Below are 56,207 nucleotides of genomic sequence, written 5' to 3' on the forward strand. Positions count from 1 at the left end.
ACGCGATCAACGTGGTTCACGCCACCGTTGCCGCGCTGCGCAGCCTGGAGACCCCCGAGGCCGTGGCTGCTCGCCGTGGTCTTCCGGTTGAGCACGTCGCTCCGGCGGCTCTGCTGAAGGCGCGGGCGGAGGCGGTTTCCTGATGGCACGCTTGAAGGTCACCCAGACCCGTTCCGGCATCGGTGGCAAGCAGAACCAGCGCGACACGCTGCGCACCCTGGGCGTCAAGCGGATCGGCGATGTCGCCGTTCACGATGACCGTCCCGAGATTCGCGGCATGGTGCGTGCGGTTCGCCACCTCATCACCGTCGAGGAGGTCGACTGATATGACGCTCAAGGTTCATCACCTGCGTCCGGCTCCCGGCGCCAAGACCGCCAAGACCCGCGTGGGTCGTGGTGAAGGCAGCAAGGGTAAGACGGCCGGTCGCGGTACCAAGGGCAGCAAGGCCCGTAACAACATCCCCGAGCACTTCGAGGGTGGGCAGATGCCGCTGCACATGCGGCTGCCGAAGCTGAAGGGCTTCAAGAACAGGAACAAGGTCGAGTTCCAGGTCGTTAACCTGGACAAGCTCGGTCAGCTCTTCCCCGAGGCGACCGAGGTCAGCGTTGCTGATCTCGTCGCCAAGGGCGCGGTCCGCGAAGGTCGTCCGGTGAAGGTACTGGGCGACGGTGAGCTGACCGTTGCGCTTCAGGTTTCGGTGCACAAGTTCTCGCAGTCCGCCAAGGAGAAGATCGCGGCGGCCGGGGGATCCACCACCGAGGTGTGAATTGACCAGGGCTCGTGCGGACGCTGGTGATGCTATTGTCACGCGGTGTTCCGGACGAGCCCTGGTTCGTCTCTTGCCCAGCTGTGTTAGGCCCTGCCACCCTCGGGTGCGGGAAACTTGTGGGAGGACAGGGTGTTAGGCGCCTTCGCCAATGCGTTCAAGACTCCGGACCTGCGCCGGAAGATCTTCTTCGTACTCTTCATCATCGTGATCTTCAGGATCGGGTCGGTCGTACCGGCCCCTGGGGTCAACGTTCAGTCCATCGACACCTGCATCAAGGACTCCGCAGGTGGGGCGAACGCCAACCTCTACAGCCTGATCAACTTGTTCTCCGGTGGGGCACTGCTGCAGCTCGCGATCTTCGCGCTGGGCATCATGCCGTACATCACCGCGAGCATCATCCTCCAGCTGCTCACCGTGGTGATCCCGCGGCTTGAGACGCTGAAGAAGGAGGGTCAGGCCGGTCAGACCAAGATCACCCAGTACACGCGCTTCCTGACCGTCGGTCTGGCCATCCTGCAGGCGACCGCCTTCGTGGCGCTCGCGCGGACGCCCGGCCAGCTGTTCCAGGGCTGTAACCTGCCGCTGCTGTACGAGAACGACTGGTTCACGGTTTCGGTGATCGTGCTCACGATGACCGCCGGAACCGGTGTGGTCATGTGGCTCGGCGAGCTGATCACCGACCGTGGTGTCGGTAACGGTATGTCGATCCTGATCTTCACCCAGATCGTCGCCACCTTCCCGACCCAGCTGTGGAACATCCGCAAGGAAAAGGGTCTGGACGTCTTCTTCATGGTGATCGTGATCGGTCTGATCATCATGGCCGCGGTCATCTTCATCGAGCAGGCCCAGCGCCGGATCCCGGTGCAGTACGCCAAGCGCATGGTCGGCCGCAAGATGTTCGGCGGCACGTCGACGTACATCCCCCTGAAGGTCAACCAGGCCGGCGTCATCCCGGTGATCTTCGCCTCCAGCCTGATGTATCTGCCGGTGCTGATCAGCCAGTTCCGCAAGGACGAGAAGTGGGCGCAGTGGATCCAGACGAACTTCGTTCGCGGAGACCACCCGTACTACATGCTCGCCTTCGTCGCGCTGATCATCTTCTTCACCTACTTCTACGTCTCGATCACCTTCAACCCGAAGGAAGTCGCGGACAACATGAAGAAGTACGGCGGCTTCATTCCCGGTATCCGGGCAGGCACGCCGACCGAGGAGTACCTGGGATATGTTCTTTCCCGGATCACCTTCCCGGGTGCGATCTACCTGGCGATCGTCTCGCTGATCCCGTTGATCGCGCTGGTTCTCGTCGACGCGAGCCAGAGCTTCCCGTTCGGTGGTACCTCGATCCTGATCATGGTCGGTGTCGGTCTTGACACCGTGAAGCAGATCGAGAGCCAGTTGCAGCAGCGTAACTACGAAGGGTTCTTGCGCTGATGAGAATGTTGCTGATGGGCCCGCCGGGTGCGGGAAAAGGGACGCAGGCAAAGGTGCTTGCGGAGCGTCTCGGCGTCCCGGCGGTGTCCACCGGCGACATTTTCCGAGCAAACGTGAAGGAACAGACTGCTCTCGGCCTCGAGGCCAAGCGGTACATGGACGCCGGGGACTACGTTCCGGACGAGGTCACCAACGCGATGGTGCGTGACCGCCTCTCCGCGGCCGACGCCGACCCCGGCTTCCTGCTCGACGGTTATCCCCGCACGGTCGCCCAGGTGAGCACGCTCGACGAGATCCTCGCCGAGCACGGTCATCGCCTGGACGCGGTTGTCGCGCTGACCGCCGACACCGAGGTACTGGTGGACCGGATGCTGCGCCGCGCCAAGGTCGAGGGCCGCAGCGACGACTCCGAGGACGTCGTCCGGCACCGCCAGGAGGTGTACGCCGCGGAGACCGCTCCGCTGCTGCAGGTGTACGCCGAGCGCGGTCTGCTGGTCGAGGTCGACGGCGTGGGCGAGATCGACGAGGTCAGCGAGCGCGTCCTGACCGCCCTGAAGACGCTCGAGAATTAATCGAGTGATTTGCAGTGATTTTTAGAGACCGCGGGATCGAGATCAAAACCCGCGAACAGATCATCTCCATGCGTGCGGCCGGTCTGGTGGTCGGCCGCACGCTGGAGCTGCTGCGCGGCGAGGTCCGGCCGGGCATCAGCACCGGTGAACTGGACAAGATCGCCGAGGACAGCATCCGCTCCGCGGGCGCCTCGCCGTCGTTCAAGGGCTATCACGGTTTCACCGGCTCGATCTGCGCCTCGGTGAACGAGGAGATCGTGCACGGCATTCCGGGGGACCGGGTGCTGCAAGAAGGCGACTTGATCTCGATCGACTGTGGCGCCATCGTCGACGGCTGGCACGGCGACGCGGCGATCACGGTGCCGGTCGGTGCGGTCGACCCGGCCCTGCTGGACCTGGCCCGGGTCTGCGAGGAGTCGATGTGGCGGGGGTTCGCCGCCGCCAAGCTGGGCGGCCGGCTCACGGACATCTCCGCGGCCGTCGAGCAGCACGTGCGGGCGCAGTCCAACTACGGCATCGTGACGGACTTCGTCGGCCACGGCATCGGTTCGGCCATGCACCAGCCGCCGAACGTGCCGAACTACGGCAAGCCGGGCCGTGGGCCGAAGCTGGTCGAGGGTCTCGCCCTGGCCGTCGAGCCGATGCTGACCCTCGGCAAGCAGGACAACCACACCCTGGACGACGACTGGACCGTGGTGACCGATGACGGTCAGGCCTCGGCGCATACCGAGCACACCTTCACGCTCACTCCGCAGGGCCCGTGGATCCTCACCGCGCTGGACGGTGGCGAGGCCAAGCTGGCCGAACTCGGCGTCAGCTGCGGCGCGCTGACCGACTGAGCTGATCTCCACCCGCTCGTCCACCGTCAGAGGGACGCGCACGCTCCCAGCCTGAGGCAGACTGGCCCCATGCCCAGTAAGTACCAGCCACACGAGCGTTTCAGTGAGAGCGACCGCGACAAGATCGCGGGCCGGCTCCGGGACGCCTTCGCCGACGGGCGGCTGGACCAGCCTGAGTTCAACACCCGGCTGGACCGTCTCTACTCCAGCTCGACGTACGGCGAGTTGGAGCCGCTGGTCCGGGACCTCCCGCCGGTGCGCACGCACAGTACGCCGGCCGTGGCGCGCCAGGTCACTCCGGCGCCCGCCCCCGGCACTTTCCCGGAGCGGAAGAAGGAAACGCACCCGGTGCTCGCGGCAGCCGGCGGGTTCGGCTCGATCGTGCTGCTGAACGTGCTGATCTGGTTTGTCATCGGGGTCGCCAACGGCGGCAACTGGCCGAACTTCTGGCCGGTCTGGCTGCTCATTCCCTGGGGTGTCATCACCCTGGGCGCGCTCGGCAAGCGCGACTGAGCGTGGGTTCGTCCCAACGCCCCGTCTGGCGGGCTGACGGCACCTGGCGGTTCCGGCAGGTGTCCTGCCTGATCGCGGTGCTCTGGATCGGCGTAGGCCTGGTCGTGGCGCTGCTGCTGATGTACATCGAGCGCGGTCTCGGGTTGCTGGCGCTCGGGATCTGGTTCGTCGGCCTGGTCGCGTTCCCGGTGACGATCGGGCTCATCGACAAGCGGCTGCAAACGGCCTGGCGGGCCGAGGTGACCCGGCGCGGCTGGTTTTTCGCGCCGCAGGCTCCGGAACTCCAGGCCCGGTGGCCGTTCATGCCGTTCAGCGCGGACCCGGAGCCCGAGATCGTGGACGTCACCAGCGGCGTACACCGTGGTCGCCGGTTCTGGCTGGGCCGTTTCCGGTTCGGACTGGGCGATACCAAGGTGGCGTTCGACTTCATCGATCTGGAGATCCAACGGCCGTTGCCCCCGATGCAGGTGGCTCCGGAGTCGTTGACCGGGTTGGTCGCGCCGGGGATACGGCCGCTCGACCTGCATCTGGAGAGCGCCGAGTTCAACGCCCGCTACCGGCTCGTCCGTGGTGAGCCTGCCGTGGTGCACGCCGTACTGCACCCGCGCGTGATGGCTGTACTGCTTGGGGTGCAGCCGTTCGGTTTCGTGACCGAACGTGACAGGTTCGTCGCGGTGATGCCGTCATTCCGCACGCCTGAGACGATCCTTGCCCAGCTCGACGCGGCCTGTGAGATCATCGAACTGATGCCCGAGCACATCTGGCGGGCAGGCGAATCGTGGGTCACCGCCCAGGCGGTCACCCAAGGCGACGACAACGCCAACTGAGGCAGCCGCCAAGGCAGCAGTGCACGGGCGGCGGAGCCGGCCAGGAACCAGGCCGGGAGCGGCGGAGCTCATACCCTGAGCGGCCGTCCGGGACCCCGATTGGATTCCCGCGTGTCGTTCGCGTAAACTCTTTCCTTGGCCCTTTGTGGGCTCTGTTCATGCTGCCCGCGGCTGCTCGCGGCTACTCGACAATGGCACTTCTTGTGGCGTACGTCGGGAGGGCAAACCGTGTTCCAGAGCGTCCAGGTGGCCGTGCGTTACCCGCAAGATTCCAGTCACGTCGTCTACAGAAGTGCGAGGACATGCCCAAAAAAGAGGGAGTCATCGAACTCGAGGGCACCATCGTGGAGGCCCTGCCTAACGCGATGTTCCGTGTTGAGCTGTCCAACGGGCACAAGGTGCTCGCGCACATCAGCGGCAAGATGAGGCAGCACTACATCCGGATCCTCCCCGAGGACCGGGTCGTCGTGGAGCTGTCGCCGTACGACCTCACCAGAGGTCGCATCGTCTACCGGTACAAGTAACCACCCACCTGTCGAAGAAAGAAGCTCGATGAAGGTCAATCCGAGCGTCAAGAAGATCTGCGACAAGTGCAAGGTGATCCGCCGTCACGGCCGGGTCATGGTGATCTGCGAGAACCCGCGGCACAAGCAGCGGCAAGGCTGATTCAGCCCCACCTCGCGAATCACGGCACTTTCGCACCACAACGCGCATGCTCATCCGGCTCACGGGCCGGATGTCGCCCCCGGAACAGAGGCCGGGGCCCTGCTGGTGAAGACAACCTGAGACTCACCAAGGCGGGCAGGGACGCAGCGCGTCACCACACCTCTGCCGACGAAAGGAACACCGCCACATGGCACGCCTCGTAGGCGTCGACCTCCCGCGCGACAAGCGCATCGAGGTCGCCCTCACCTACATCTTCGGTGTAGGTCGTACTCGCGCCCTGAAGACTCTGGAAGCGACCGGTGTATCCGGTGACAAGCGCGTCCACGAGCTGGGTGACGAGGAGCTGGTGAAGCTCCGGGACTGGATCGAAGGCAACTACAAGATCGAAGGTGACCTCCGTCGCGAGGTGACCGCGGACATCCGCCGCAAGATCGAGATCGGGTCGTACCAGGGTCGCCGGCACCGCAGCGGTCTGCCGGTGCGTGGTCAGCGCACGCGGACCAACGCCCGTAGCCGTAAGGGTCGTCGTAAGGCGATCGCCGGCAAGAAGAAGAAGTGACCCGGATGACCAGCCTCGACGTTTCCAGGAGCAACTGACTTATGCCTCCCAAGAGCCGCACAGCGGCCGGCGCGAAGAAGGTGCGCCGCAAGGAGAAGAAGAACGTGGCCGCCGGCCACGCGCACATCAAGAGCACGTTCAACAACACGATCGTGACGATCACCGACCCGACCGGCGCGGTCATCTCGTGGGCATCCGCGGGCACCGTTGGCTTCAAGGGCTCGCGCAAGTCGACCCCGTTCGCCGCGCAGATGGCCGCCGAGGCCGCTGGGCGTCGCGCGATGGAGCACGGCATGCGCAAGATCGACGTCTTCGTGAAGGGTCCGGGCTCCGGCCGCGAGACCGCGATTCGTTCGCTGGGTGCGGTCGGCCTCGAGGTCGGCACCATTCAGGACGTCACCCCGACCGCCCACAACGGATGCCGTCCGCCCAAGCGGCGCCGGGTCTGACCCAGAGAGGAAGGTAGCGAATAATGGCCCGTTATACCGGTCCTATGACCAAGAAGTCGCGCCGTCTCGGGGTTGACCTCGTCGGTGGCGACAAGGCTTTCGAGCGCCGTCCGTACCCGCCGGGTATGCACGGCCGTGGCCGTCCCAAGGAGAGCGAGTACCTGCTTCAGCTCCGTGAGAAGCAGAAGGCCCGTTTCGCCTACGGCGTGCTGGAGAAGCAGTTCAGTCTGTACTACAAGGAGGCCTCGCGGCGTCCTGGTAAGACCGGTGACAACCTGCTGATCATTCTCGAGTCCCGTCTCGACAACGTCGTGTACCGCGCCGGTCTGGCCCGTACCCGTCGTCAGGCGCGTCAGCTCGTCGTACACGGTCACTTCACCGTGAACGGCATCAAGGTGAACATCCCGTCGTACCGCGTTGCCGCGCACGACGTGATCGACGTCCGGCCGAAGTCGGCCGAGATGACGCCGTTCATCATCGCCAGGGAGACCCACTCCGAGCGAGTGGTGCCGGCCTGGCTCGAGGCCCTGCCCGAGCGGCTGCGGATCCTCGTGCACCAGCTGCCCACCCGGGCGCAGATCGACACCCAGGTCGCCGAGCACCTGATCGTCGAGCTCTACTCGAAGAACTAAGCCGTTCCCGCCGGTGGCCCTCGGGCCACCGGCGGGCCGGTCTTCGAGGTAATCCGTTCGCGACCTCAAATAGTGGTCGTCGCGAGACAGAAGGAAGTCCTGACAGTGCTTATTGCCCAGCGCCCCACACTGACCGAAGAGGTCGTCGACGAGCACCGCTCGCGGTTCGTGATCGAGCCGCTCGAGCCGGGTTTCGGCTACACCCTCGGCAACTCGATCCGCCGTACCCTGCTGTCCTCGATCCCGGGCGCGGCCGTCACCAGCATCAAGGTCGACGGTGTGCTGCACGAGTTCTCCACCGTCGCCGGTGTGAAGGAAGACGCGACCCAGCTGATCCTGAACCTCAAGGACCTGGTCGTCTCCTCCGAGCACGACGAGCCGGTCACCATGTACCTGCGCAAGCAGGGCCCCGGTGACGTCACCGCCGCGGACATCGCCCCGCCGGCCGGTGTCGAGGTGCACAACCCGGACCTGAAGATCGCCACCCTGAACGAGAAGGGCCGGCTCGAGATGGAGCTGGTCGTCGAGCGTGGCCGTGGTTACGTCTCCGCCGTGCAGAACAAGTCGGCCGACGCCGAGATCGGCCGCATGCCGGTCGACTCGATCTACTCGCCGGTCCTCAAGGTGACCTACAAGGTCGAGGCCACCCGTGTCGAGCAGCGCACCGACTTCGACCGTCTGGTCGTGGACGTCGAGACCAAGCCGTCGATGCTGCCGCGCGACGCCGTCGCCTCCGCCGGTAAGACCCTGGTCGAGCTGTTCGGTCTGGCCCGCGAGCTGAACGTCGAGGCCGAGGGCATCGACATCGGCCCGTCGCCGGTCGACGAGCAGATGGCGGCCGACCTGGCCCTGCCGGTCGAAGACCTGCAGCTGACCGTCCGGTCGTACAACTGCCTCAAGCGTGAGGGCATCCACACCGTGGGTGAACTGATCTCGCGCAGCGAGCAGGACCTGCTGGACATCCGGAACTTCGGCTCCAAGTCGATCGACGAGGTCAAGCTGAAGCTGGCCGAGATGGGCCTGTCGCTGAAGGACTCGCCCCCCGGGTTCGACCTGCGCGCCGCAGCTGAGGCGTACGGCGAGGACAGCGAGGACGAGGACGAGAGCTTCGCCGAGACCGAGCAGTACTGAGCCGATCCGTTGCGGGTCCTTCCGACCGGCAGCATCAAACATCTTCTGGAGTAAGAAATGCCTACCCCCACAAAGGGCTCCCGTCTCGGTGGCAGCCCGGCGCACCAGCGGCTGATCCTCAGCAACCTGGCCACGTCGCTGTTCGAGCACGGTGCGATCACCACCACGCAGACCAAGGCCAAGCGCCTTCAGCCGCTGGCTGAGGACCTGATCAGCAAGGCCAAGCGTGGCGACCTGAACTCGCGCCGCCAGGTGATGAAGCGGATCCGCAACAAGACGGTCGTGCACGTCCTGTTCACGGAGATCGGTGAGCGCTTCGCCGACCGTCCGGGTGGTTACACCCGGATCATCAAGCTCGGCCCCCGCAAGGGCGACAACGCCCCCATGGTCCGGATCGAGCTGGTCGAGTCGATGGCGGACGCCGCTGCCGCCAAGGCCGACGCCGCCCCGGCCAAGAAGGCCGCCGCCAAGAAGGCTCCGGCCAAGAAGGCCGCCGCAGACAAGGCTGAGGCTGAGAAGGCTGAGACCGTCGAGGCCACCGACGCCGCCGCCGAGAAGTACGGCGACGACGCGCACGCCCCGCTGGAGGATGGTTCGGCGCCCGAGGGCTTCGACATCAAGGGCAACGAGGACTCGATGAAGTACCACACGCCGGATGGCCAGTGGTACGAGCAGACCAAGGCCGAGGTGTGGTTCCGCACCGAGGACGCCGCCAAGGCTGCTGGTTTCACGAAGGCCGGTGCCTCGTCTGACGACGAGTGACCTGAGTTCCACCTGACAACGCCCCCTCCCTTGTGGAGGGGGCGTTGTCGCGTTCCGGGCGTGTAGCGTGCTCCTGTGCGCTGGCGGATCGACTTGAGGTATGACGGGACCGGATTCCACGGTTGGGCCCGTCAGGAGGCGCTCAGGACCGTTCAGGGGGTGCTGGAGGATTCGCTCCGCACGATTCTGCGAGTTCCGGACGCGCCGGCCGTGACCTGCGCCGGGCGGACCGACACCGGCGTGCACGCCCGCGGCCAGGTGGTGCATGTGGATCTCGAGACCGAGATGCGCGGGCGCGAGCTGCAGCGGCGGCTCAACGGCGTACTGCCACCGGATGTCGCGATCACCGCGGTCACGCCGGCACCGGCCGGGTTCGACGCCCGCTTCTCGGCGGTGGCCCGGCGCTACGTCTACCGGATCTGTGACGACCAGGGCCTGTGGGATCCGCTGACGCGCCATGTGATGCTGCGCGTACCGCGTCCGCTGGACCTGGACCGGATGAACGAGGCGGCGGGCAAGCTCCTCGGCGAGCACGACTTCGCCGCGTTCTGCCGGCGCCGCGAAGGCGCGAGCACGGTCCGGGCGCTGCTGGAGTTCACCTGGCGCCGGACCGAGGCCGGAGCCGTCGAGGGTACGGTCATCGCCGACGCGTTCTGCCATTCGATGGTGCGGGCGCTGGTCGGCTCGGTGATCCCGGTCGGGGATGGTCGCCGCGAACCGGACTGGCCCGCCACGGTGCTCGCGGAACGGGTCCGGCATTCGGCCGTGACCGTGGTGGCCGCGCACGGTTTGACCCTGGAGGAAGTGCTTTATCCCGCCGACGCCGATCTGGCCGCGCGGGCGGTACAGGCCCGTCAGGTGCGGGGAGAGGTTCACCATGGCTGACCAGTACTTCTCGGCAGACCCGACGTCGGCCGACGTACGGCGAACCGTGCGCGCGCGGATCTGGGACACCGAGTACGAGTTCAGTACGTCGGCCGGAGTCTTCTCGCGCGACCGCCTCGATCTCGGCACGTCGGTGCTACTGCGCGAGGTCGAACCAGACGTTGGCGCGCGTACGATCCTCGACCTCGGCTGCGGATACGGCCCGATCGCGTGCGCCCTGGCCACCGAGGTGGCGCAGGCCGATGTGTGGGCCGTGGACGTGAACACCCGGGCCCTCGAGCTGACCGCCGCGAACGCGAAGGCCCTCGGCGTCCGGGTCCACGCGGCGCTGCCGGACGACGTACCGGCTGAGGTGTCGTTCGACCAGATCTGGTCCAACCCGGCCATCCGGATCGGTAAGCCCGAGCTGCACAAGATGCTGCTGCACTGGTTGCCCCGGCTCACGCCCGACGGTGAGGCCTGGCTGGTGGTCGGCAAGAACCTCGGCGCCGACTCGCTCCAGCGCTGGCTCACCGACCAGGGCTTCCCGGCGACTCGGCATGCCAGCGCCAAGGGCTTTCGCGTCCTCCGGGTAACTCGCGCGAACTAGCTGCAACGAATCGGAGGGCGGCACCGTCCTCTGGGTATGGAGGCAGCCGTGGTGGTACCCCAGCAGGCGCGATCGGCCCAGCCGTCGGAGTCCCGGGTCTTCGAGACCTGGGTCGAGGCGAACGGCGACGCGCTGCTGCGGTTCGGGTATGTCCTCACCGGCGACCGGTTCCTCGCCGAGGACGCGGTACAGGACGCACTGACGACGGCTTGCGCCAAGTGGCACAAGGTCAGCGCCGCCGACGACCCCGCGGCGTACGTGCGGCGCATGATCGTCAACGCGCACATCTCGTGGTGGCGCCGGTTCCGGCGGCGGGAGTCACCCGAGGCCGAGCCCAGCCCCGCGGCGCAGGCGACCGGTGACGGCACGGCCGACCGGGCCGAGGCGGACGCGATCTGGGCGCTGTGCGCGACCCTGCCGCCGAAACACCGCGCGGCCGTGGTGCTGCGCTTCTACGAGGAACTGTCCTACGCGGAGATCGGCGCGCTGCTGAACTGCGCGGAGGCCACCGCCCGGTCCAACGTGCATCGCGCGCTGGCCAGCCTGAAGACCACTCTGAGCACGGAAGGAGCCGGCGATGCCTGAGTACGACGAGCAGGGCCCGGTGGACGACGAGCTCGCCCGGCAGGTCGCGGCGGCGCTCCGGCAGAAGGCCGACGCGGCGCCCAAGGCGGCCCGTCTCGCCAGTACAGCGCGGAGCCGGGTCCACCGGCGCAGGCAGACCGTACTGGTCGGTGGTGCCGCGGTCGTCGTGGCTCTGGCCATCGGAGGGGTCTGGCAACTCGCCTCTCCGAGCTTCGACACAATGACATCCGGATCAGCCGACAGCGGATCCGCGCAGCCCGAGAGCAAGGCGGATCAGCCGACCCCGCCGCGGGATGCCAAGAAGAGCGGGACGGTTTGCGAGCCGTTCCACGCGATCGCCTCGGCCACCAGCATCACTGACATCCCTGTCGCCATCGGCCTCGATCTGAACACTCCCGTGACAGGTCTGACCGTCTGCCGCTACCGCATGATCGAGCCGAACGTGCGCCTCTCGACGGCTCTACTCGGCTCAGCCGTGCTTGGGCCCGAGCAGGCCCAGGAAGTCGTCGACGCGATCAAGCCGCTCCCGGAGCGGAACCCGGATCTGCCAGTCTTCAAGTGTTCCCCGGCGCAGGCAAAGCCCAAGCAGGCCATCGTGTTGCGCTTCGACACAGCTACAGGCCTTCGCGAGGTCTGGGTCGGCTACGACGGTTGCAGCTCGCCCGGGTTCTACACCGGCAAAAAGACCTACGGCCTGTACGCCGCCCCGCTCAAGCTCATCGCCATCGGCAAAGCCCGCCCCGACCGCGGCACCTTCCTAGGGCCCCTCCCCGGCTGGTAGCCCTCAGTCGACCCCTCGGCCCTTCTCCTGCTTCAACTGGACTACCGGCGGTCGTACGGCGTCTGAGGCGGTCTGAGGCGTCGCTGGCTGGCCGACCGCACCGGAGGCTGGCGCTTGGCCATCGAGCGCTTTGAGCGCCTCAGACGGGCTCGGCCTACCTTTGGCCGCTGCGGCCTTCTCACGCCGTTCGGCGAGGATCTGCGCCATCGTGGGCTTCGGACCGGTTGGGACAGGTGGAGGCGTTGGAGCCGGAGCCACCAGCCGGCCCGAGTTCTCCGTGACGTACATCGGCGGTCGCTCGGGCGCCGGGGGGACGGGCTGCCCCGGGAAGGCATGCTGTTGCGCTTGCAGACGACCGGTAGTCGCCCGAAGTCCTTCAACTGCCTGCTGGCCGACCTGCCGTCCCTCGGCGGCCTTCTCGACATCGAGGCCGTATCCCCACTGAACCGCCGGGAGCCGCTCAAACCCGCCACGCATCTCCGGAATCAGGTGTTTCCGCAGCTCAGCGCGGTCCTCAGGGCCCACCCGGTCACCGAACTGCCCGTCGATCACCAGGTCGGCGGCCGCATTCCAGCGCTCTGACCGAGGAGTGTTCAGCAGGTGGTCGCGCACCTCGTCCGGTGATCTGCCGCTGGCCGCCGACAACCCGCGCGTCAGCTCGCCGGTAGCCGCGGTGTAGGCGGGATAGCTGTCGACGGTGTGCTCGGAACCCACGGTCGGTACCTGACGATCCATGCCGATGTCGGTCAGGACCGCGTCGACGTTGGCCAACGCCCAGGCCTCGGTCAGGCCTTCGTCGAGCGCGACTTCGCCAACCTCCGCGGCGGCCTCGCCATCGCCGTACTCGCTGGTGAGGTGGATCGCCTCGTGGGTGACCGACGCGACCGCCGCACGGACCTTGAAGGCCTCGTGCCCCGCGGGTGGCAGGCGCGAGGTCGAGGCGTTCTCCAGGGGCCCGATCACATCACCCGGCCCACCGGTGAGGGAGTGGTCCGGACGAACGGACGCCTGAGCGTCGTACGACGGCTCCTCGTACAGCCGCCCGTTCCACTGCGACGGGCGGCCGGTGCGCCGTTCGACCGATCCGACGATCCGGCGGACCCACTCGTGTGCCGGATGTCCCGGCGGAACCTCGGATCCAAGTGGGTGGGGCAGGTCGGCCATCGGCGCTCCTTCGCTAGCGGCCGCGATGATAACCGGTCGCGGGGTGGTGGCTGGGCGGTCAGACTGGGGGCATGGGTCACGTGGATGTCGCCGGTGTCGGGTACGAGCTGCCGGACGGGCGAGTGTTGCTGGACGACGTCACCTTCCGGGTCGGCGATGGCGCGAAGGTCGCTCTGGTCGGCGCGAACGGTTCGGGTAAGACGACGTTGGTGCGGATCATCGCGGACGACCTGAAGGCGCACAGCGGCAGCATCAGCCGTTCGGGCGGGCTTGGCGTGATGCGCCAGTTCGTCGGCTCCGTGCGCGACTCGACCACCGTCCGGGATCTCCTGCTCGGGGTGGCGCCGTCGGCGGTGCAGGCGGCCGCGGCCAAGCTGGACAAGGCCGAGCTGGCGATGATGGACAGCGACGACGAGAAGACCCAGCTCCGCTACGCCCAAGCCCTCTCGGACTGGGGCGAGGCCGGCGGGTACGACGCCGAGGTGCTCTGGGACGTCTGTACGACGGCCGCGCTCGGTATTCCGTTCGACCAGTGCCAGTGGCGCGAAGTGAAGACCCTGTCGGGTGGTGAGCAGAAACGCCTGGTGCTGGAGGCCTTGCTGCGTGGCCCGGACCAGGTGCTGCTGCTGGACGAGCCGGACAACTATCTCGACGTACCGGGCAAGCGCTGGCTCGAGGAACAGCTCAACGCCACCCAGAAGACCGTGCTCTACATCAGCCACGACCGGGAGCTGCTCGCCAACACCGCGACCCGCATCGTCACGATCGAACTCGGTGCCGCGGGCAACACCGCCTGGATCCACGGCGGCGGCTTCCGCACGTACCACGAGGCGCGCAAGAACCGGTTCGAGCGCTTCGAGGAACTACGCCGCCGGTGGGACGAGGAACACGCCAAGCTGAAGGCGCTTGTCCTTATGTACAAGCAGAAAGCCGCCTACAACGACGGTCTCGCGTCGCGTTATCGCGCCGCCCAGACCCGGCTGCGCAAGTTCGAGGAGGCCGGCCCGCCCGAGGCGATTCCGCGCGAGCAGAAGGTCAGCATGCGCCTCACGGGCGGCCGGACCGGCAAGCGCGCCGTCGTCTGCGCGGGCCTCGAACTGACCGGCCTGATGAAGCCGTTCGACCTCGAGGTCTGGTACGGCGAACGCGTGGCGGTGCTCGGTTCCAACGGCTCGGGTAAGTCGCATTTCCTTCGCCTGTTGGCGAACGGCGGCTCTGATCCCGACATCGAGCACCAGCCGGTGGGGGAGATCGCGATCCCGTCGGTGGCTCACACCGGCTCGGCCAAGCTGGGCGCGCGCGTACGGCCCGGGTGGTTCGCGCAGACGCACGAACACCCTGAACTCATGGGCAAAACGCTGCTGGAGATCCTGCATCGCGGTGACGAACATCGTGAAGGCATGGGCCGCGAACTGGCCTCCCGCAAGCTCGACCGGTACGAACTCGCGCATGCCGCCGAGCAGTCCTTCGAAAGCCTGTCAGGTGGTCAGCAGGCGCGGTTCCAGATCCTCCTGCTGGAGTTGTCCGGGGCCACCTTGCTGCTGCTGGACGAGCCGACGGACAACCTGGACGTCGAATCGGCCGAGGCGCTGGAGGAAGGTCTGGACGCCTTCGACGGCACGGTTCTGGCGGTCACCCACGACCGCTGGTTCTCCCGCGGCTTCGACCGTTTCCTGGTCTTCGGCAGCGACGGCACCGTCTACGAATCGCCCGAACCCGTCTGGGACGAAACCCGCGTAGTCCGCCCTCGCTGACAGCGATAGGGCGTACAACTCCTTAGGTGCGCGAGTGGACGCGGTGCACTCGCGGCGACTGGCGAGGCGCCGTGCTTCGCCGCGGTGCTCGGCTCCGACGAGGTGTCCCCGGGTACGGCGGCTCGGCGCGCCAGGTTCGTCTTGGTGAGTCCACTCGACATTTCCAGGGCCGAAAAACGTCGGGTGGACTCACCAAGCGCTTCCGTCAGCCGCATGGTGTGGGCGCGATGTTTCGCAGCCCAGGGGCGCCACGGCAGTGCCTCGATGAGGCCTGAGCGCTCGTCAGGGCTGGAGGGCCCGGTGGGCCAAGCCCAGTAGGGCTCTTCGGTCGGCCGGGCTCAGGTTGGCGGTGATCGCTCCGCGGGACGTGCCGACCAGTAACGCGTACACCTCGGGAAGCGGGCGTCGGCTTGTACGGCGCCCGCGGCCTGGGCTCGAACCAGCAACTCGTTGAACGCCTCCCGCAGGCCGACGCCCGCCGCCGTCGCCTCAGGGCTTGCAGCTGCCCCGGACTTCGCCAAGGCGTCGGCCACCGCGAGCTTGCCGGCGGCCTCCGTCACTACCTGGTCGAAGAACTCGTAGAAAGCCTTGCCCGGATCAGCTGCAGCGGCCAAGGCGCGAGCCCGGTCGCGCAACCGTTCGAGCCGGATCCGCAGCACCGCGTCCAGCAGGTCCCGCTTGGCCGGGAAGTGCCGGAACACCGTGCCGATTCCGACCCCGGCCAGTCGCGCCACCGCCTCGGTCGAGGCCTCCGGATCTTATCGAGAGGACCCCGATGACCTCGCAAGACACCCCAGCAGCCGTCTTCTTGCGCCTGGTGCACGGAGTGGGTGACGGGCGGCGCGCCGAGCTGCCGGAGCTCTACGCGGAGCAGACCGACGTGCGGCACCCCATGTCGCCGTACGGCGGGGAACCGCTGAACAGCCGGGACGACCTGCGCCGGCATTTCGGAGCTTCCCCGCCGAGTTCGGTCGGTTGTCGGCCGGTCAATATCCGGGTCCACCAGACGGCGGATCCGGAGGTGATCGTGGCGGAGTTCAACTACGCCGGGGCGGCGGTGACGGGAGAGCCGTTCGCCGTGCCGTGCGTGTTCGTGCTGCGCGTGCGGGACGGGCTGATCGTCGAGTCACGCGACTACATCGACCAGGTGGCGTTGCTCGCGCCCGAGGTCAGCTCCAAGACCTCATCAATGTACTGGAAACCGGGCTGGCGCCCAGCGAAACCGGGCGGGCGCCCGCCGCGTCATAGCCGGCAGAGACACCAGAACGGCCCCGGTCCGAGCGATGAACGCCGAACCGGGGCCGTGCCAATTCCTACGACCGAAGGGCCGCTGACCCGTGGGGTCAGCGGTCGCCCATCGGCACGTAGTCGACGCCACGGGCGCCGGTGTAGATCTGCTTCGGGCGGGCGATCTTCTGATCGGTGTCGCCCAGCAGCTCGAGCCACTGCGCCAGCCAGCCCGAGGTACGCGGGATGGCGAACAGCACGGTGAACATCTCCGGCGGGAACTGCAGGGCCTCGTAGATCAGGCCCGAGTAGAAGTCCACGTTCGGGTAGAGCTTGCGGGAGACGAAGTACTCGTCCTCGAGCGCGATCTTCTCCAGCTCGACGGCGATCTTCAGCAGCGGGTTGATACCCGTCACCTCGAACACGTCGTCGGCGGCCTTCTTGATGATCTTGGCGCGCGGGTCGTAGTTCTTGTAGACCCGGTGGCCGAAGCCCATCAGCCGCTCTTCGCCGTTCTTCACGCCCTCGATGAACGACGGCACGTTCTCCAGCGAGCCGATCCGGCGCAGCATCTTCAGCACCGCCTCGTTGGCGCCACCGTGCAGCGGGCCGTAGAGGGCGGCGATACCACCGGCCACCGCGCTGTACGGATCGACGTGGGTCGAACCGATCGCCCGGACGGCGTTGGTGGAGGCGTTCTGCTCGTGGTCGGCGTGCAGGATGAACAGGATCTCCAGCGCGCGCACCAGCCGGTCGTCGGCGGCGTACTTCGGCTCGCTCATCTTGAACAGCATCGACAAGAAATTGGCCGCGTAGCTGAGCTCGTTGTCGGGGTAGACATACGGCTTGCCCTGCGCGTGCCGGAACGCGAAGGCGCCGAGCGTCGGCATCTTCGCGATCATCCGGGTGATCTGCAGCTGGCGCGACTCCGCGTCGAAGATGTTGCGCGACTCGGGGTAGAACGTGGACAGCGCGCCGGTCGAGGCCAGCAGCATGCCCATAGGGTGCGCGTCGTAGCGGAACCCCTGCATGAAGGTCTTCAGATTCTCGTGCACGAACGTGTGATTCGTCACGTCGTGCACCCACTGCTCGTGCTGGGTCTTGTTCGGCAGCGCGCCGTTCACCAGCAGATAGGCCACCTCGAGGTACGTCGAGTGCTCGGCGAGCTGCTCGATCGGGTAGCCGCGGTACTCCAGGATGCCCTTGTCGCCGTCGATGTAGGTGACGGACGAGCGGGTCGAGGCGGTGTTGACGAAGCCCGGGTCGTAGGTGGCCAGGCCACCATCGCCCTCCGCCGCGCTGATCTGCTTCAGATCGGCGGCCTTGATGGTGCCGTCGGTGATGGCAAGGTCGTAGTCCTTGCCGGTCCGGTTGTCCCGGACGGTGAGCGACTGTTCGGTCACGATGCCCTCTTCGGAAGCTGGCGTCATCGCCCGGTGAGTGAGGGTTATCGTCGCCGGCGGGACGCGTATTGAGACTGCGATCTTGTCCGCTACGCTAATCCGGTCCGAGCCCGCAACCAACCCGGGGTCCCGGAGCGCTTACGACTCACTTTGACCCCAGGCGGTCGCCGCCGGTATTCTGGGCTGCTGTTGTGCGTTCCTGGCTTTCTCCTGATGGTTGATCGCCGCTCGCCAACGCTTCAGATTTTTGTCAACCTCTGAGAAACGAAGGTCAACGACCGTGCGCACGTACAGCCCCAAGCCTGCTGACGTCACTCGCGAGTGGCTTGTGATCGACGCTACCGACGTCGTGCTCGGTCGCCTCGCCGTCCAGATCGCCACCCTGCTGCGTGGCAAGCACAAGCCGACGTTCGCGCCGCACGTGGACGGGGGCGACTTCGTCATCGTCATCAACGCCGGCAAGGTCTCCCTTTCCGGTAACAAGCGAACCGACAAGCTGGCCTACCGCCACTCCGGTCACCCGGGTGGTCTGACGGCCACTCCGATCGGCGAGATCCTCGACAAGGACCCGCGCAAGGCCGTCGAGAAGGCCGTCTGGGGCATGCTGCCCAAGAACCGCCTCAGCCGTCAGCTGCTGACCAAGCTGAAGGTGTACGCCGGTCCTGAGCACCCGCACGCGGCCCAGCAGCCGAAGTCTTTCGAGATCACCCAGATCGCCCAGTAGCGGTCGACGAGCCAGTTAATCGAGGATTCACAGCGTGAGCGACATCACCACCGAGACCAGCGACGACCTCGAGCTTGAGGTGCCCATCGACACCGAGGGCCCGGTCGCGTACACCTCCGAGACGAACCCGAGCCCGGAGCAGCGGGCCGAGACCGGCCGCGTCGCGGTGATCAACCCGGCGGGGGCCGTCGGCCGCCGCAAGGAGGCTGTCGCCCGCGTCCGCCTGGTCCCCGGTTCCGGCAACTGGACTGTCAACGGCAAGCCGCTTGACGTCTACTTCCCGAACAAGGTTCACCAGCAGCTCGTCAACGAGCCGTTTGTCGTCGCGGGCCTGGAGGGCTCCTACGACGTCATCGCCCGCATCAACGGCGGCGGCATCACCGGCCAGGCCGGTGCGCTGCAGCTGGGCGTGGCCCGCTGCCTGAACGCCGCCGACGAGGAGGCGAACCGCCCTGGTCTGAAGAAGGCCGGTCTGCTCACCCGCGACGCGCGGATCAAGGAGCGGAAGAAGGCCGGCCTCAAGAAGGCCCGTAAGGCTCCGCAGTACAGCAAGCGCTGAGCTGCGTACCAAGAAGATGGCCCGTCGTCTTTTCGGCACGGACGGTGTCCGTGGCCTGGCGAACGTGGACCTTACTGCCGAGCTGGCTCTCGACCTTTCGGTCGCGGCCGCTCATGTACTCGGCGAGGCCGGTGCCTTCGAAGGGCACCGGCCACGCGCCGTTGTGGGCAGAGATCCACGCGCCAGTGGTGAGTTCCTGGAAGCAGCCGTGGTGGCCGGACTGGCCAGCGCCGGCGTCGACGTGGTCAAGCTCGGCGTGCTGCCGACGCCCGCGGTCGCGCATCTGACCGGTTCCACCGGTGCCGATCTCGGCGTGATGCTGTCCGCCAGCCACAACCCGATGCCCGACAACGGCATCAAGTTCCTGGCTCGTGGTGGCATCAAGCTCGACGACCGGATCGAGGACGCGATCGAGGCGCACCTCGCCGAGGAATGGCAGCGCCCGACGGGTGCCGCTGTCGGCCGGGTGATCGATGACGGCCAGGGCCTGGAGACGTACGTCTCCCATCTGGTCCGTTCCGCGCCCAACCGGTTCGACGGCCTGAAGGTTGTTGTCGACTGCGCCAACGGTGCCGCCTATCAGACCGCTCCGGAGGCCATGCGCCGCCTGGGCGCCGAGGTGATCACCTACGCGGCCAAGCCCGACGGTCTGAACATCAATCTCGACTGCGGCTCCACCCACATGGAGGGGCTGCGCCGCGAGGTTGTCGGTCACGGCGCCGACGTCGGTATCGCGCTGGATGGCGACGCCGACCGCTGCCTGGCCGTCGATCACACCGGTCAGCTGGTGGACGGCGACCAGATCCTGGCCGTGCTGGCCTTGTCCATGCGCGACAGCGGCACCTTGTCGAACGACACGGTCGTCGCCACCGTGATGAGCAATCTCGGCTTTGTCCAGGCGATGGTCCGGGAGCAGATCGCGGTCGAGCAGACCAAGGTCGGCGACCGGTATGTACTGGAGGCCATGAAGGCCGGCGGCCACAAGCTCGGCGGCGAGCAGTCGGGCCACGTGATCCTGTCGGATCACGCCACCACCGGCGACGGCACGCTGACGGCGCTGATGCTGCTGGCCCGGATCGCTCAGACCGGCAAGTCCCTGCAGGACCTGGCCGCGGTGATGGTCCGGCTCCCGCAGGTCCTGATCAACGTGCCGAACGTGGACAAGACCAGCGCCGGTACCAACGCGGAGGTGCAGTCGGCCGTGGCCGCAGCCACCGCCCGCCTCGGCGATACCGGCCGCGTTCTGCTCCGTCCTTCGGGCACCGAGCCGCTCGTGCGAGTGATGGTCGAGGCCGAGTCCGCGGACACCGCTCAAGAGGTGGCCGAGGAGCTGGCGACAGTGGTCGCCACCGCGCTCAAGCTCTAACCCGAACGACGTCAACGACGCGCAGAAACCCCGTTCAGCCTGGCTGGACGGGGTTTACTGTTGTCTCCAGGTGACGAGGGGATCACTGCAAGTACCAGCCCTCGCGTGAGTTCCAGCGGGATGCGGTTAGCCCTTGACCCCTCTCGGAGGCGTGGGTAACTTTCGTGGCGGGGGACTCTTGTTGTAATTCAATTACCTGAGGGGCCGGTTATGTCCGCCGTACGCCGCTTTGCCGCAGCCACCCTGGCTGCCGTCACATCCGCCGCCTTACTCACCACCGGGGCCGCTGGAGCTGTCACCGCACAGCCGGAAGCGCAGCCACCGCAGACGCCTGAGCACCGGGCGATGTCCGCCGTGAAGGCGATGTCGCTGGAGGAGAAGGTCGGGCAGCTCTTCGTGCTGTTCGCGTACGGCCCGAAGGCCGACGCACCCGACGCCCGCAACACCGCGCTGTACGGCGTTGCCACCCCGGCGGAGGTGATCTCGAAGTACAAGCCGGGTGGCTGGATCTACTTCAGCGCCCGGGGCAACGTCGAGAACCCGACGCAGCTCGCGACGTACAGCAACGCCTTGCAGCGCCAGGCGACCAGCACGGGCCTGCGGGTTCCGATGACGATCGCCACCGACCAGGAGCAGGGGGTCGTGGTCCGGGTCGGGCCGCCCGCCACCCAGTTCGGCGGCAACATGGCGCACGGCGCCGCCCGCAGCGTGGCCGACGCGCGCACCGCCGCCGGGATCACCGGGCGTGAGCTGAAGGCGATGGGTATTCGCCAGAACTACGCCCCGGTCGCCGACGTGAACGTGAACGCGCTCAACCCGGTCATCGGCGTGCGTTCGTTCTCCTCCAACCCGCAGCTGGTCTCCGACCTCACGGTCGCGCAGGTCCAGGGGTACGAGAAGGACGCGAAGATCATCTCGACCGCCAAGCACTTCCCGGGGCACGGCGACACCGTGGACGACAGCCACAACGCCGCGCTGCCCACGATCAACCACACCCGCGCGGAGTGGAACGCGATCGACGCACCGCCGTTCAAGGCCGCGATCAAGGCCGGCATCGACTCGATCATGACCGCGCATATCGCGGTTCCGTCGCTCGACCCGTCGGGTGATCCGGCCACGCTGAGCAAGCCGATCATGACCGACATCCTGCGCGGCGAACTCGGCTTCCGCGGCGTCATCTGCACCGACGCACTGGAGATGGGCGCGGTCCGGCTCAAGTACGGCGACGCCGAGGTCGCGGTTCGCGCGATCGAGGCCGGGGTCGACCAACTGCTGCTGCCGCCCGCGCCGGACGTACAGTTCAAGGCCGTCGTGGACGCGGTGAAGTCGGGCCGGATCAGCGAGCGCCGCCTGAACGAAAGCGTCGCGCGCATCCTGCTGCTGAAGCTGACCCGCGGCGTGCTCACCTCGCCGTACGTCGACCCGGCCGCCGTCGCCACCACCGTCGGTACGCCGGCCAGCCTCGCCACCGCGCAGGCCATCGTCGACAAGTCCACGACCCTGGTGAAGAACGACGCGGGCACCCTGCCGCTGGGCAACACCCCGCGCTCGATCCTGGTGACCGGCTGGGGCGCGACCACCACCCAGACGCTGGCCGCCAACCTGACCAAGCGCGGCGCGACCGCGACCGTCCGGGAGACCGGTGCCGCGCCGACCGACGTCGCGATCGATGACGCCGTCGCGAAGGCCAAGCTGAACGACGTGACCGTGGTGCTGACCCAGAAGGCCTGGGACACCAAGGTGACGGACAAGCTCGCCAAGCAGCAGAAGCTGGTCAAGGCCCTGCTGGCGACGGGTAAGACCGTCATCGTGGTCGCGGTCCGCGACCCGTACGACATCGCGTACTTCGACGCCGCGCCGACCTACGTCGCGACGTACTCGTACACGGGTGTCTCGATGGAGTCGCTGGCGAAGGTGCTGTACGGCGAGATCAAGCCGGCCGGCAAGCTGCCCGTCGACATTCCGGTCGCAGGTCAGCCCACCACCGTGCTCTACCCCTTCGGCCACGGTCTGAGCTGGTGACTCGGCCAACTCGCCGGACCGTCCTGGGTCTGGCCGCGGCGGCTGTTGCCGGCGCGGCGGGGCTCCGGCCGGAGGTCGCGGCCGCGTCCAGCCCGGGCGCGTCCCACGGCTGGGCCACCGCCACGCTGGCGCGGATGACGCTGGAGGAGAAGGTCGGCCAGCTGTTTGTCACCTACGCGTACGGCGCCACGGCTGATACGGCCGACCAACGCAACGTCACGGCGTACGGCGTCGCCACCCCGGCTGAGGTCGTCGCCAAGTACAAGCTTGGTGGCGTCATCTACTTCGCCTGGACGGATTCGGTCGCCAACCCACCGCAGATCGCGGCCCTGTCCAACGGGCTGCAACGTGCGGCCCTGGCGGTCGGTACGAAGGTGCGGGTGCCGCTGTTGATCAGCACCGACCAGGAGCACGGTGTCGTGTTCCGGGTCGGACCGCCCGCGACCCAGTTCCCGGGAGCGATGGCCCTCGGCGCCGGCCGGAGTGTCGCCGACGCCCGGGCCGCCGCCGCGATCGCGGGCGCCGAACTGCGCGCGGTCGGCGTCAACCAGGACTACGCCCCGGTCGCCGACGTCAACGTCAATCCGTTGAACCCGGTCATCGGCGTCCGCTCGTTCTCGTCCGACCCGAACCTGGTGGCCCGGTTGACCGCCGCCCAGGTCATCGGAATGGAGGCGGACGGCCGGATCGCCGCCACCGCCAAGCACTTCCCGGGGCACGGCGACACCGCGACGGACAGCCATACCGGCATTCCGACGATCGACCACACCCGCGAAGAGTGGGAACGGATCGACGCCCCGCCGTTCCGGGCCGCGATCAAGGCCGGGATCGACTCGATCATGACCGCGCACATCGTGGTGCCCTCGCTGGACCCGTCCGGTGATCCCGCCACCTTGAGCAAGCCGATCATGACCGGCATCCTGCGCGAGCAACTCGGCTACGACGGACTCGTGGTGACCGATTCGCTCGGGATGGCAGGCGTTCGGCAGAAGTACGGCGACGCCGAAGTGCCGGTTCTCGCGCTCGAGGCGGGCGTCGACCAGTTGCTGATGCCGCCGCGGATGGACATCGCGTACGACGCCGTACTGGCCGCCGTCCGGTCCGGCCGGATCAGCGAGAAGCGGCTGAACCAGAGCGTCTACCGGGTGCTGCGGCTCAAGCACCGCAACGGCATCGTGGCCCGGCCGATGGTCGACGTCGCGGCCGTGTCCTCGGTGGTCGGAATTCCGGCGCACTACGCGACCAACCAGCGCATCTCGGACCGAACCACGACACTGGTGAAGAACGCCGCGAGCTTGTTGCCCTTGGCAAGTGGTCCGCGCAAGATCCTCGTCACCGGGTACGGTGTCGCCACCACCCAGACCCTGGCGAACCGGTTGGCCGCGCGGGGCGCCACCACCACGGTTCGGCAGACCGGCGCCACGCCGACGGATGCCGCCATCACGGCCGCGGTGGCCGCCGCCCAGAGCCACGACCTCACCGTCGTACTGACGATGAAGGCCTGGGACACGCTCGTCACCGACAAGCAGGCCAAGCAGCAAAAGCTGGTGAAGGAATTGCTCGCGACCGGACGGCCCGTGGTGGTCGTGGCGGTTCGCGATCCGTACGACATCGCCTACTTCCCCGAAGCCGCGACGTATCTCGCGACCTATTCGTACGCCGATGTCTCGATGGAGTCGCTCGCCAAGGTCCTGTACGGCGAAATCGCGCCGGCCGGGAAGCTGCCGGTCGACATTCCGGCCGCCGGTGATCCGTCGAAGATCCTGTACGCCTTCGGACACGGACTGACCTGGTGAAACAACTCGACTCTGCCCTCATTGCCGCGAGCGACCACCGGCCCGTTGGGGCCGGCCTGTCGCTCACCCGTGGATCGGAGGTCCACCCATGACCGTTGGACGACGCAGCTTCCTAGCCGGCGCCGGAGCCCTCGGCGCCACCCCGCTGCTCGGCGCCACCGCGGCGCACGCCACCGCGGCCGGCGCCGCGGACGGGCCCGCCAAGAAGAAGGTGGTGACCGGCGCTCAGGCGCTGGCCAACACGGGCTGGGCCGCGCTGGCCGGCCAGAAGGTCGGGGTGTTCAGCAACCCGACCGGCATCCTGAACGACCTCAGCCACATCGTCGACACCATGCACGCCTCCGGCAAGGTGAACGTGGTCGCGGTCTTCGGACCCGAGCACGGCTTCCGCGGCAGCGCGCAGGCCGGCGGTTCCGAGGGCGATCACGTCGACCCGCGGACCGGGATCATGGTCTACGACGCGTACGGCGCGAACGCGGCCAAGCTGGAGACCCTGTACCGCAAGTCCGGCGTCGAGACCGTCGTGTTCGACATCCAGGACGTCGGCGCGCGGTTCTACACCTACATCTGGTCGATGTACGAGGCGATGGTCGCGGCCGCGAAGACGGGCGCGAAGTTCGTCGTACTGGACCGTCCGAACCCGGTCGGCGGTTACCCCGCCGGGCCGATGCTGCGCCCGGGTTTCACCTCGGGTGTCGGCAAGGAGGAGATCCTCCAGCAGCACGGCATGACCGTGGGCGAGCTGGCGCTGCTCTTCAACGCGGAGTACCTGGCCCTCGACACCGGTGGCCCGGTCGTCGAAGACCTGCAGGTGATCAAGGTCCAGGGCTGGAAGCGGGATCAGCTGTTCGCCGAGACCGGTCTGCCGTGGGTGATGCCCAGCCCGAACATGCCGACGCCGGACACCGCCCTGCTGTACCCGGGGACCTGCCTGTTCGAGGCGACGAACTTCTCCGAGGGCCGCGGTACCACCCGGCCGTTCGAGCTGATCGGCGCGCCGTACATCGACTACCGGTGGGCGGAGGCGCTGCGCACCAAGGAGGTGCCGGGGATCGAGTTCCGCGAGGCCTACTTCACGCCGTTCATCAGCAAGAACGCGAACAAGCTCTGCGGCGGCGTCCAGGTGCACATCGCCGATCCGCACGAGGTCGAGCCGATGCTGGCCGCCACGCACATGATGGTCGAGGCCAAGCGGCTGTACCCGGAGTTCGCCTGGCGGGCCGAGAACCCGCCTGGCCGCTGGATCGACCTGCTCACCGGTTCGGACCGGTTCCGCACCATGTTCGCGGCGGGCGCGTCCGCCGAGGAGATCGTGGCGGCCTGGCGGCCGGAGACGAAGGCCTGGGCCAAGCGGACCGAGAAGTACCTGCTCTACAAGGGCCCGAAGCGATGAGGCGGATTGTGGCGATCGCAGCCGGAGCTACCCTGGTGCTCACCATGAGCGCCCCAGCCGTTGCCGGTGGCAACAACCCGCGCGGTCGGTTCGACCGTCCCCAGGACGGTTATGCCGCCAAGTCCACCACCTTGCGTCCGTCGACCCCGGTCAAGGCCGGGCTCGACCCCGCGCCGATCGATGCGGCCTTGCAGGCCGTGGACAACTGGACCCGGCCGAACGGAACCGCCAAGCCGTTGTACGCCGGGGCCGTCACGTTGCTCGGGCACGACGGCAAGGTGGTCACCCGGACCGCGACCGGTAAGGCGCTGAAGTATGCCGACGGCAACGGTACGGAACTGCCCGCGGACCAGCAGCTCGCGATGCGGCCGGACACGATCTTCGATCTGGCCTCGGTCTCGAAGCTGTTCACCTCGATCGTGGTGATGCAGCAGGTCGAGGCCGGCCGGATCGAGCTGGACGCGCCGATCGCGACGTACGTGCCGGAGTTCGCGGCGAACGGTAAGGAGACCATCACCATCCGGCAGGCGCTCACACACACGACCGGTCTGCCCGCGTGGCTGCCGTTGTGGAGTGGTGCGCCGGACCCGGCGGCCCGGATGCAGATGGCGCTGACGGCCAAGCCGACCAGCGCGCCGGGCGTGAAGTACCTCTACAGCGACCTGAACCTCATCTCGCTCGGCGAGGCCGCCGCCCGGGTTTCCGGCAAGCCGCTCGACCAACTCGTGGCGGACGGCATCAGCAAGCCGCTGCGGATGCGCGACACCGGTTACAACCCGGATCCGGCGAAGAAGCCGCGCATCGCGGCCACGGAGTTTCAGGCCTCACCGCCGCGTGGCATGGTTTGGGGCTCGGTGCACGACGAGAACGCCTGGTCCCTGAATGGCGTCGCCGGACACGCCGGCGTGTTCTCCACCGCGGACGACCTCGCCGTACTGGCGCAGGCCTTCCTCAACGGCGGCACGTACGACGGCCGGCGGATCCTGCGCGAGGATTCCGTCACCGCGATGGTCACGAACTTCACCCCGGGTTTTCCCGGTAACGACCATGGTTTGGGCTTCGAACTCAACCAGCGCTGGTACATGGCCGGACTGGCCTCGCCCCGGACGGCGGGCCACACCGGGTACACCGGTACTTCCCTGGTGATCGACTTCGACTCCCGGTCGTTCGCGATCCTCCTGACAAACCGGGTGCACCCGAGCCGTAGCTGGGGCAGCAACAACCCGGCGCGCCGGGCCGTTGCCCAAGGGCTCGCGCTGGCGCTCGAGGTCAACCCGCGCCATGGCCGGGATGCCTGGTTCTCCGGCACGGCCGATGCCTCGACCAGCACGCTCGACGCCCACGTCGCCGTACCGGCCGAAGGGGCGAAGCTGTCGTTCGACCTGTTCGTGGACACCGAGGAAACCGATCTCCTGCACCTGGAGAGTTCTCTTGACGGTGGAACGACTTGGGCCAAGGTTCCTTTCACCGTTCGCGATCGGGGCGTCTTGACCGAGGTGGACGGCGCTATCGGTGGCACGTTCGACCGCCACTGGCTGCAGGCTTCGGCCGAGCTCACGCCCGGTGAACAGACCTTGCGCTGGCGTTACACCACCGACGCGCTCTACACCGGCCGCGGCGTGTACGTCGACGGTGTGAAGGTGGTCGGCGGCGGCAAGATGCTGCTCAACGGCGAACGCGATCCGCAGGCTTTCTCGGCAACAGGTTGGAGACTTTCGCGTCGGTGACCCCACTGGTTCGGTTTGCGCCGTAACGTGGCGATATGACTTCGTCGATGACCTCTCCCGAACCCACGGGGCCGCTGCTGGTCCGGGTCCGCGCGGTGATGCCCGCGCTGGCGCCGGCCGAGCAACGGGTGGCGAATGCGGTGCTGGCCGATCCCGGCGGGGTGGCCGCGATGACGATCTCGGAGCTGGCGGAGGTGGCGTCCACCTCCGAGACCACGGTCATCCGGTTCTGCAAGCAGATCGGCGTCCCCGGCTACCCGCAGCTGCGCCTTCAGCTCGCCGCCCAGTCCGCGACGGACAACGTGCGGCCGGAGGTCGGCGGTGACATCGAGCCGGGGGACACCCTGGCCGATGTCGTCGGCAAGGTTGCCTTCGCCGATGAGCGGGCCGTGCGGGAGACCGCGCAGCAGCTGGACGTGGACAGCCTGGCCGCCGTCGTCGCCGCGGTGGCCAAGGCGCCCCGCGTCGACATCTACGGTCTGGGGGCGAGCGCCTTCGTGGCGCTCGACCTCCAGCAGAAGCTGCACCGCATCCGCCGGGTGGCCTTCGCCTGGTCCGACGTGCACGTCGCGCTGACCAGCGCCGCGCTGCTCAGCGACGGCGACGTGGCCGTCGGCATCTCCCACACCGGTACGACGGCCGAGGTCGTCGAGGCGCTGGAGGAGGCGGCAAAGCGAGGCGCGACCACCGTGGCCGTGACGAACTTCCCGCGCTCCCCGCTGGCGAAGACCGCCGATCTGGTTCTCACCACCGCCGCCCGGGAGACGACGTACCGCTCTGGGGCCATGTCGAGCCGGATCGCCCAGCTGATGGTGGTCGACTGCGTGTTCATCGGCGTTGCGCAGCAGGTGCTGCCCGACGCGCGGAAGGCGCTGGAGACGACGTACAGCGCCGTGCGTGGTCACCATCTGAAGCCTGACAGTCACTGATTCGCGGCCCGGGGTCGCTGTGGGGATCCGCCTCGCCACAAGTCGTTAACGGTCAACAGAATTGAAAACTCTTCGGTAGGAAACTAACATTCAATTTGTGATCACACCGACCGAACAACGCAACCCGCGCACGCTCGCGATCGATGCGGTCGGAACCACTGAGATCCTGACCATGCTCAACTCCGAGGACGCACGCGTCGCGGGGGCCGTGAGCGCGGTCATTCCCCAGCTGTCGAAGCTTGTCGATGCCGCCGTCGAGGCGGTTCGGGCCGGCGGCAGAGTGCACTACTTCGGCGCGGGAACGTCGGGCCGGCTCGCGGTACTGGATGCCGCTGAGCTGCTGCCCACCTTTCACGCGCCGGACGATCTCGTAGTGGCGCATCATGCGGGCGGCATGGATGCGCTGCTACGGGCAGTCGAGAACGTCGAGGACTCGGTGGACGGCGGCGCGTCGGACGCGGCCGCCGTCACCGCCCTCGACGTCGTGATCGGTCTCGCGGCCTCCGGCAGCACGCCGTACGTCGCCGGGGCCCTGCGCGCGGCCCGGTCGGTCGGCGCGGTGACCGCGCTGGTCACCTCGAACCCGGCCGCACCGCTGGCGGACCTGGCCGACATCGTCATCGCGGCCGACACCGGGCCCGAGGTGATCGCCGGTTCCACCCGGCTGAAGGCGGGCACCGCGCAGAAGCTGATCCTGAACAGCTTCTCCACCACGCTGATGATCAAGCTCGGCCGCACCTGGTCCAACCTGATGGTGGACATGGTTGCCACCAACAACAAATTGCGCGGCCGCATGCTGCGCATCCTGCACGAGGCCACCGGCGCAGACGCCGACGCCTGCGAAGAGGCCCTGGCCGCCGCCGACGGTGAACTGAAGCCCGCGCTCGTGCACTTGCTGACCGGTGCCGACATTCTCGAGGCCCGGCGGGCGCTGGAAGAGGCCGGCGGCCGCGTGGCCATCGCGCTGGGAAAACTGGGCGCGCCCGCCTGAAGCTCGTTCTAGAGTGAGGCCGTGCTGACTCCTGAGCGGATCGACCCGCGCGCTACCGACGACTTCAACGCCTGGTACGACGCGTGGACCGGCGCGATTGAGCACGGCCGGGACTACCCGACCAGCTGGAGCCGCGAGGAGATGCTGGTCGGCCTGACCCGGCCGGAGAAATACTGGGCTCAGGAGATCTGGGTGATCCGCTCTGGCTCATCGGTTGCAGGGGCGTTGTTCGCCGAACTGCCGCTGGCCGACAACACCGACTCGATGCGGATCACGCTGGGCGTCCTACCGGCGTACCGTCGCCAGGGTTACGGCACCGCCTTGTACGCGACTGCCCGCCAGGTCGCTGCCGAACGCAACCGCACGCTGCTGCTGGCCGTGGTCGAGGCCGCCATCGACGAGGCCTCACCCGGCAAGGCCTTCGCGGAGCGCCTCGGCTTCACCCTCGGCAATACGGAGATCCATCGCGTGCTGGAACTCCCGCTGGACGAGACTCTGCTGACAGACCTTGCGGCGCAGGCGGCCGAACGCCACGCGGGCTACAAGCTCGTCACGTGGCAAAACCGCTGTCCCGACGAACTGATCGACGCTTTCGCCGACCTCCACGCGGTCTTTGCGGCCGAGGCGCCGTCCGGCGAGGTGGACCACCAGCCGGAGGTCTGGGACGCCGAACGCATCAGGTTCCGCGAACAGCAGAGCATCGACCAAGGCCGCCACGGCTGGATCACCGTGGCCATCGCCCCCGACGGCACCCTCGCCGGCCACACCGAGCTCTACGTACCAGAGACCGACCTGGGCAACATCTACCAGTGGGACACCCTCGTAGTCCCAGCCCACCGAGGCCACCGCCTAGGCCTAGCCCTCAAGGTCCGAAACCACCTGGAACTCCAGCACGCCCAGCCGGCCAAGGCCGTCGTCCACACCTGGAACGCCCAGCAAAACGACCACATGAACGCCGTCAACGCCCAACTAGGCTTCCGCCCCGTAGAAGCCCACCAAGAATGGCAACAACGCCTCTAACCCCGCGCCCCCGGCGCCACCTACCCCGGGCCCTGGTCGTCGGGTCGCCTGCTCGCCTCACCAACCGGGCGCCTCTCGCCGCGCCGCGCCTCCACGCGCCCGAGGCCGATCCCGATTTCGAGGGTTGACCTGTGAAACGGGAGGTTGCCCCGTCAAATCTCGAGGGTGGACCTCCCATCTCAGAGGTCAACCCTGGAAATTCCAGACGCTCTGCCCGTGGAGCGCGACCTGACGTCGACTCGTGGGCTCGGGTAGCCGCCAAGCGCTTCGGCGGTACGGCGTACCGGTGGCTGGCCATCGGGATGGTGGGTTACCACCTCGGAATCCGGGGTGGTAACCCCCGCTGGGCGTGGCTAGCACCTCCGCGGGCGAGGGCTCGTTGCTGCCGGGCAGCGGTCGACGGAAATTTCGAGGGTCGACGTGCGAAACGGGGGGTTGACCTGTCAGATCTGCAGGGTCGACCGCCCACTTCAGAGGTCGACCCGTGAAACTTCCACACGTACTGCCCGATGAGGCGGTCGGTGGCGTCCACTCGCGAACTCGGGGCGGTGGTTGCCCGGCGACCCGAACCCGGCGACCGGTACCGGGCGACCCGGCGACCCGTACCCGGCAACCCCGCGAGCCGCTTTGGCCTTCACGGGAAGACTCGACGCGACCGGACATACCTCACCCGTCCACCTGACACTGGTGACTCCTCAGGGGGACGGGTGAACACCGGCTTTGGCGGATCAGGGCGGACGTCAGCGACGATTCGTCCGAATTCGCCCGCCTACGTCGGCGACCACGGTGACCGCCGCGGTAAGGGGCGAGCGAATCCAGACCAATCGACGCAGCGCCGTGGGGTCCCGCCGTGGTGTGTGTCGGGTTGGACGCAGCGCCGTGGGGTCCCGCCGTGGTGCGCGTCATGGGAAGGCGCAGCGCCGTGACGTGCCGCTGCAGGACCTCGGACGGCTGGCACGACGCCGTGGGTCCGAAGTGGTCTAGCGGGGCTGTGGGAGGACCGCAGTGGGTGGCTTGGTGGGAAGGGGCGCAAAGGTTTTCCCGCGGGTTTGGCAACAATTCGGTGTTGAGGTTGCCGGGAAGGTCGTGGGAAAAGCGCGGAACCGGCGCTGTGGGTGGAATAGACCGCAATGGGCGTATTTCATTCTTCAGCTCATGGAAAAAGGAAGTGCCCATAATCCGGGCAGGCTGAAGCGAATGTTTGAATGATGGCTGTCCAGCCCCAGGCGTCCACCCCAGACGCCGCCCCCAACGCGTGTATCCAACCTCATTTTTGACCGAAAGGACAGCGGTCAAACCAAAGTTGCTTTGGGTAGTGACAGGCTTACCTAACGTTGATATAGCGCGGAGCCGCAACGTGTCGTATGGTCTCGTTTACGCCGAGCTTTGGGGAGCGCCGGCGGCCCAATTCCTTTTATGTGCAAGGCCATCTTCGGAGTCACGGATGACCATCGACAGTGCTTTTGTGCTGCCCGGAAACGGTACGGACGGCGGGTGGGTCGAGGATGTTCTGCTGGCCGGCCAGGCGGATGAGATCTGCTTGCGGTTGCCTGCGGTAATCGACCGGGGAATGCTTCGCCGCCTGGTTTCCGAGCGGCAATCCGAACTTAGGGACGCTGGGTTACGAGCGGGCGGTTCGGCGGTGTTGAGATTGCCGCCTTCAGTCGCTTTCGTGACACATTTACTCGCCATCTGGCGCAGCGGCGCGCAGGCAATTCTGCTGGACCACCGGTTGACCGATCACGAGGTCCGGCGGGCGATCGAGCGACTCGTTCCGCAGGTCGTCGTCGAACCGGTGCGATCGGTTTCGGGCGGCCTGCGCACGTTCCACGAGATCGAAACGACCGTGGCGAGCTATTCGGGCCACCCGGCCGCGACGAACCACGCCGTCGTTCAGCTGAGCTCGGGCTCGACCGGTCCGTCCAAGGTGATCGGCCGTACGGCGGAAGACCTGATCGCGGAGGTCCAGCGGTATACCCAGATCCCGGGCGTACCGCTGAAGGGCGAGCGGATCGTCTTGTTGCCCTCGATGGTGCACGTGCTCGGACTGGTCGGTGGACTGCTGTACGGCCTGCACGCCGGCGCCGAGCTGGTTCCGCCCGAGCGGATGACCGGCGACAGCATCCTGCAGGCCATCGCGGCCCAGGACAGTCCCGCGACCGTGCTGGGCGTGCCGTTCCACATCGGCCTGCTCGCTTCGGTGGATCAGCCGCCACGGTTGCCGCAGTTCCGCCGGATGACGACGGGTGGTGAGCTGGTTCAGGCCGCCGTCGCGGAGGCCTTCGCCCAGCGGTACGACGCGGTGCTCGGCAACATGTACGGAATGACCGAGGTCGGGGTGATCGGTACCGACCTGTTCGGGCAGCACCGGCCCGCGATCCGCCCGGCGCCGGGTATCGAGGTCCGCGAGGTGGCTGGCGAGCTGTGGGTGAGCCGCCCCGAGTCGCCGTACATCGGGTTGTCGGATCCCACTCGCTGGGCCGACGGCTGGTTGCGGACCAGGGACGCCGGCGAGGTCGATCCGCAGACCGGGCTGGTCAGTATCAAGGGCCGGCTCGACTCCCAGGTTTCGGTGGGTGGGCTCAAGGTCGATCTCACCGAGGTGGAGGCCACGCTCGGCGAGCTGACCGGCGTCGCGGCCGTGGTGGTGGTGTTCGACAAGTGGATCACCGCGTACCTGCAGCTCGCCGACGACCGCCCGGTCGCGCGGATCGAGGCCGAGCTGGCCGAGCGCCTCGCGTCGTACAAGCGGCCGCGCAGTGTGCGGGTACTCGATCAGTTGCCGCGGACGACTACCGGGAAGCTGGTTCGCGACCTGACCGTGCTGCGAACGGCCGCCGCGTTGCCGGGATCGGCCGGCACATGAACCGCCACCGCCAGTACGGCGTCCAGGGCGATGTCCGGATGCCGGATGGCGAGCCCGGTTCCTGGTACCAGCCCGTCCCGCAAGGGCATGAGCCGGCGCAGACCCGCGTCGCGCAGGCCTTTGCCGAGGGCCTTGCCGACGGCCTCCTTGGCGGTCCACAGCCACAGGAACGCCTCGATCCGGTCCTCCTGCGCGTCCAGCCAGGCCACCTCGGCTGGATCGAACCAGCGCCGGACCAGCCCGTCCACGGCAAAGGACCGACGGGCCTCGATGTCCACGCCGACCGGCCCGTCCAGCGACAGCGCGACGGCGACCACGTTCCGGCCGTGGCTGAGGCTCGCCCAGTAGCGGGTGCCGTTCGCCCAGATCCACGGCTGACCGGAGTCGTCGTGCCGCAGTTCGGCCGCGGTACCGAGCACCGACGTACCGAGTTCGCGCAGCAGGTCGTGCGCGTTCGCGCGAGCCACCACGCAATGCACTGAAGGAACACCCACAGGAAGAAGGTAGCCGTAATGAAGGACGAGGTTCGCGAGTTCGTCATCGCCTCTCTGCAGGACATGAACTACGACGTCGAGGGCATCGAGGACAGCACCACGCTCGGCCCGGCCGGGGTGGACCTGGAGTCGCTGGCGCTGGCCGATCTGTCGGTCCGGGTCGAGGACAAGTTCGGCGTGCGCTTCGGCGACGACGAGACCGAGTCGCTGGCGTTGATGACCGTCGGCGAGTTCACCTCCGAGGTGGCCTCGCGGCTCGCGCAGCAGGTCTGATGAGCGAGATCACCCGCGCCGACGTGCTCGAACTGCTGGCCGGTCTCGGCGAGCGCGAGCTCGGCACCGGCCCGGACGCCGAGCGGATCGACTCGATGGAGCTGGCCTGGTTCGTGCATCAGGCCGAACAGCGCTACGGCGTGGAGTTCGACGACGCCCGGCTGGACCGGATCCGCTCGATCACCGACGCCGTCGCGGTCCTGAACGAGGCCCGCGGTGACGCCGCGGCGAAGGCTGCGCGGGTGGCTGCCGATGGCTGAGGTCCGGCCGGTCTCGATCACGGGCCTTTCGATACTGAGCGCCCTCGGGCGGGGTGGCGAGGCCCAGCTCGCGGCGGCGCTCAGCGGTTCGGCCGCGTTCGGACCGGTTCGCCGGTTCGACGCGGCCGGCCGCCGCGTGCGTACGGCGGCCACCGCGGCCGACGTCGCCCCGCTGCAGGACGAGCTGGCTTCCGCCATTGGTACGGCCTGTGCGGAGGCAGGCTGGACCGGCGCGGACAAGGCCGCGGCACCACTGTTCCTCGCGGCACACGGACACCCAGGCCTTTCCGGCGACGCTCGGCAACTGGCCACCCGAACCGGCGTGGCCGCGCCGAACCGGATCTACACCAGCGCCTGCGTCTCGGCCAGTACGGCGATCGCGGACGCCGCCTCGCTGATCAAACGTGGCGAGTACGACCGCATCGTGGTGGCCGCCGGCTACCTGGTCGAACCCGGCCAGTACGCGTTGTTCGACGCGGGCCGGGCCTTGTCCACCGATGACGTCGTGCGGCCGTTCAGCCTTGGCAGGCAAGGGCTGTTGCTCGGCGACGCGGTGGTCGCGATGACCTTGCAGGCGGGTGATGGCCTCGCCGAGGTTGCCGGTTGGGGCCGTGCGGGCGATGCGTTCCACCCCTGCCAGCCCGATCCGGAAGGCAAGGGCCTGGCCCGGGCCATCACGGCGGCCCTCGGACGAGCCGCCGTAGCGCCGGATCAAGTGGGCTACATCAACGCGAACGCCACCGGCACGAAGTTCAGCGACGCGGCCGAGGCGGCTGCCCTGCAACGGGTTTTCGGTCAGGACACTCCGCCCGTCAGTTCGACGAAAGCCGTGCACGGACACGCCTTGGAGGCCTCGGGCCTGCTCGAACTGGCCATCACGGTGCTGGCGCTGAACGCGGGCAAGCTACCGGTCAACGCGGGCTATCTCGGTCCGGATCCCGCGTGCCCGCTGGACCTCGTTCTCGACGGCCCGCGCCGCCCAGGTACGTCGTACGGGCTGAGCCTGAACTCGGCCTTCGGCGGCGCGAACACGGCCTTGCTGGTGCGTGCCGCATGACCGTACTCAAAGAGGTTTCCTGGCCGGTGGGGGAGCAGCCACCGGCGCTGCCCGGGTTCGTCGGATCGAGCTTCAGCCCGTTGGCCGCGGCCGTGGCGGAACGTTGCCTTGAGCAAGTAACGCCCCAGCCCGGTACCGGCGTACTGCTGGTCAGCCGGAGTGGGGACGAGCAGTCCGCGCGGCACGTCCGCCAGGTCGTCGAGTCCGGCGACCGGCTCGGGCCGCTGTACTTCTTCCAGTCCGTTCCGAACAGCGTTGCCGGTCAGATCGCGGCGCGCTGGCAGTTGGACGGACCGGTCGTCTGCCTGAGCCCGGTCGCGGATCCGCGCGCCGAAGCTCTCGCACAGGCAGCCTTGCTGATCGCCGACGGGGACGCCGATCGCGTGCTCGTGGTGCTGATCGAACAAAACCCGGACGGCGCCGCCGCCCTGCTGGTGAGTGGAGGAGAGACGCGATGAGAACGCTGAGCAGCCGGGCCGCCCTGGCCGCTGATCCGGCCGTCGGGGCCGGCAACGTGCTGGCCCGGGTCCTGGCCGGTGGAGCCGATCCGGACGGGCCGGGATTGATCTTCGACACCGCCGTGGACGGATTCCCCGCGGAACACCCGCTGACGCTGCGCGAACTGGACGAACGGGTCGACGCCCGGGCCGCCTGGTTGCACGCGCAAGGTGTCAAACCACGTGACCCCATCGCCATCTGGACCGGTACGGCCGCCGACCACATCCTCGGCTACCTCGCGCTGACCCGGCTCGGCGCGATTCCCGCGCTGATCAACGGGAATCTCGCCGCGGACATCGTCGCGGAGTACATTCGCCGCCTGCGGGCCGTCGGCGTTCTCGCGGACGCCGCGCACCTGGAGCTGCTCCGGCCGCACGATCTCGGTACGCCGATCCTCGGGGACACCGCCGCCATCGCGGAGGCGGACCCGGCCGACGCCCCGGCGCCGTACCGGCATCATCAGGACGACCCGGTGGTGATCACGCACACCTCGGGTACGACCGGTATTCCGAAGTCCGTGCTGCATACGCACAGCAGCCTGTTCGCGGCGACGCGGCACCTGCTGACGATGCCGCAGGCGCAGGGCACCGGGCGCATCCTGAATGCCTTGCCCGCACCGCACACCGCGACAGTGCTGATGATGAACCAGGCGCTGGGCAATCGCGCCGAGTTCTTCGCGTTGTCCTCGCAGGCCGGCGAGGTTGTTCTCGACGCGATCCAGCGCTGGAAGCCGCAGAGCGTGTTCGGCTTTTCCGTCACCTGGGCCGAGCTGGCCCGCCAGGACCTGTCGGCGTACGACCTGTCGTCGGTGCGGCTGTGGTTCAACACCGGCGACTGCACGCACGAGCCGCACGTCCGGAAGCTTGTTGCCCAGGGCAACCGCGACAGCATGACCCGCGAGGGGGTCGTACGCACGGCAGGCTCGCACTTCATCGACGGGCTCGGGTCCAGCGAAATGGGCCATTCGATGTTCCACGTCACGCATCGGGTCGATACCGACACCTATGGCCGGTGCATCGGAAAGCCCTACAAATTCGTGGATGTGGCCGTGCTGAACCTCGACGGCACCGAGCTCGGCACCGGCGAGGTGGGCCACCTCGGCATCAAGTCGCCGACGTTGTCCCCGGGCTACTGGAACGACTCCGGTACGACGTACCGCTTCCGGCTGAACGGGTACTACCTGACCGGCGATCTGGTCTACCGCGACGCCGACGGGCGGTTCTTCCACCTGGATCGCGCGGCGGATTCGACCGACGGGTTCTACACCGCGCAGGCCGAGGAGCGCGTGCTGGTGGCCTGTCCGGATGTCGCGGACTGCACGGCCGTCATCGTGAACGAGAACGGCCAGGTCATCACCGACGTACTGCTGGAACTCGGGCCCGGTGCCGATCCCGCGCTGGACCGCACCGAGGTGATCCGGGCGGCCCTCGGCGCCGAGCTGGGTGCCACGCTGCGCAAGGTCGAGGTCAGCGCCGACATCCCGAAGGGCGCCACGGGCAAGGTCCGCAAGGTCGCGCTGCGCGAGAGGCAGCTGATCTCATGACCGCCGCGGTGATCACGGGGATGGGCATGATGACCCCGGTGGGTCGCGGCCCGGCCCAGGTCTTCGATGCCCTCTGCAACGGTAAGTCCGGCTTGTCCCGGCCACCGCTCGGCCATCCGGTCGCGGACTCGATCGAGCTGGCCGGATTCGTCGAGGGTGGCGCGGTCGCGGAGGTGGCGACCGGTCCGGACGCGAAGACGCTGGACCGGACCGTCGTACTGGCACTGCTGACCGCGCAGGACGCCCTCGCGGACGCGGGCCTGGTGATCGGGGAGAACGTCGACCCGTTCCGGGTGGCGGTCATCATCGGTGGCGTCGGCGGTATGGCCACGCTGGAGGCCCAGGTGGTCGCGCGAACGGAGCGTGGTCGCGCGGCCGTCAGCCCCTACCTGCTGACGGGCATTCTGCCGAACATGCCGTCGGCCCGGGTGGCGATCAAGCACGGCATCCGCGGTTACAGCTCCTCGGTCGGTACGGCGTGCGCCTCCGGTGCGCAGGCCATCGCCGACGCGGTGCGGCTGATCCGCTGTGATGAGGCGGACGTGGTGCTGTGCGGCGCGAGCGAGGCGCCGCTGTTCCCGACCTTCGCGGAGACCTTCGGCAATGCCCGGGCCCTCGCACGCGGCTGGAACGATCCGGCGGACGCGAGCCGGCCGTTCGATCTGCGGCGCAACGGGTTCGTGCTGGCCGAAGGCGCGGCCCTGCTGGTGCTGGAAAGCGCCGAGCACGCGGCCGCCCGGGGCGCGACGGGTTATGCCGACGTCGCTGGGTACGGCGCCACCTGCGACGCGCACCACCCGACCGCGCCCAGGCCCGGCGGCGAGGGCGCGGCCGAATGTATGCGGCGGGCCTTCGCGAGTGCGGGGGTCAGCCCGCGCCAGGTCGGTTACGTCAACGCCCATGGCACCGGGACCAAGCTCGGGGACGTCGCCGAAACGGTCGCGATCGGTCTCGCCTTCGACGGTGTGGATCCCGCGGTGAGTTCGACCAAGGCCCTGACCGGTCACATGCTCGGCACCTCCGGCGTGGTCGAGGCGGCGGCGACCGCGCTGGCGCTCGGCAACCGGCTGCTGCCGCCGACGTACAACCTCGACGATCCGGACCCGGCCTGCGCGCTGGACCACGTCCGGAAAGAGCCGCGCGCCGTCGCGCTGGAATTCGCCGTCTCGAATTCCTTCGGGTTCGGCGGGCAGAACGTCAGTCTTCTTCTCGGCCCGCCCAGTGTGCCCGAGAAATCCATTGGTGAGGGAAAGGTGCGGTGATGGAGATCTACGGAATCGACCACGTGGAAATGTACGTGGGCGACGCCCGCCAGGCGGCGTTTTATCTGGGTACGGCCTTTGGCCTGCAGGTGCACGGGCAAGGCGGGCCGGAAACAGGTCTGGCCGACCAGCGCTCGTTGTTGCTGCGGGAAAGCGCCGTGCAAATTCTGCTGACCTCGGGATTGGCCGCGGACCACCCGGCGGCCGAATATGTGCAGCGCCATGGTGATGGTGTCGCCGTGGTCGGTCTGGAGGTCGACAACACGGCCGTCGCCTATACGACCCTGCTGGCCCGCGGTGCCACCTCGCTACGTGAGCCGGTCACCTACACCGACGAGCAGGAGACCACCGTGGTGGTCGCGGAGGTGGCCGGCTTCGGCGACGTCATCCACCGGCTGGTCGAGCGGCACGGCCCGCGCCGGGAGTTCATGCCCGGTGTGATCCAAATCAGCGAGCCGGCCGCGGGCCCGGACGAGAAGCTCTTCAGCGAGATCGACCACCTGGCCATCTGCGTACCGGCCGAGCAGTTGGAGCCGACCGCCCGGTTCTACGAAGAGGTCTTCGGCTTCAACCGGATCTTCGAGGAGTACATCGAGGTGGCCGGGCAGGGCATGGACTCCAAGGTCGTGCAGAGCCCGTCCAAGCACGTCACGTTCACGTTGATCGAGCCCGATCTGAGCCGTCGGCCGGGCCAGATCGACGACTTCCTGCAGTGGCACGCGGGCGCCGGCGTACAGCACATCGCGCTGGCCACCAGCGACATCGTCGAGGCCGTCGGTACGTTGTCCAGCCGGGGCGTGCGCTTCCTCGGTACACCGCCGTCGTACTACCGCGCCCTGCAGGACCGGGTCGGTGAGGTGGAGACGCCGATCGAGGAACTGCAGAAACACGGCATCCTGGTCGATCGCGATCACTGGGGTCAGCTGCTGCAGATCTTCACCGAGTCCATGCACGTGCGGCGCACGCTGTTCCTCGAGATCATCGAGCGGCGCGGCGCGATGACGTTCGGCAGCGGCAACATCAAGGCGCTGTACGAGGCCAAGGAGCGCGAGCTGGCCGGCGCCGAGTTCCCCGGCGCGGAACTCCCCGGCGCCGAGCTGTCCGGCGCCGCGCTTTCCGGGGCCGAGTTGTCGGGAGCTGAGGCATGAGCGGGCTCGAGTTCACGCTGTCCGAGGAAGAGATCGCGCTGCTGCCGTCCGACGAGGATGTCGCCTTCTACGCCGAGCACGGCTGGTACCTGTCGAAGAAGTTGCTCACCGACGACGAGACCGACGAGCTGGTCAACGCCAGCGAGCGGTACTACGCGGGCGAACGCGACCGGACGCTTCCGGTCCGGCCGCCGAAGCTCGCGTACTGGGATCCGTCCAAGGGCGAGGTCCAGCGGCACAACGACTACGTGCACTACGAGCACGACGGCCTGGCGAAGATCCTGCGCAAACCGCTGATCGGCGCGGTCGCGGCCCGGCTGGCCCAGGTCGAAGAGATCCGGATCTTCCAGTCCACGCTGATCTACAAGCCACCGGTAGCGGGCGAACCGTCGAACATCGTGCCCTGGCACTTCGACAAGCACTACTGGTCGTCCTCGTCGTCGGAGCGGATGCTGACCGCGTTCATCCCGTTCCACGACTGCCCGCCCGAGATGGGCACGATCACGATGGTCGACGGCAGTCACCGCTGGCGTGAGATCGGCTCCGACGACACCGTGGTCCGGCACTTCGCCGAACGCGACCGCTCGCAGCTGGAACAGATGCTGACCGAAAACGCCGAGTACAACGGCGTCGAGGTGGTCAAGGTGCCGATCACGATTCCGCGCGGCCACATGAACTTCCACCACTGCAAGACGTACCACGGCAGTGGTGCGAACGTCAGCGACCGCCCGCGCCGGGCGATTTCGCTGCACCTCCAGGACGGCGGCAACTCCTACCGCGAGTTCCCGCTGTCCGACGGCAGCCTCGCGTCGTACAACCACGACGCGGTGGTTCGCCGCACATCTGACGGGCGGCCGGACTACGCCGATCCCGACTTCTGCCCCACTCTCTGGGCCGATCGCTAAAGGAGCTTTGTCATGTCACGTTATGACTGGGGTCAGACCCACCCGGGCATCGAGCAGCTGGAGAAGGCCGTCAGTGCCGCGCGGGACAAGGTCGTGCAGCATCCGCTCTACGGCAACCTGGACACGCACGAGTCGCTGGTGATGTTCATGGAGCACCACGTCTTCGCGGTCTGGGACTTCATGTCCCTGCTGAAGTCCCTGCAGCGCGAACTCACCTGCGTGACGGTGCCGTGGATCCCGACCGCGCACACCGGCAGCCGCCGGCTGATCAACGACATCGTTATGGTCGAGGAGAGCGACGAGCTCGGCGACGGCTTCATCAGCCACTTCGAGCTGTACGTCAACGGCATGAAGGAGGCCGGTGCCGACACCACCGCGATCGACAAGCTGATCGACCTGCTGCGCGACGGCTCGTCGGTGACGGATGCGCTGGCTGTCGCTGGGGTGCCGCAGGCCTCGATCGACTTCGCCTCCACGACATGGGACATCATCGAGAACCAGCCCGTGCACTGCCAGGCGGCCGCGTTCGCCTTCGGTCGCGAGGATCTGATCCCCGACATGTTCACCCAGGTGGTCGCGGTCAACGAGCGCTCCAACCGGCTGAACACGTTCGTGGACTACCTCGAGCGGCACATCGAGGTAGACGGTGAGTTCCACACCCCGATGGCGATGCAGATGGTGACCGACCTGTGCGGCGACGACACCGCCAAGTGGGAGGCGTGCGCGGACACCATCAACACCGCACTCGCCGCCCGGGCCCGGTTGTGGGACTCGATTCTCGCCGCGGTCAAGGCCGGATGACTCCTGACTCGGCCGGCCTCTACCGGACCGTACGGCTGATCCGGCGCTTCGAGGAGCGCTCGATCGAGTTCGTCCGGTCCGGTGAGATCGTCGGCGGGATCCATCCGTACATCGGCCAGGAGGCGATCGCTGCCGGGGTGTGCGCGGCCTTGGCGGCGGGCGACCAGATCACCAGCACGCATCGCGGTCACGGGCACGTGCTGGCCAAGGGCGCGGATCCGGCGCGGATGCTGGCCGAGTTGATGGGCCGGTCCACCGGGCTGAACTCCGGCCGGGGCGGTTCGATGCACGCGGCCGACTTCGGCATCGGCATTCTCGGCGCCAACGCGATCGTTGGCGCCGCGGGATCGATCGCCACCGGCGCCGCCTGGGCGCATCGCCGCCAGGGCCGGGACACCGTGGTGGCGACGTTCTTCGGCGATGGCGCGATGAACGAGGGCATGCTGCTGGAGGCCTTCAATCTGGCCGCGTTGTGGCATGCGCCGGTGTTGTTCGTCTGCGAGAACAACGGGTACGCCACCACGATGCCGGTCGACGGCGCCGTGGCGGGCAGCATTCCGGCGCGTGCCCGGGCTTTCGGTATTCCGGCGTTCACGATCGACGGGCAGGACCCGGAGGCAGTGCTCGCGGCCGCCGCCACCGCGGTCAAACGGGCCCGCGCCGGTGGTGGGCCGACGTTCCTGGAATGCCTGACGTACCGGTTCGACGCGCATCACACGTTCGAGCACCGGTCGCGGCTGGACTACCGGTCCGCGGACGAACTGGCCGCCGGGCGTTCGCGTGATCCGGTGGAGATTCAGGGTTCGCGCCTGGCCGCGGAGGTGGTCACGGCGATCGACGCCGAGATCGAATCCGTGCTCGACGCGGCGGCGGACTTCGCGCTGGCAAGCCCGCACCCCTCGGCCGAAGGCGCGCTCGACCACTTGTACGCGATGAGGCTGCGATGAAGCTTTCGTATCTCAAGGCGCTCAACCGGGCTCTCGGTGACGAGATGGCCGGGGACGAGCGCGTTTTCCTGATGGGCGAGGACATCCGTGTCGCGGCGTCGAACCTGACCGCCGGACTGCACGCCCGCTTCGGCGACGACCGGGTGCTCGACACGCCCCTGTCGGAGCAGGCCTTCACGAACTTCGCGACAGGTGCAGCGCTGGCCGGGTTGCGCCCGGTGGTGGAGTTCCAGATCCCGTCGCTGTTGTTCCTGGTCTTCGAGCAGATCGCGAACCAGGCGCACAAGTTCTCGCTGATGACCGGTGGGCAGTGCCGGGTACCCGTCACGTACGTCGTACCGGGCTCGGGCTCGCGGACCGGGTGGGCCGGGCAGCATTCGGACCACCCGTACAGCCTGTTCGCCCATGTCGGGGTGAAGACCGTCGTACCGGCGACACCGTCGGACGCGTACGGCCTGCTGCTGTCGGCGATTCGCGACGACGACCCGGTGGTGCTGTTCGCCCCGGCGGCGGCCCTGCCGGTCCGCGACGACCTGGACTTCGCCTTGCTCGCGCCGGTTCCGCTCGGCGTGGGCCGGATCGCGCGGGCCGGTTCGGACGTCACGGTTGTTGCCCTCGGCCACTTGGTGAACGACGCGGTGGCGGTCGCGGACGAACTCGCCGGCCGGATCTCGGTCGAGGTCTTCGATCCGCGCACGGTTTATCCCTTCGACTGGTCCGGTCTGGGGGAGTCGCTGGCGAAGACCCGCCGGCTGGTCGTGATCGACGACTCGAACCGGTCCTGCGGTTTCGCCGCCGAGGTGATCGCGGGCGCCGTCGAACGGTTCCGGCTGGACACGCCGCCGCGCCGCATCACCCGGCCGGACGGCGCCGTACTGCCTTTTGCTCAAGCTCTCGATCGCGCGGTCCAGCCCTCCCGGGAGGACCTGTTGTCGTTACTCCTGGAGGTTTTCGGATGACTGCCGGCATCGAACAGACCACGTCCGCCTGGGAACGCCTGCCGGCCGCGGTGCGTACGGCGATGCTTGCCCGGGGCAAGGAGAATTGGGCCACGATCTACGCGGGTGTCGCCACCCACAACAAAGTCTGGCGCCCGCTCCGCCCGCCGATGCTGACGTTCGCGGAGTACGGCGCGATGACGGCGTTCTGCGATCGGCTGGCCGAACTGATCCTCCAGTCGTGCCGTCGGCGGGCCCGTACGGTCGGAGACCTGCGCCGCCTGCTCGGCGTACCGCCCGGGTACATCGAGTTCCTGGACGAGGAGGAGGTGTTGTCGGAAGACCTGCTGCTGGCCATCCGCCCGGACATCCTGCTCTCCGATGGCGTGGCCCGGGTGGTCGAGTGCAATATCGACAGCGCCTTGGGTGGTGCCTTCGACTCGGACGGAATCGCCGAGCGGTTCGTCGCGTCGTACGCCGGTGATCCCGTGCTCGAGGGCGTCCGGATCGAACCACCGCCGTCGGCCGTGGACGCGCGCTACTTCGCCATGCGCGACAGCCTCGGATTGTCCGAAGGCGCGAAGGTGGGACTGCTGTTCCACATGGGCGGCGACTACCCGGATACGCAGGACCCGGAGAAGCTGATCGCGCTGCTGCAACCGGTGTGCGACCGGGCCAAGCGCGCCGGCCTGGACGTCGTCGTACGACCGATGGAGTGGCTCGACCTCGACGACGAAGGCCGGCTCTGTGCCGACGGCGCGCCGCTGGACGCCGTACTGCGGTTGTTCATTCCGCAGGACGTGCCGCAGGGACGTGGTACCGACGCGTTGAGCAGCGCGCTGCGCGACGGGACCGTCCGGATGTTCACGTCATCGGCCGCGTGGTTGCTCGGCAACAAAACGATCTTCGCGTGGTTGTGGCATGACATCGACCTGATGACCCCGACCGACGCCGACCTGCTCCGCCGGCACGTCCCGCACACCTCGGTACTCACGCCTGCGGGGTTGGCGGACGCGGAGTCGGCTCAGGCCGAGCTCGTCCTCAAACCGGCCGGCACGTACGGCGGCGCCGGCGTAGTCGTCGGCCCCGAGGTCTCACCCGAAGTCTGGCGCGCGTCCCTCGCCACGGCGCTGGCGACGGGTGGGCAGGTCCTCCAGGAGTACGTCGCCGCGGACCGCCTCTCGATGCACTTCGTCGAGATGGAAACCGGCGAGGTCGTCGAAACGGAAGTCCCGTACTGCATCGCGCCGTACCTCTTCGGCCGCCAACCCGCCGGCGCCTACCTCCGCTTCCAGGTCCCCGGCGCCGGCTCCGTCGTCAACCTAGGCCAAGGCGCCCTAACCAGCGGCCTCCTCCTCACCGAATAACTGCATACCGTTCATCGGACCCTAGTAACGCGGCGTGTCGCCCTTCATCGGACGCTTCTGACCGGCCCCCGGCGCGTCATCGGACGCTTGTGACGCGGCGTGTCGCCCTTCATCGGACCCTTGTGACCGCAGCCAGCAGCCTGCCGCGCACGTTGCACCCCTCGGTCCGAGTCAGCCCTCTCCCGTGCTGACCGATACAAGCCGGCGATGACTGGAGGGCAGATTCGGACCGATGCGTTCCGAGGCGGAGACGGACGGGCTTCGCGGGAGTGGGCGGCGTGGTCAGAAGGGTCCAATGAATGCCGACACGCCGCGTCACAAGCGTCCGATGACGCGCCGGGACACGCCGGGACATGCCGGGGCACGCCAGGCGGAGGTGGGCCATTTTGGGTTAGGGGTGAAGGTGGGTGGTTAGGCGGTGGAGGGTTTGGGTGGTGGCGATGGCGTCGCTGCGGGCGTTGCCGTGTTTGCCGTCGGTGCTGTAGATGGTCGGGTCTTTTGAGGCCGGGTGGCTGGTCAGGTCGACGTGCAGGGTGCCGAGTTCGTGGGCCAGGGTGGCGGTGTGGGCGGAGAGGGTGCGCATGCGTTCGCCGAGACCCGCGCGGAAGTGGTCCGGGACCGCCGGGCTGTGGGAGACGTCGAACATTCCGATGGTGATGACCTCCGCGCCCGCTCGTTGCAGGCGCAGGATCATCGCGCGGAGTTCGGCGTCCACCGCCTCCGGGTCGTACCGGCTGCTGAAGGCGTCGTTGCCCCCGCACACCACCAAAGCCAGGTCCGGCCGGAAGTGCACGGCCGGTTCCAGCTGGGACTCGCGGACTTCCCGCGCGCGGAGCCCGCTCACGCCCAGGTTGAGGAATTCCACGCCGAGGGCGTTCGCCACCTGGGTGGTCCAGTGCTCGGGGTTGTATCCGGCGACGGGTTCGGTGGGGCCGCTTGCCACGCTGTCACCTAGTACGACGAATCGGTGCCACGGATGGCCCGCGACGAGTTCAGCGGCTTGGCCAGGGCGTAGGCAGTACGGATCGGGCGCGCCATCCATCCAACCGCAGCCCGGATCAAGCTCGTTGCGGATCACTGGGGACCTCCTCGGCGGTGGACGGCGTCCAACGTACGACGGGAATGAGCGTCACCACCAGGCAGATGCCAGCGGCAACCAAAAGCGCGTTCGTCAGCCCGAGCAGGGCGGTGCCTTGACCGGCGAGCAACGCGCCGATCGGCAGGCCCGCGAAGCACAACGAGCCGACCAGGCCGATCACCCTGGTTTGCAAGGCGACCGGCACTCGTTCGTACAGCATCGCGCCGAGCACGGGATTCACCGCGGCCAGGCCGACACCCGAGAGCAGGCTGATCACGCAGACCAGCAGCAGGCTGTCGCTCAGACCGAGGGCGAACAACCGGGGCGCGCCGCTGATCACCGCACCAACGACGAAGGCCAGTTGCAACGGCAGGCGCGTCGCGACGGCGGTGAAGAGAATGTTGCCGATCAGCGCGCCCGCGGCGAAGGCGCCGATCGCCAGGCCGAGGGCGTTCGCGGAGTGCAGGTGCTCGTTGATCCACAGCGGGATGAACACCGCCGTACCCGCGTTGCTGAACAGGTTGAGCGCGAAGATGATCATCACCATGCCCGCGAGGCGCTGGTCTTGGCGCAGGTAGCGGAAACCACCACTGAGCGCGGTCAGGTACGGCTCCCGCTCGGGCGGAACGGCCGGTTCCGCGGGCGCGGGCGGTCGCACCAGGGCCAGCACGATCACCGCGCAGATGGCGAAGGTGGCCGCGTCGATCCAGATCGCCGTGGTGACGCCGAACTGTGCGATCAGTACGCCGGCCAGGGGCGCGCCCAGCAGGGTCGCACCGCGGCTCAGACCTTCGTACGACGAGGTGACGCGGATGAGCTTGGCGCCGGCCAGTTCGGCCATCGGGCGGATCAGCGCGTTCTTGACCCGATCGCCGACGCCGCGCAGCGCGCCGATCACCGCGACCAGAACCAGCAGCGCGCCGAACCCGAGCTTCGGCGCCGCCGCGATCGCCGCCATCGCTACGGCGCTGCCGATATCGGTGCAGATCGAGGTTCGCCGCAGGCCGAAGCGATCGGCCAGGGGAGTCGCGAACACGCCGGTGATCAGGTACGGGATCATCTCGGCCGCCGCGACCAGACCCATCTTCGCCGGACTGCCGGTGGTGATCAGGACCAGCCAGGGCAGCGCCAGCACGGAGATCCGGCTGCCCACCGCCGACACGATGTCCGCGGTGATCAGCGCGATCAGCCCGCTGCGGTTCCTCACCCCACGTTCCCCGCGGCGTGCAAGGCGCGGAGGGCCTGTTTGTCGATCTTGGCCGAGCGGTTCAGCGGCAGCCGATCGACGAAGGTGATCCGCCCCGGCGCGTAGAGCTCGCTCAGGCGTTCCGTCACCAGGCCGATCAGCTCGGCCGGTTCAATGGTTGCTCCCGGCAACGGTACGACAAACGCGTGCGGCACCTCGCCGACGACCGGATCGGGTACGCCGATCACCGCCGCGTTCGCCACTTTCGGATGAGCCGTCAGGGCGTCCTCGATCGGGCGGCAGAAGATCGGCCAACTGCGGCGGCTGGTCACGATCATGTCCTGCCGTCGATCGACCAGGAACAGGTAGCCGTCCTCGTCCAGATAGCCGACGTCGTTCGTCCGGACCCAGCCGTCCACCAGTGTTTCGGCGGTGAGCTCCGGCTGACCGAAGTACCCGGCGAAGCTCAACCGGCTCGCGACCCAGACGGTGCCCGTTTCGCCGACGGGAAGGGCCTTGCCGTCTTCGTCGCGGATCTCAATTCGCACGTCGCCGTACGCCGTACCGCACGACTGCAGGCGTTCGGGATGGGCCGGGTCTTCGGTGAGCCCGGGCAGTGCGGTGATCACCACGGCCTCGCTCATCCCGTAGACGATCCGCAGTACCGGGCCGAACCGCGCGATGGCCTGCCGCAGCCGCGCGGGCGAGGCAGGCCCGGCGCCGACGTTGAACATGAACAGGCTGCTCGTATCGGCGCCGTCGAGCGCGGGATGATCCAGCACCTCATACAGCATCGGCGGCGTGACGAACGTCGAGTTGATCCGCTCGGCCTCGATCGTCGCGAGGAACCGGGCCGGGTCCCACTCGTCGCGCAGGAACAGGACGCCACCGGTGAACAGGTTGAACAGCGAGGTGATCTGCCCACTCGCGAGCCACATCGGCGAATGCGACAGGTGCCGCAACAGCGGATAACCCGCCGCCACGAACTGCCCGGCCAGCGTGATGATCTGCTCGTAGAAGCTCTGGCGATGGTGGACCAGCTTCGGCGTACCGGTGGTGCCGCTCGTCTGCAGGAACGAGTCGGGCTCGGGCACCACCACCCGCAGGTCGAACGCCGCACCGTCGTACGGCGCGGTCAGGTCGGGGCCGGTGCCACCCCGGCCGAGGCACAGCACGGGTACGTCGAGGCCGGCGGCGAGTTCGGCGCCGAGGCCGTTCGCGGGGTCGTAGATGAAGACGTCCGGCGCGGTGATCCGGACGAACTGGTCGATCTCGCTGCGGGCCGTGACCGGTGCGACCCACATCGAGCGGCAGCCCAGCAAGTGCAACGCCAGCTGCAGGATCGGGCCCTCGACGCTGTTCGCGACCATCACCAGTACGGCGCTACCGGGCTTGACGCCGGCGTCGCGCAGGGCGGCCGCACGAGCCAGTACGTCGGCGCGGAGCCGGTCGAACGTCACCCGCCGGTCCGGACCCACCAGCGCCTCGCGTGAGCCGAACGAGGCGAACAGCTCGAGAACGCGCCGAACGTAATTTTCCATCCGCCGTTCCCCCAAATGCCGGTCCGGTCAGCAAATGCCGGAAAGGCCGCCCGCCAGGTGTTTAGTGGACCTGTTTTCGGGCAGCACAAAGAGACCATTTGTCGATGATTGAGGCCCCCACGCCTCTGGCCAGACTCTAACCGCTCGGACGGATCGCTGCCAGCCCTTGAACAGAAGGTTTTCCCGGCCTTCACCATCGTTCGCAATTACCTAGAGATATGGCTCGTAACGCTGCGAAATGGGCGTAAATACCGGCCCGGAAACGATTGACGCGCAAACAGTGCTGCGACTACGTTTCCCGTCACCAATGAGCGCGCCCGGGGGGACGGGTTGTGCGTTGCAACGTGTGAGGGGCTCGAATCTCGTGAAGATCAGCAGAAGTTGGCAACCCGTCGCTGCCTCGGTGGCCTTGGCCTTGGTGGGATCCTCCGCGGTCACCGCCGGGGACCAGGTCTGGCAGGGCGGCAACAAGGAATGGATCGGGACCTGGGCGGCGGCCGTGACCCACGGCAACGCCACCGGCTCGACCAACGCCGGACTCAACAACCAGAGTGTCCGGCTCAACATCCGCACCAGCATCGGCGGCGACCGCCTGCGGGTGCGGCTGACCAACATCTACGGCGAGCAGGCCGTCGCGGTCGGCGCGGCGACGATCGCCCGGCCGAACAAGGCAACGCCCGAGCTGAGTGACATCGACCCGGCCACGGTGCGCACGCTGACGTTCAACGGTGGCAGCGCGTCCGCCAGTATGAACAAGGGCGCCGAGTTGCTGAGCGACCCGGTGGATCTGAAGCTGAACCCGCTCGAGGAGCTGGTGGTCAGCGTCTACTTCCCGACCGGCACCGGGCCGACCACCTTCCACTCGAACACCATGCACCACAACTTCGTCGGCCCGTCGAACCTGACCGCCGAGGCCGGTGGCGCCGGCTACACGACCACCCGCACCTGCTGCTGGTTCTTCGTGTCCGGCGTGGACGTCGAGACCAAGAAGGCGCCGGGCTCGGTCGTCGTACTGGCCGACTCGCTCGGTGACGGCAACGGCTCGACCTTCAACGGCAACAACCGCTGGCCGGACCAGCTGGCCGAGCGGCTCGACCGGGCCTGGGGCAAGAAGGCGCCGGGCGTGCTGAACGCGAGCCTGGCCGGCAGCCGGCTGAACCACGAGGGCAACGAGCCGGGCGCGGGCGGTTTCCCGGGCTTCAACGAGCTCGGCGTGAACGCGCTGGCCCGGGTGAACGAGGACGTGTTCAGCCAGACCGGTGTCGACACCGTGATCACCGATCTCGGTATCAACGACATCTGGATGTCGAACGACTCCGCCGACGCGATCATCGCCTCACTGCGGCAGATCAACGCCCAGGCCAAGCAGAAGGGCCTGCGCAGTATCGTCGCCACGCTCGCGCCGTACGAGGGCACGGGTGCTCCCGGCGTCTGGACCCCGGAGAAGGACGCGACCCGGATGGCGGTCAACGCCTTCCTGCGGTCGAGTGACGAGTTCGATGCCGTGCTCGACTTCGACAAGGTCCTGCGCGATCCGGCCCGCCCGAGCCGTCTGCTGCCCGCGTTCGACTCGGGTGATCACATTCACCCGAACGACGCCGGCTACCAGGCGATGGCCGACGCGATCGATCTCAAACTGCTGAAGTAGATCCTCGAAGTGGAAGCCGACGCGATCCTGGCCGCAGAGTTTCTGGAGCGGCAGGATCGCGTCGGTGACCGCGTACGTGATGGGCGAAGTGAGATTTCGGTGAACCTTGATGGCTCTTGACCCGCAGGTGCAGCGGATGCGTGCCGAGCGCGCGGCCGCCGACGTACCGCAGTTGTACACCCAATCCCTGGCCGAGGCGCGCGCCGCGGACCTGGCGTCGATCCAGGCGGCGGGTGGTGCGGTCGAACCGGTGCACGAGGTGATCGACCGGACGGTGCCGGGAGCCGAGGGTGAGCTGCCGATCCGGATCTACCGGCCCGAGGGCGAAGGGCCGTTGCCGACGCTGGTGTACTTCTTCGGCGGCGGCTGGACCTTGGGCAGCATCGACACCGCTGACGGGATCTGCCGACGGCTGGCGAACGCCGTTCCCTGTCAGGTGATCACGGTCGGATACCGGCTGGCCCCGGAGAACAAGTTCCCCGCCGCCGTACACGACTGTCACGAGGCCACTGCCTGGATCTCGGCCAACGCCGCGGAACTGCGGGTGGACGCGGATCGGCTGGCGGTTGGTGGCGACAGCGCCGGCGGTAATCTCGCCGCCGCGGTGACGTTGCTGGCGCGGTCCGGTGGGCCCCGGCTGGCCGCGCAACTGCTCGTATACCCGAACACGCGGTACGGCTCGGACACGCAGTCGATGCGTGAGGGCGACGACCCGTACCTGTTCAACAAGACCTCCGTCAGCTGGTACTGGAACCACTACCTGGCCGATCCGGCCGACGGCCTCAATCCGCTGGCTTCGCCGTTGCTGGCGGACCACTTCGCCGAACTGCCGAAGGCCCTCGTGATCACGGCCGAGTTCGACCCGCTGCGCGACGAAGGCGAGTTCTACGCCGAGAAGCTGTTCGCCGCCGGGGTACCGACCGTGCTCAGCCGGTACGACGGCATGGTGCACGGGTTCTTCGCGATGTCAGGCGTACTCGAAGGTGGCCGTCAGGCCATCGCCGAGGCGGCCGCGTTCCTGGCCGGGGCCTTCGACCTGAAACCGGCGGAGGCCGGTGATGACTGAGGCCGTTTGCCTGGCCGACTACGAATCCCTCGCGGCCGAGGTCTTACCCGCCGAGGTGTTCGACTTCGTCGCGGGTGGCAGTGGTGCCGAGACCACCTTGCGGCGCAATCGAACCGCGCTGGACGCCGTATCGGTGATTCCCAAGGTGCTTGCGGGCGTGGCCGAAGCCGATCCGTCGACCACCCTGCTGGGACAGTCCGTCGCCTTCCCGGTGGCGGTGGCGCCGATGGCCTACCAGCAGCTCGTACATCCCGATGGGGAACTGGGGCTGGCCAAGGCGGCGTCGGGCATTCCCTACGTCATCAGCATGCTGTCGAGCCATCCGCTGGAGGAGATCGCGGCAGCCGCCGATATCGCCTGGTTCCAGCTCTACTGGTTGCGGGATCGCGGTGTCGTGGAGTCGCTGATCGATCGTGCCGTGGCGGCTGGTTGCTCGGCCTTGATGGTGACCGTCGACGTGCCGGTGATGGGCCGGCGGTTGCGCGATGTTCGCAACTCCTTCGTACTGCCTACCGGTGTGATCGCGGCGAACCTCGTCGAGGGATCCACCGGCCGGGCTCATCAAGCGGCCGGGGCCGTGTCTGCTGTGGCGGCGCACACGGCCTCGGTCTTCAATCCGGCGCTGGGCTGGGACGACCTGGAGTGGCTGGCCGGCCGAAGTTCTCTTCCCCTTGTGGTGAAGGGAATTCTCGATCCCGAGGATGCCCGTCGCGCGGTCGCGATCGGCGCCGCCGGTGTGGTGGTGTCGAACCACGGCGGTCGCCAGCTCGACGGATCCGTTGCCTCGATCAACGCTCTGCCCGCTGTAGTGGATGCCATTGGCAACGACTGTCAGGTGTTGCTCGACAGCGGTGTCCGTGGCGCCACGGACATCCTGCGGGCGTTGGCCTCCGGAGCGGCCGGGGTTCTGCTGGGGAGGCCGTTGCTCTGGGCGTTGGCCGTCGACGATGCCGGCACGGCGCTGGTGCGGTTGCGCGACGACCTCATCGACGTACTGCTGCTGGCGGGTTGTGCCGATGTCGCGGCGGCGGCTCGGCTCGCCACCTCGCGGGAGAGCTGATGGATCTGGCGATCGAGGATCTGCATCCATCGCTGGGGGATCGCGCGTTGTTGTCGATGAACTTCCTCAACGAGGTGGCGCAGCACTATCCCGACGCGATCTCGCTCGCGGCCGGCCGGCCGTACGAGGAGTTCTACGACGTCGAGGACCTGCACTCGTACCTGCGGACCTTCACGGCGCACCTGGCCGAACGTGGGTACGACGAAGCGGCGATCCGGCGGACCCTGGTCCAGTACGGGCGGACCAAGGGCATCATCCACGAACTGGTCGCCGCGAATCTGCGCCTCGATGAGGGCATCGAGGTGGACCCCGAGTCGATCGTGGTGACGGTCGGCTGCCAGGAGGCGATGGTCCTGGTGCTGCGGGCGTTACGGGCCGGACCGGCGGACGTGCTGCTCGCGGTCGCCCCGGCGTACGTCGGACTGACCGGCGCGGCCCGGCTCGTCGACCTGCCGGTCCGGTTTGTTGCCGGCGGCGCCGAAGGTGTCGACATCGACGATTTGATTGCTCAGGTCAAACAAGCTCGCGCGGCAGGGTTGCGGCCGAGGGCTTGTTACGTGATGCCCGACTTCGCCAATCCGTCCGGGCTGAGCCTCGATCTCGAGATGCGACAGCGCTTGCTGGAGATCGCCGCCCAGGAGGATCTCCTATTGCTGGAGGACAATCCGTACGGCCTGTTCCCGGCGGCGGGCCACGAACGCCTGCCCACGTTGAAGGCTCTCGACACCGAACGGCGGGTCGTTTACCTCGGGTCGTTCGCGAAGACCGCGCTACCCGGAGCTCGGGTCGGGTATGTGGTGGCGGATCAGCGCGTCACCGGGGCCGGGTTGTTCGCCGACGAGCTGTCGAAGATCAAGAGCATGCTGACGGTGAACACCTCGGCGGTCGCGCAGGCCGTTGTCGGCGGCAAACTGCTGGAGAACGGCTGTAGCCTCATCACCGCGAACCAGCGCGAGCGCGAGGTCTACGCCTCGAACCTGCAGCTGCTGACAGACGGCCTCGCGGCGCACTTCCCGGATGGCGAAGTGAGCTGGAATGTGCCGGCGGGCGGGTTCTTCGTCGTCGTCACCGTGCCGTTCCCGGTGGATGACGCGCTGCTCCGACGTTCGGCCGAGCAGTACGGCGTGCTGTGGACCCCGATGTCCCACTTCTACGACGGCTCCGCGCCGGTGAACGCCCTTCGCCTTTCGTGCAGCGCGGTCAGCCGGGACGAGATCACCACCGGCCTCGCGCGGCTCGCGGATCTCCTGCGGGCCGAGCTCAAAACGGCAGCAGTGCGCGCGGAACTCAAAGCGGCAGCAGTGCGCTCGGAGCTCAAAGCGGCAGCAGGAGCTGCGGAAGCACCCGGCCAGGGATAGATCCGCTCGGGATGCTGCCGGTACGGCGCGCGCCGTGGCGTAGGTAGAACGGCTCGGCGAACGGATCGGAGTCGATCGTGAGTTCGTGCAGGCCTAGGTCTCGTGCGGTGATGACGGCATGGGCTAGGAGGGCCGATCCGACGCCCTGGCCGATCGCCGCCGGGTCCACGAAAAGCGCGGACAGCTCACCGGTACCGCCTTCGGCTGGCTCGAGCAGGTAGAACCCCTGCAACTCGGGGGATGCCGCCACCATCAGGTGGACGCCGTCACATTGCTCGGGCCGGATGGCCAGCTCATCCCGGCAAGCGGCCAGGAACTCCTCGTCGTACCCCCAGTGCCCCTTGCTGCGAACCGCCAGGTCCGACAACACTCCAGCCTCATCCGGCCGCGCCGCTCGAATCACCACCACCCCTGTATACCCGGCCCTCAGGTCGTTTCCGCGGGTGGTCGCCTGCGTTGCCCCCTGCCGAAACCGCTGCGGCGACCAGACGTGACCACTCACGGCAACTCCAGGGCGGGCGGAATTGGTCCTTGTTCGGAGGGTGGAATTGGATCTCAACGGCGGACCGGTTCGCTTCTAGCGTGGCTGGCGATGGAGTCGGCCGGGTGAGGGAGTGCCATGAACGAGAAGCTGTTCAGTCCGCAGTTGGTGCGGTTGTTGGTCGCGGTGCTGGGGTCGGGGCTGAGTATGTACCTGCTGACCTCGGTGGTCCCGCTCTACCTCGCGACCAACGGCGCGAGCGGTCTGGGCGCGGGCCTGTCCACCGGCGCGATGATGCTGTCCGCGGTGGCGGTCGAACTCGCCGTACCGCGCATGCTGGCCCGCTTCGGCTATCGCGACACCCTGGCCCTTGGGCTGATCCTGCTCGGCCTACCGGCTCTGGCCCTGCCATTGTCGACGGACCTCGTTCCCGTCCTGATCGTCTGCCTGATCCGCGGCGCGGGCCTCGCGATCCTGGTGGTCGGCGCCGTCGCGTTGATCGCCGAGGTGGCGCCCGCTCATCGCCGCGGTGAGGCGCTCGGCACGTACGGTGTGGTGGTCGGCGTACCGGCCGTGGCGGCTCTGCCGCTGGGCGTGTTCCTGGTCGATCGGATCGGCTTCACTGGTGTATTCGTCCTGGCGGCGGTTACCGCGCTGGCGAGTCTGACGATGATCCCGGGCCTCCCCACCGCGAAGGCCTCCGCCGGGGACCAGCACACGAACGTACTGAAGGGCCTTCGCGGCAGCGGATTGCCGAGGCCGGCGCTGGTGTTCGCGGCCGTGACGGTGGCTGCGGGTGTCGGCGTCACCTTCGTACCGCTAGCGGTTGCCGATGGCAATCATTCGGTGGTCGCCGCCGCCTTGCTGATCCAGGCCGCTGCCGCGCCCGTGGCCCGTTGGCTCGCAGGCCGGTACGGCGACCGGCACGGGGCAAACCGCCTGCTGCTGCCGTCGGTACTTCTCGCCACACTGGGCGCGGGATCCCTGGTGTTCATGTCGAACACCGCCGTGCTGTTCGTCGGCATGCTGCTGTTCGGACTCGGCTTCGGCGCCGCCCAGAACGTGACGCTCTCGATCATGTACGACCGCGTCCCGGTCCACCGCTACGGCCAGGTCAGCGCCCTGTGGAACCTCGCGTACGACGCCGGCTGGGGCGTCGGCGCCATCGCCTTCGGCCTGGTGGTCGCCGGCACCGGCTATCCCGTCGCCTTCGCCCTGACCACCCTCGTCCTCGCGATCGCCCTGGCCTTCTGCGTCAGAGTGCCCGCAGGTCCGGTTGGCCATTCTGGAGGCGGCGACCAAGTGCTCGGCCACCTAATGAATCCTACCGATGACTGTTTGGCTAGCTAGCGGAGAGACGCAGGGTTCGACCTGGGTCGTAAATACCGGCGGCGGGCTAGGGCTGCGGGAGGCGTTGGGGGGCCGACGCGATGATGGTAGGCATCCGGGATTGCTGACCGACCCAATCAGCCAAGTCGCCGTCGATGTAGCGGATGACCGTGAGAGTGTCCTCGTGCAGCGCGGCTAGCGGTTGGTTCCAGATGCGCTCGTGGTGGGCCAGTCGGTTGCGGAACTCGTTCAGACGGACTACCGGACGTTCGATGGTGGACCGGTCACGGTTTGGACTGTTGGGAAAGCCGCCGGCTATGGCGGGCCAGAGTGTGGTGTTGTATCTCCGAGCGAGCAGAAAACGCCAGAATCCAAAGCTCAGCTCGGCGATGACCTGCCCGTCGCTGACTGGCTTGCCTTTGCTTTGCACGCGGCCGCGAGCCTTCGCGATGTCGGCGGCCCCTTTCTGGTCCAGCTGACCTGCGAGCGCGTCAAGCCACGAGCCCTGGAGTCCACGTCGGCGATGGCGCTGGGCGAGTTGGCCGGCAACCCGGTTTCGAAAGATGACCTCAAGGTGGCCGAGGGTTTCCCACATAGCCGCAGAGGCTTCGGTATTCCACTGGTAGAAGGCCAGCGCCTTATCCTTATCGCCGTCGCAGTGGTCGAGGTACCCCTGAAAGCGGGGCGTGCCGAAGTGCCTGCCGGCGGCGCTCGCGATACGCCTTTGTAGGTCCTGGTTATGGTTCACGAGCGCTCACCTCCAAAGTGGCTATGTGTTAGTGTGGTATCCGAAGACCCCGGAACGGTCCCTGGTAGCTCCTTCGTGAGCAGGCCAAACCGCCGGGGTTTTGACTTTCAGGAACGGCAGTGTCGCTCAGATGCACTTGTTCCGCGTGATGCTCAGGCCTGGACGATTCGGGTGATCGCTTCGAGCTTCTGCTCGGCGGTCATTGCCACCTTCGCACCCTCAACGTGGCTACTGAGGACAGCTTTCACGTTCTTGCCGGGGTTAACGATGGCATCGATCACCTGCGC

58 protein-coding genes and 1 pseudogene (2 of these 59 running past the window's edge) are annotated in these 56,207 nt (G+C 67.8%); 49 read left to right on the forward strand and 10 right to left on the reverse strand.

The genetic code is table 11. The features are described 5' to 3' along the window. The 19 genes from rpsE to ACFFGN_RS32145 form a co-directional block, all read left to right on the forward strand. On the forward strand, positions 1-143 hold the end of the coding sequence (gene rpsE / locus ACFFGN_RS32055) for a 30S ribosomal protein S5 (RefSeq protein WP_328990897.1). Its footprint begins 457 nt before the window's first position; only the last 143 of its 600 coding nucleotides appear in the window; its start codon lies off the left edge, out of view; it ends in the stop codon at positions 141-143. Next, positions 143-325 carry a 50S ribosomal protein L30 gene (gene rpmD / locus ACFFGN_RS32060; protein WP_185448308.1) on the forward strand — a complete coding sequence of 61 codons (183 nt, stop codon included), beginning with the start codon at positions 143-145 and terminating at the stop codon, positions 323-325. Before rpsE ends, rpmD begins: the two co-directional genes overlap by 1 nt. Position 326: 1 nt before the next feature. Then, positions 327-767: a 50S ribosomal protein L15 gene (gene rplO, locus ACFFGN_RS32065; protein WP_380055583.1), complete on the forward strand. Its 441-nt coding sequence runs from the start codon at positions 327-329 to the stop codon at positions 765-767. 132 nt (positions 768-899) lie between these two features. Beyond that, positions 900-2,201 carry a preprotein translocase subunit SecY gene (gene secY / locus ACFFGN_RS32070; protein WP_380055586.1) on the forward strand — a complete coding sequence of 434 codons (1,302 nt, stop codon included), beginning with the start codon at positions 900-902 and terminating at the stop codon, positions 2,199-2,201. Then, positions 2,201-2,773: an adenylate kinase gene (locus tag ACFFGN_RS32075; RefSeq protein WP_380055588.1), complete on the forward strand. Its 573-nt coding sequence runs from the start codon at positions 2,201-2,203 to the stop codon at positions 2,771-2,773. Before secY ends, ACFFGN_RS32075 begins: the two co-directional genes overlap by 1 nt. Before the next feature lie 14 nt (positions 2,774-2,787). Further along, positions 2,788-3,612 (forward strand): type I methionyl aminopeptidase, encoded by an 825-nt coding sequence (gene map, locus ACFFGN_RS32080; protein WP_380055591.1) that lies wholly within the window; start codon positions 2,788-2,790, stop codon positions 3,610-3,612. A 69-nt stretch (positions 3,613-3,681) separates the two neighbouring features. Beyond that, positions 3,682-4,125 carry a DUF1707 SHOCT-like domain-containing protein gene (locus ACFFGN_RS32085; RefSeq protein WP_380055594.1) on the forward strand — a complete coding sequence of 148 codons (444 nt, stop codon included), beginning with the start codon at positions 3,682-3,684 and terminating at the stop codon, positions 4,123-4,125. A gap of 59 nt (positions 4,126-4,184) precedes the next feature. After that, a complete protein-coding gene (locus tag ACFFGN_RS32090) occupies positions 4,185-4,952 on the forward strand; it encodes a hypothetical protein (protein WP_380055596.1) in 768 nt (255 codons plus the stop codon). Positions 4,953-5,254: 302 nt separating this feature from the next. Beyond that, complete coding sequence (infA, locus tag ACFFGN_RS32095) at positions 5,255-5,476, forward strand: translation initiation factor IF-1 (RefSeq protein ID WP_012923661.1); 222 nt, start codon at positions 5,255-5,257, stop codon at positions 5,474-5,476. A 28-nt stretch (positions 5,477-5,504) separates the two neighbouring features. Then, a complete protein-coding gene (rpmJ, locus tag ACFFGN_RS32100) occupies positions 5,505-5,618 on the forward strand; it encodes a 50S ribosomal protein L36 (protein WP_008361054.1) in 114 nt (37 codons plus the stop codon). A 187-nt stretch (positions 5,619-5,805) separates the two neighbouring features. Next, positions 5,806-6,177, forward strand: coding sequence for a 30S ribosomal protein S13 (rpsM, locus tag ACFFGN_RS32105; RefSeq protein WP_380055600.1), 372 nt, complete (start codon positions 5,806-5,808; stop codon positions 6,175-6,177). A 41-nt stretch (positions 6,178-6,218) separates the two neighbouring features. Further along, positions 6,219-6,626, forward strand: coding sequence for a 30S ribosomal protein S11 (gene rpsK, locus ACFFGN_RS32110; protein WP_012923659.1), 408 nt, complete (start codon positions 6,219-6,221; stop codon positions 6,624-6,626). 23 nt (positions 6,627-6,649) lie between these two features. Further along, positions 6,650-7,258 (forward strand): 30S ribosomal protein S4, encoded by a 609-nt coding sequence (rpsD, locus tag ACFFGN_RS32115; protein ID WP_077019252.1) that lies wholly within the window; start codon positions 6,650-6,652, stop codon positions 7,256-7,258. Positions 7,259-7,363: 105 nt separating this feature from the next. Further along, the gene (locus ACFFGN_RS32120) at positions 7,364-8,389 is read left to right on the forward strand and encodes a DNA-directed RNA polymerase subunit alpha (protein ID WP_328990905.1); all 1,026 of its coding nucleotides are present in this window, start codon (positions 7,364-7,366) and stop codon (positions 8,387-8,389) included. A 57-nt stretch (positions 8,390-8,446) separates the two neighbouring features. Beyond that, positions 8,447-9,151, forward strand: a complete 705-nt coding sequence (rplQ, locus tag ACFFGN_RS32125; protein ID WP_380055606.1) for a 50S ribosomal protein L17, sunset domain variant — start codon at positions 8,447-8,449, stop codon at positions 9,149-9,151. Positions 9,152-9,226: 75 nt separating this feature from the next. Beyond that, positions 9,227-10,036, forward strand: coding sequence for a tRNA pseudouridine(38-40) synthase TruA (gene truA / locus ACFFGN_RS32130; protein WP_380055608.1), 810 nt, complete (start codon positions 9,227-9,229; stop codon positions 10,034-10,036). Further along, positions 10,029-10,625 (forward strand): class I SAM-dependent methyltransferase, encoded by a 597-nt coding sequence (locus tag ACFFGN_RS32135; RefSeq protein ID WP_380055611.1) that lies wholly within the window; start codon positions 10,029-10,031, stop codon positions 10,623-10,625. The genes truA and ACFFGN_RS32135 overlap by 8 nt, the downstream gene beginning before the upstream one ends. Positions 10,626-10,673: 48 nt before the next feature. Continuing rightward, positions 10,674-11,210 carry an RNA polymerase sigma factor gene (locus tag ACFFGN_RS32140; protein ID WP_380055614.1) on the forward strand — a complete coding sequence of 179 codons (537 nt, stop codon included), beginning with the start codon at positions 10,674-10,676 and terminating at the stop codon, positions 11,208-11,210. Then, on the forward strand, positions 11,203-11,991 hold the full coding sequence (locus ACFFGN_RS32145) for a hypothetical protein (protein ID WP_380055617.1): 789 nt from the start codon (positions 11,203-11,205) through the stop codon (positions 11,989-11,991). Before ACFFGN_RS32140 ends, ACFFGN_RS32145 begins: the two co-directional genes overlap by 8 nt. Positions 11,992-11,994: 3 nt before the next feature. On the opposite strand, the gene ACFFGN_RS32150 is transcribed toward ACFFGN_RS32145, so the two are convergent. Further along, positions 11,995-13,155: a hypothetical protein gene (locus ACFFGN_RS32150; RefSeq protein WP_380055620.1), complete on the reverse strand. Its 1,161-nt coding sequence runs from the start codon at positions 13,153-13,155 to the stop codon at positions 11,995-11,997. A gap of 71 nt (positions 13,156-13,226) precedes the next feature. Between ACFFGN_RS32150 and ACFFGN_RS32155 the strand changes: the two genes are divergently transcribed. Beyond that, on the forward strand, positions 13,227-14,909 hold the full coding sequence (locus tag ACFFGN_RS32155) for an ABC-F family ATP-binding cassette domain-containing protein (protein ID WP_380055623.1): 1,683 nt from the start codon (positions 13,227-13,229) through the stop codon (positions 14,907-14,909). Positions 14,910-15,247: 338 nt separating this feature from the next. Here ACFFGN_RS32155 and ACFFGN_RS32160 read toward each other — a convergent pair whose 3' ends face one another. Continuing rightward, entirely contained in the window at positions 15,248-15,643 is a 396-nt protein-coding gene (locus ACFFGN_RS32160; RefSeq protein ID WP_380055626.1) for an SbtR family transcriptional regulator, read from the reverse strand. Positions 15,644-15,684: 41 nt separating this feature from the next. Here ACFFGN_RS32160 and ACFFGN_RS32165 point away from each other — a divergent pair. Next, positions 15,685-15,975 (forward strand): annotated as a pseudogene (locus ACFFGN_RS32165) (nuclear transport factor 2-like protein); the annotation flags it as partial. Between the two features lie 277 nt (positions 15,976-16,252). Here ACFFGN_RS32165 and ACFFGN_RS32170 read toward each other — a convergent pair. Further along, positions 16,253-17,566: a citrate synthase gene (locus ACFFGN_RS32170; RefSeq protein ID WP_380055629.1), complete on the reverse strand. Its 1,314-nt coding sequence runs from the start codon at positions 17,564-17,566 to the stop codon at positions 16,253-16,255. 253 nt (positions 17,567-17,819) lie between these two features. On the opposite strand from ACFFGN_RS32170, the gene rplM reads away from it, so the two are divergent. The 11 genes from rplM (at position 17,820) to ACFFGN_RS32225 (ending at position 32,932) form a co-directional block, all read left to right on the forward strand. Beyond that, positions 17,820-18,263, forward strand: a complete 444-nt coding sequence (rplM, locus tag ACFFGN_RS32175; RefSeq protein ID WP_380055632.1) for a 50S ribosomal protein L13 — start codon at positions 17,820-17,822, stop codon at positions 18,261-18,263. 34 nt (positions 18,264-18,297) lie between these two features. Beyond that, a complete protein-coding gene (rpsI, locus tag ACFFGN_RS32180) occupies positions 18,298-18,822 on the forward strand; it encodes a 30S ribosomal protein S9 (protein ID WP_380055634.1) in 525 nt (174 codons plus the stop codon). 16 nt (positions 18,823-18,838) lie between these two features. Beyond that, complete coding sequence (gene glmM / locus ACFFGN_RS32185; RefSeq protein ID WP_380055637.1) at positions 18,839-20,188, forward strand: phosphoglucosamine mutase; 1,350 nt, start codon at positions 18,839-18,841, stop codon at positions 20,186-20,188. 210 nt (positions 20,189-20,398) lie between these two features. Further along, entirely contained in the window at positions 20,399-22,210 is a 1,812-nt protein-coding gene (locus tag ACFFGN_RS32190; RefSeq protein WP_380055640.1) for a glycoside hydrolase family 3 protein, read from the forward strand. After that, complete coding sequence (locus tag ACFFGN_RS32195) at positions 22,207-24,006, forward strand: glycoside hydrolase family 3 protein (protein WP_380055642.1); 1,800 nt, start codon at positions 22,207-22,209, stop codon at positions 24,004-24,006. Before ACFFGN_RS32190 ends, ACFFGN_RS32195 begins: the two co-directional genes overlap by 4 nt. An 88-nt stretch (positions 24,007-24,094) precedes the next feature. Continuing rightward, positions 24,095-25,399 carry an exo-beta-N-acetylmuramidase NamZ family protein gene (locus ACFFGN_RS32200; protein WP_380055645.1) on the forward strand — a complete coding sequence of 435 codons (1,305 nt, stop codon included), beginning with the start codon at positions 24,095-24,097 and terminating at the stop codon, positions 25,397-25,399. A 44-nt stretch (positions 25,400-25,443) separates the two neighbouring features. Continuing rightward, on the forward strand, positions 25,444-27,126 hold the full coding sequence (locus tag ACFFGN_RS32205; protein ID WP_380055648.1) for a serine hydrolase domain-containing protein: 1,683 nt from the start codon (positions 25,444-25,446) through the stop codon (positions 27,124-27,126). Positions 27,127-27,161: 35 nt separating this feature from the next. Next, entirely contained in the window at positions 27,162-28,055 is an 894-nt protein-coding gene (locus ACFFGN_RS32210) for a MurR/RpiR family transcriptional regulator (protein WP_380055651.1), read from the forward strand. A gap of 97 nt (positions 28,056-28,152) precedes the next feature. Further along, entirely contained in the window at positions 28,153-29,046 is an 894-nt protein-coding gene (murQ, locus tag ACFFGN_RS32215) for an N-acetylmuramic acid 6-phosphate etherase (protein ID WP_380055654.1), read from the forward strand. 21 nt (positions 29,047-29,067) lie between these two features. Continuing rightward, positions 29,068-30,066, forward strand: coding sequence for a GNAT family N-acetyltransferase (locus tag ACFFGN_RS32220; RefSeq protein WP_380055657.1), 999 nt, complete (start codon positions 29,068-29,070; stop codon positions 30,064-30,066). 1,444 nt (positions 30,067-31,510) lie between these two features. Beyond that, on the forward strand, positions 31,511-32,932 hold the full coding sequence (locus ACFFGN_RS32225; protein ID WP_380055660.1) for a class I adenylate-forming enzyme family protein: 1,422 nt from the start codon (positions 31,511-31,513) through the stop codon (positions 32,930-32,932). Here the strand turns inward: ACFFGN_RS32225 and ACFFGN_RS32230 are convergent. Continuing rightward, positions 32,842-33,426 (reverse strand): 4'-phosphopantetheinyl transferase family protein, encoded by a 585-nt coding sequence (locus tag ACFFGN_RS32230; RefSeq protein ID WP_380055663.1) that lies wholly within the window; start codon positions 33,424-33,426, stop codon positions 32,842-32,844. The two genes, ACFFGN_RS32225 and ACFFGN_RS32230, sit on opposite strands and share 91 nt — an antisense overlap. Positions 33,427-33,444: 18 nt before the next feature. Between ACFFGN_RS32230 and ACFFGN_RS32235 the strand changes: the two genes are divergently transcribed. Genes ACFFGN_RS32235 through ACFFGN_RS32290 form a run of 12 tightly spaced genes read left to right on the forward strand, consistent with a single transcriptional unit; the run spans position 33,445 to position 44,425 of the window. After that, entirely contained in the window at positions 33,445-33,699 is a 255-nt protein-coding gene (locus ACFFGN_RS32235) for an acyl carrier protein (protein ID WP_380055666.1), read from the forward strand. Then, positions 33,699-33,959 (forward strand): acyl carrier protein, encoded by a 261-nt coding sequence (locus tag ACFFGN_RS32240; protein ID WP_380055669.1) that lies wholly within the window; start codon positions 33,699-33,701, stop codon positions 33,957-33,959. Before ACFFGN_RS32235 ends, ACFFGN_RS32240 begins: the two co-directional genes overlap by 1 nt. Continuing rightward, positions 33,952-35,016, forward strand: a complete 1,065-nt coding sequence (locus ACFFGN_RS32245; RefSeq protein WP_380055671.1) for a beta-ketoacyl-[acyl-carrier-protein] synthase family protein — start codon at positions 33,952-33,954, stop codon at positions 35,014-35,016. The genes ACFFGN_RS32240 and ACFFGN_RS32245 overlap by 8 nt, the downstream gene beginning before the upstream one ends. Then, complete coding sequence (locus tag ACFFGN_RS32250; RefSeq protein ID WP_380055674.1) at positions 35,013-35,474, forward strand: beta-ketoacyl synthase chain length factor; 462 nt, start codon at positions 35,013-35,015, stop codon at positions 35,472-35,474. Before ACFFGN_RS32245 ends, ACFFGN_RS32250 begins: the two co-directional genes overlap by 4 nt. Continuing rightward, positions 35,471-37,057 carry a class I adenylate-forming enzyme family protein gene (locus tag ACFFGN_RS32255; protein ID WP_380055676.1) on the forward strand — a complete coding sequence of 529 codons (1,587 nt, stop codon included), beginning with the start codon at positions 35,471-35,473 and terminating at the stop codon, positions 37,055-37,057. The genes ACFFGN_RS32250 and ACFFGN_RS32255 overlap by 4 nt, the downstream gene beginning before the upstream one ends. Further along, positions 37,054-38,319 (forward strand): beta-ketoacyl-[acyl-carrier-protein] synthase family protein, encoded by a 1,266-nt coding sequence (locus ACFFGN_RS32260; RefSeq protein ID WP_380055678.1) that lies wholly within the window; start codon positions 37,054-37,056, stop codon positions 38,317-38,319. Before ACFFGN_RS32255 ends, ACFFGN_RS32260 begins: the two co-directional genes overlap by 4 nt. Beyond that, positions 38,319-39,467, forward strand: a complete 1,149-nt coding sequence (gene hppD, locus ACFFGN_RS32265; protein WP_380055681.1) for a 4-hydroxyphenylpyruvate dioxygenase — start codon at positions 38,319-38,321, stop codon at positions 39,465-39,467. Before ACFFGN_RS32260 ends, hppD begins: the two co-directional genes overlap by 1 nt. After that, entirely contained in the window at positions 39,464-40,372 is a 909-nt protein-coding gene (locus ACFFGN_RS32270) for a phytanoyl-CoA dioxygenase family protein (protein WP_380055684.1), read from the forward strand. Before hppD ends, ACFFGN_RS32270 begins: the two co-directional genes overlap by 4 nt. Before the next feature lie 12 nt (positions 40,373-40,384). Then, positions 40,385-41,173, forward strand: a complete 789-nt coding sequence (locus ACFFGN_RS32275; RefSeq protein WP_380055687.1) for a DUF3050 domain-containing protein — start codon at positions 40,385-40,387, stop codon at positions 41,171-41,173. Then, positions 41,170-42,120, forward strand: coding sequence for a thiamine pyrophosphate-dependent dehydrogenase E1 component subunit alpha (locus tag ACFFGN_RS32280; protein ID WP_380055693.1), 951 nt, complete (start codon positions 41,170-41,172; stop codon positions 42,118-42,120). Before ACFFGN_RS32275 ends, ACFFGN_RS32280 begins: the two co-directional genes overlap by 4 nt. Further along, on the forward strand, positions 42,117-43,079 hold the full coding sequence (locus tag ACFFGN_RS32285) for an alpha-ketoacid dehydrogenase subunit beta (RefSeq protein ID WP_380055696.1): 963 nt from the start codon (positions 42,117-42,119) through the stop codon (positions 43,077-43,079). Before ACFFGN_RS32280 ends, ACFFGN_RS32285 begins: the two co-directional genes overlap by 4 nt. Continuing rightward, entirely contained in the window at positions 43,076-44,425 is a 1,350-nt protein-coding gene (locus ACFFGN_RS32290; RefSeq protein WP_380055699.1) for an ATP-grasp domain-containing protein, read from the forward strand. Before ACFFGN_RS32285 ends, ACFFGN_RS32290 begins: the two co-directional genes overlap by 4 nt. Before the next feature lie 391 nt (positions 44,426-44,816). On the opposite strand, the gene ACFFGN_RS32295 is transcribed toward ACFFGN_RS32290, so the two are convergent. From ACFFGN_RS32295 to ACFFGN_RS32305, 3 genes are read right to left on the reverse strand one after another with little or no spacing between them, the layout of a single operon-like run. Further along, entirely contained in the window at positions 44,817-45,503 is a 687-nt protein-coding gene (locus ACFFGN_RS32295; RefSeq protein WP_380055702.1) for an SGNH/GDSL hydrolase family protein, read from the reverse strand. After that, on the reverse strand, positions 45,484-46,710 hold the full coding sequence (locus ACFFGN_RS32300; RefSeq protein ID WP_380055705.1) for an MFS transporter: 1,227 nt from the start codon (positions 46,708-46,710) through the stop codon (positions 45,484-45,486). The genes ACFFGN_RS32295 and ACFFGN_RS32300 overlap by 20 nt, the downstream gene beginning before the upstream one ends. Beyond that, the gene (locus tag ACFFGN_RS32305) at positions 46,707-48,230 is read right to left on the reverse strand and encodes an AMP-binding protein (protein ID WP_380055707.1); all 1,524 of its coding nucleotides are present in this window, start codon (positions 48,228-48,230) and stop codon (positions 46,707-46,709) included. The genes ACFFGN_RS32300 and ACFFGN_RS32305 overlap by 4 nt, the downstream gene beginning before the upstream one ends. A gap of 364 nt (positions 48,231-48,594) precedes the next feature. Here ACFFGN_RS32305 and ACFFGN_RS32310 point away from each other — a divergent pair, with 364 nt between their 5' ends. From ACFFGN_RS32310 to ACFFGN_RS32325, 4 genes are all read left to right on the forward strand, one after another. Then, complete coding sequence (locus ACFFGN_RS32310; protein WP_380055710.1) at positions 48,595-49,878, forward strand: SGNH/GDSL hydrolase family protein; 1,284 nt, start codon at positions 48,595-48,597, stop codon at positions 49,876-49,878. A 109-nt stretch (positions 49,879-49,987) separates the two neighbouring features. Next, positions 49,988-50,944, forward strand: coding sequence for a LipP1 family hormone-sensitive lipase (gene lipP1 / locus ACFFGN_RS32315; RefSeq protein WP_512700338.1), 957 nt, complete (start codon positions 49,988-49,990; stop codon positions 50,942-50,944). Beyond that, positions 50,937-52,004: an alpha-hydroxy acid oxidase gene (locus ACFFGN_RS32320; protein WP_380055716.1), complete on the forward strand. Its 1,068-nt coding sequence runs from the start codon at positions 50,937-50,939 to the stop codon at positions 52,002-52,004. The genes lipP1 and ACFFGN_RS32320 overlap by 8 nt, the downstream gene beginning before the upstream one ends. Beyond that, positions 52,004-53,362 (forward strand): aminotransferase-like domain-containing protein, encoded by a 1,359-nt coding sequence (locus ACFFGN_RS32325; RefSeq protein ID WP_380055719.1) that lies wholly within the window; start codon positions 52,004-52,006, stop codon positions 53,360-53,362. The genes ACFFGN_RS32320 and ACFFGN_RS32325 overlap by 1 nt, the downstream gene beginning before the upstream one ends. On the opposite strand, the gene ACFFGN_RS32330 is transcribed toward ACFFGN_RS32325, so the two are convergent. Next, complete coding sequence (locus ACFFGN_RS32330; RefSeq protein ID WP_380055722.1) at positions 53,319-53,768, reverse strand: GNAT family N-acetyltransferase; 450 nt, start codon at positions 53,766-53,768, stop codon at positions 53,319-53,321. The genes ACFFGN_RS32325 and ACFFGN_RS32330 overlap by 44 nt on opposite strands. Positions 53,769-53,981: 213 nt before the next feature. Here ACFFGN_RS32330 and ACFFGN_RS32335 point away from each other — a divergent pair, with 213 nt between their 5' ends. Further along, positions 53,982-55,193, forward strand: coding sequence for an MFS transporter (locus ACFFGN_RS32335; RefSeq protein ID WP_380055726.1), 1,212 nt, complete (start codon positions 53,982-53,984; stop codon positions 55,191-55,193). A 46-nt stretch (positions 55,194-55,239) separates the two neighbouring features. Here the strand turns inward: ACFFGN_RS32335 and ACFFGN_RS32340 are convergent, their stop codons facing one another. Together ACFFGN_RS32340 and ACFFGN_RS32345 are read right to left on the reverse strand one after the other, a co-directional pair. Beyond that, the gene (locus ACFFGN_RS32340; protein ID WP_380055728.1) at positions 55,240-55,920 is read right to left on the reverse strand and encodes a hypothetical protein; all 681 of its coding nucleotides are present in this window, start codon (positions 55,918-55,920) and stop codon (positions 55,240-55,242) included. Positions 55,921-56,072: 152 nt separating this feature from the next. After that, on the reverse strand, positions 56,073-56,207 hold the final stretch of the coding sequence (locus ACFFGN_RS32345) for a hypothetical protein (protein WP_380055731.1). It continues 261 nt past the right edge of the window; 135 of the gene's 396 nt are visible here — the last part of the coding sequence; its start codon lies beyond the right edge, outside the window; its stop codon occupies positions 56,073-56,075.

Origin of the sequence: Kribbella deserti, assembly GCF_042434725.1 — a bacterium.
Classification (GTDB): domain Bacteria; phylum Actinomycetota; class Actinomycetes; order Propionibacteriales; family Kribbellaceae; genus Kribbella; species Kribbella deserti.

Coding starts and splice junctions, on each gene's coding strand:
- rpmD (WP_185448308.1), top strand. CDS start 143: ATGGCACGCTTGAAGGTCACCCAGACCCGTTCCGGCATCGGTGGCAAG.
- rplO (WP_380055583.1), top strand. CDS start 327: ATGACGCTCAAGGTTCATCACCTGCGTCCGGCTCCCGGCGCCAAGACC.
- ACFFGN_RS32075 (WP_380055588.1), top strand. CDS start 2,201: ATGAGAATGTTGCTGATGGGCCCGCCGGGTGCGGGAAAAGGGACGCAG.
- ACFFGN_RS32085 (WP_380055594.1), top strand. CDS start 3,682: ATGCCCAGTAAGTACCAGCCACACGAGCGTTTCAGTGAGAGCGACCGC.
- infA (WP_012923661.1), top strand. CDS start 5,255: ATGCCCAAAAAAGAGGGAGTCATCGAACTCGAGGGCACCATCGTGGAG.
- rpmJ (WP_008361054.1), top strand. CDS start 5,505: ATGAAGGTCAATCCGAGCGTCAAGAAGATCTGCGACAAGTGCAAGGTG.
- rpsM (WP_380055600.1), top strand. CDS start 5,806: ATGGCACGCCTCGTAGGCGTCGACCTCCCGCGCGACAAGCGCATCGAG.
- rpsK (WP_012923659.1), top strand. CDS start 6,219: ATGCCTCCCAAGAGCCGCACAGCGGCCGGCGCGAAGAAGGTGCGCCGC.
- rpsD (WP_077019252.1), top strand. CDS start 6,650: ATGGCCCGTTATACCGGTCCTATGACCAAGAAGTCGCGCCGTCTCGGG.
- rplQ (WP_380055606.1), top strand. CDS start 8,447: ATGCCTACCCCCACAAAGGGCTCCCGTCTCGGTGGCAGCCCGGCGCAC.
- ACFFGN_RS32135 (WP_380055611.1), top strand. CDS start 10,029: ATGGCTGACCAGTACTTCTCGGCAGACCCGACGTCGGCCGACGTACGG.
- ACFFGN_RS32145 (WP_380055617.1), top strand. CDS start 11,203: ATGCCTGAGTACGACGAGCAGGGCCCGGTGGACGACGAGCTCGCCCGG.
- ACFFGN_RS32150 (WP_380055620.1), bottom strand. CDS start 13,155: ATGGCCGACCTGCCCCACCCACTTGGATCCGAGGTTCCGCCGGGACAT.
- ACFFGN_RS32155 (WP_380055623.1), top strand. CDS start 13,227: ATGGGTCACGTGGATGTCGCCGGTGTCGGGTACGAGCTGCCGGACGGG.
- ACFFGN_RS32170 (WP_380055629.1), bottom strand. CDS start 17,566: ATGACGCCAGCTTCCGAAGAGGGCATCGTGACCGAACAGTCGCTCACC.
- glmM (WP_380055637.1), top strand. CDS start 18,839: ATGGCCCGTCGTCTTTTCGGCACGGACGGTGTCCGTGGCCTGGCGAAC.
- ACFFGN_RS32190 (WP_380055640.1), top strand. CDS start 20,399: ATGTCCGCCGTACGCCGCTTTGCCGCAGCCACCCTGGCTGCCGTCACA.
- ACFFGN_RS32200 (WP_380055645.1), top strand. CDS start 24,095: ATGACCGTTGGACGACGCAGCTTCCTAGCCGGCGCCGGAGCCCTCGGC.
- ACFFGN_RS32205 (WP_380055648.1), top strand. CDS start 25,444: ATGAGCGCCCCAGCCGTTGCCGGTGGCAACAACCCGCGCGGTCGGTTC.
- ACFFGN_RS32210 (WP_380055651.1), top strand. CDS start 27,162: ATGACTTCGTCGATGACCTCTCCCGAACCCACGGGGCCGCTGCTGGTC.
- ACFFGN_RS32225 (WP_380055660.1), top strand. CDS start 31,511: ATGACCATCGACAGTGCTTTTGTGCTGCCCGGAAACGGTACGGACGGC.
- ACFFGN_RS32235 (WP_380055666.1), top strand. CDS start 33,445: ATGAAGGACGAGGTTCGCGAGTTCGTCATCGCCTCTCTGCAGGACATG.
- ACFFGN_RS32240 (WP_380055669.1), top strand. CDS start 33,699: ATGAGCGAGATCACCCGCGCCGACGTGCTCGAACTGCTGGCCGGTCTC.
- ACFFGN_RS32245 (WP_380055671.1), top strand. CDS start 33,952: ATGGCTGAGGTCCGGCCGGTCTCGATCACGGGCCTTTCGATACTGAGC.
- ACFFGN_RS32250 (WP_380055674.1), top strand. CDS start 35,013: ATGACCGTACTCAAAGAGGTTTCCTGGCCGGTGGGGGAGCAGCCACCG.
- ACFFGN_RS32255 (WP_380055676.1), top strand. CDS start 35,471: ATGAGAACGCTGAGCAGCCGGGCCGCCCTGGCCGCTGATCCGGCCGTC.
- ACFFGN_RS32260 (WP_380055678.1), top strand. CDS start 37,054: ATGACCGCCGCGGTGATCACGGGGATGGGCATGATGACCCCGGTGGGT.
- hppD (WP_380055681.1), top strand. CDS start 38,319: ATGGAGATCTACGGAATCGACCACGTGGAAATGTACGTGGGCGACGCC.
- ACFFGN_RS32270 (WP_380055684.1), top strand. CDS start 39,464: ATGAGCGGGCTCGAGTTCACGCTGTCCGAGGAAGAGATCGCGCTGCTG.
- ACFFGN_RS32275 (WP_380055687.1), top strand. CDS start 40,385: ATGTCACGTTATGACTGGGGTCAGACCCACCCGGGCATCGAGCAGCTG.
- ACFFGN_RS32280 (WP_380055693.1), top strand. CDS start 41,170: ATGACTCCTGACTCGGCCGGCCTCTACCGGACCGTACGGCTGATCCGG.
- ACFFGN_RS32285 (WP_380055696.1), top strand. CDS start 42,117: ATGAAGCTTTCGTATCTCAAGGCGCTCAACCGGGCTCTCGGTGACGAG.
- ACFFGN_RS32290 (WP_380055699.1), top strand. CDS start 43,076: ATGACTGCCGGCATCGAACAGACCACGTCCGCCTGGGAACGCCTGCCG.
- ACFFGN_RS32305 (WP_380055707.1), bottom strand. CDS start 48,230: ATGGAAAATTACGTTCGGCGCGTTCTCGAGCTGTTCGCCTCGTTCGGC.
- lipP1 (WP_512700338.1), top strand. CDS start 49,988: ATGGCTCTTGACCCGCAGGTGCAGCGGATGCGTGCCGAGCGCGCGGCC.
- ACFFGN_RS32320 (WP_380055716.1), top strand. CDS start 50,937: ATGACTGAGGCCGTTTGCCTGGCCGACTACGAATCCCTCGCGGCCGAG.
- ACFFGN_RS32325 (WP_380055719.1), top strand. CDS start 52,004: ATGGATCTGGCGATCGAGGATCTGCATCCATCGCTGGGGGATCGCGCG.
- ACFFGN_RS32335 (WP_380055726.1), top strand. CDS start 53,982: ATGAACGAGAAGCTGTTCAGTCCGCAGTTGGTGCGGTTGTTGGTCGCG.